Genomic DNA, 55,753 nt, shown 5'->3' with positions numbered 1-55,753 from the left:
TGTCGCCTGTCAACGATTCGAGCGAGAGCAATCCTCAGCCCTTGTTCGAGTACGTCGTGCGCGAACTCGAGAAGTTGCACCCCGTGTACCTCCACATTGTCGAAGGCTTCACGGGCGGCCCGCGTGACAACGCACCGTTTGACTACGAAGCCCTGCGCAAGCTCTACAGCGGCGTCTGGATGCTCAACAACGGCTACGACAAGGCCATGGCCGATGCGGCGATTCGTGAAGGTCGCGCCGACCTGATCTCCTTTGGTCGCGCCACCATCAGCAACCCGGACCTGCCTCGCCGCCTGAAGGAAAACGCGCCGCTGAACGAACTGTTCTCGGACGTGGGCCTGTACGGTGGTGTGGGCGCCCACGGCTCCACCGACTACCCTCGCCTGCCGTAATTTTCGCCCTCCAAAAAACGACCAACCGCGTGATGCAGTGCCAGCGGGCGTTTTTCATTTCGGCTGCCGCCGCGACAAATTGCGCACCAAATTGGTTCAAATGCAATGTTTAGTGGCAAACAAGCAACATCAACCCTCCCGAAAACATGGTGCCGAGCGCGTTGCGAGGGGGCAAGCCCCTGAGCTTGATGTCATAAAATAGGACACCGTACAGAGACAACGAGACTTGCATCGGTTGTCCGCCAGGTCCAAACCCTGACATCAAGAGCTGTTGTGACCCGCCCTGCCGACATCTACCTCCGTTTTCTGAAGCTGGCTGAGGCCGTGCGCGGTCAATCCTCTCCTCTGGTTCCCTTGGACCCCCTGGAAGAGCGCATCCTGGAAGTCGTTGCCAAAACCAACATGGTCAAAGCCCGTCTGTGCGTGCGTGATCTGATTGGTTTCAGCGAACTGGGCTCCCCCGCCACCTTGCACAACCGCCTGAAATCCATGCGAGAAAAGGGCTGGATCACGCTGGCCGACACGGAAGACACCCGCCGCAAGCAAGTCGAACTCACGCAAGAAGCACTGAGCCACTTTGACAAGCTGTCTGAGTGCTTGCTCGCCGCAGCGCAGGCACAAGCCTGATTTCACGTCTGCGCCCGCACGAAGCCCTGACTTGATCAGGGCTTTTCTTATTCGATTTCCGCATATTGAAGTAGCCAAAGAATCGTTCTTGTTTGTGAAGCGCGTCGGTACAGTCTCGCCCATTCCGACCACATCCACACCAGAAGGACGATGTTCATGTCCCATCCCGCTCGCTTCGCCTCGACACGCCCAACGCTGATTGCTGCCGCCACCCTGATGGCGCTCTCGCCTCTGGCACATGCCACCAATGGCTACTTCTCACATGGCTACGGGGTTCAGTCGCAATCGATGGCGGGGGTGGGCATTGCCCTGCCCCTGGATGGTCTGACCGCCGCCACCAACCCCGCAGGCACGGCTTTCGTCGGCAACCGTCTGGACGTCGGCGCCAACCTCTTCAATCCCAGCCGTGGCGCTGACATCCAAAACAACGTTGCGGGCCTGAATGGCCACTACAGCGCGGATGGCCGTGATCTGTTCCTGATCCCGGAGTTGGGCTACACCCGTCAAATCAACAAGCAGTTGAGCCTGGGCCTGGCCCTGTATGGCAATGGCGGCATGAACACGTCCTACGACAAAAGTCCTTTTGCCAATTTCGGGGTGCAAGGCCGCACAGAGATGAACCTGGAGCAACTGTTCATCACCCCCAGCGCCGCCTGGAAGTTCGATGCGCATCACGTCATCGGCGCGGCCGTCAATGTGGCGTATCAGCGCTTCTCCATGAAGGGCATCGTTCCCTTCGCGGGCATGTCCTCCTCCCCCAATGACACCACGGATCGTGGCACGGACAGCTCCGTGGGTGCAGGCGTGCGCCTGGGCTGGATCGGTGACATCGCCCCAGGCTGGCGTGCCGGTGCAACCTGGTCGTCGGCCATCAACGGCCAGTTCGACAAGTACAAGGGTCTGTTCGCCGAGCAAGGCAGCTTTGACATCCCAGCCAACTATGGCCTGGGTCTGGCCTGGCAGCCCACAAGCCAGTGGACACTGGCTCTGGATTACCAAGTCATCGAACTGAGTGGCACCAAGTCCGTCAGCAACAGCGTCACTCAATTGCAGCAAGGCAACTTGCTGGGCTCATCGAATGGTCCTGGCTTTGGCTGGAAGGACGTGACCGTCTACAAATTGGGTGTGGCGCATCAGTGGAGTGATGCACTGACCCTGCGTGCCGGCTACAGCCATGCCAGCCAGCCGATCCCGTCGTCAGAAACCTTGTTCAACATCCTGGCACCCGGTGTGGTGCAAGACCATGTGACCCTCGGCTTCACCTGGAAGGCCGATCAGCACGGTGAGTGGAGCGCCTATTTTGGCCATGCCTTCAAAAAGACGGTGAACGGCCAAGGCGCCATCCCGCCCGGCTTTGGCGGCGGCGATGCGTCCATCCATCTGCAGGAAAATATGCTGGGCGTGGCGTACGGCTGGAAGTTCTGAGTCCGACGTGGCTCACCTCAACCGGCAGATGCACCGTGCCTCTGCCGGTTTGTGTTTTTGTTGGAGTTCTTTTCATGAGTGAATTCACCCCGTTGACCGGTTTGGCGGGCGGTTTGTTGATTGGCGCCTCCGCTGTGCTGCTGTTGGGTGCCACGGGCCGCTTGGCCGGTATCAGCAACATCGCCCACAACCTGATCGACGCTGTGCGCCAGCGCGCTGCGGCCGACACGTGGTTGTGGCGCCTGCTGTTTTTGCTGGGCATGATCGGCGGCACCACCGCGTACGTCCTGATCTCAGGTCATGCAGCCAACCCACGTGTGGGTTACCCCGCATCCTGGCTGGTCAGTGGCGGCTTTCTGGTGGGCTACGGCACCTCTTTGGGGAACGGCTGCACCAGCGGTCACGGCGTATGCGGTCTGGGCCGCCTGTCGTTGCGCTCCCTTGCTGCGACCTTGACCTTCATGGCCACGGGCGCCGCCACCGTGCTGGTGATCCGTCACCTGCTGCCACTCTGACACCCCTAGGACTTCTCATGCATCTCATCATCAGCCTGCTGTCAGGCATCTTGTTTGGGCTGGGACTGGCCGTGGCGCAAATGACCAACCCGCTGAAAGTGCAAGCGTTTCTGGACATGGCAGGAGACTGGGACCCCAGCCTGGCCTTTGTCATGGGCGGTGCGGTCATGGTCACACTGGTGGGCTTTCGCTTCATCCTGAAACGCCAAGGACCCGCTTGGGGTGACAGCTTTCACCTTCCCAAGCTCACCCGCATTGACCGTCGACTCATCGGTGGTGCCGCACTGTTCGGGATCGGCTGGGGCCTGACGGGCTACTGCCCCGGCCCGGCCTTGTCGTCCATGCTGACGGGCAACACCGAGGTCTGGTTGTTCGTGCCGGCCATGCTGGCGGGTGGCGCGGTACAGCGCTGGCAAGATCGCCGCCGCACCTGATCGCGCCGCGCGGCGACGCACACACCTTGAGCCCACCTGCAGCCTGCAAGTGGGCTTTTTTGTTGTGATCTCGCTGATTTCTCGTGCGTAACCCCGATTGTCGTCAACACGCCCCCCTGCGATAGTGGCTCACCCCCTTCTCCCGCGCTGACGCTGACCCGGCGACAGCGCACCACTTCGCCGTACCCATGAAGCACGCCCCCACCATCGACCCCGTGGTCATCGTCAGCGCCGCCCGCACCCCCATGGGTGGTTTCCAAGGCGCCTTGTCAGCCTTGACCGCCCCCGAGCTCGGCGCCCAAGTCCTGGCCGCGACCGTTGCGCGTGCCGGCATCGCCATCGACCAGATTGATGAGGTGTTGCTTGGATGTGTGCTGACTGCCGGGCTCGGCCAGGCCCCCGCACGGCAAGCAGCGCTCCATGCGGGCCTGTCTCTGAACACCCCTTGCAGCACGGTCAGCAAGGTATGTGGCTCCGGGATGAAAGCGGTGATGCTGGCGCATGACATGCTGCTGTCTGACAGTGTGCAAGTGATGCTGGCCGGCGGCATGGAATCCATGAGCAACGCGCCTTACCTGCTGCCCAAAGCACGCAGCGGCCAGCGGCTGGGCCACGGCCAGATGATCGACCACATGTTCAAGGATGGACTGGAGGATCACTACAGCGCCGCAACGAATGGTCGACTGATGGGCACCTTTGCCGAAGAGTGCGCCCGGCATTACGGTTTCAGCCGTGAGGCACAAGATGAGTACGCCTGCACCTCCACCCTTCGTGCGCAGGCGGCCCAGCGTGAAGGGCATTTCGAGTGGGAAGTGGCCCCAGTGACCGTGCGCAGTCGTCAGGCCAGCACCGTGGTCGCACACGACGAACAGCCGCTCAAGGCCAATTTGGACAAAATTGCATCCCTGCCTCCCGCCTTTGCCAAAGATGGCACCGTGACCGCCGCCAATGCCAGTTCCATCTCGGATGGCGCGGCCGCACTGCTATTGATGCGCGCCTCCACAGCGGCCAGACTGGGACATCAGCCCCTGGCCGTGATCCATGCCCACGCCACCCACGCGCAAGAGCCTGCGTGGTTCACCACGGCACCGGTCGGTGCCATTCACAAGGTGCTGGACAAAACAGGCTGGCGCGCCACCGATGTGGAGCTTTGGGAAGTCAATGAGGCCTTCGCGGTGGTCACCATGGCAGCCATGCAAGAGTTGCACTTGCCTCATGAACGGGTCAATGTAAACGGCGGGGCCTGCGCACTGGGTCACCCGATTGGCGCCTCCGGCGCTCGCATCCTGGTCACCCTGCTCGGCGCCCTGCGCCAACGCGGACTCCGCCGGGGCGTGGCGTCGTTGTGCATTGGCGGGGGTGAGGCCACGGCCATGGCCATTGAGGTGATCTGAAGGCGTCAAGGCGAAGCGGGCAATGCCACGTCCACCCGGTTGCGTCCACCCGCCTTTGCCTGATAAAGCGCCTCGTCTGCGCTGTGCAGCAAGATGCCAATGTCCTCGCCCATCCACGGACGCAAGACACTCACACCAAAGCTCGCGGTAATGCGAAAGCTTCGGCCATCGGGGGAGGCAAAGTTCAGCTGCTCAACGTGGGACCGCACCTCATCGGCCAGTCGACAGGCGTCCTGCACCGAGGCATCGGGCAGCAGCATGGCGAACTCTTCTCCGCCAATGCGGCCGCAAATATCCGACCCGCGAACCCGCGTCCGCAGCACCTCGGCCACCTGCGTCAGGACGTCATCGCCCACGCGGTGACCGTAGGTGTCATTGACCCGTTTGAACCAGTCGATGTCCATCATGACGGCGCACATCGGCCGATGATGCCGCACGGCGTAGCGCAACATCTGTTCGGCGTGATCCAGGAAGGCCCGGCGATTGCTCAAGCCCGTCAGCACATCGGTCATCGCAGCAGCCTCTGCCAGGCGGTTGGCCCGCTCCAGTTCATGCGTGAGCCGAAACGCATCCACCAATGCGGCCGACAAACGTCGCGCCCCGAGTGAGGCGGTCACCAGAAAAATGAGACAGGCCAGCCCGACCACCTTTTGCAACGGTTGCGGCTGAAACAGCAACCACAGCGACATGGGCGACAGTGCCAAGCCCATTCCCAGCCAGGTAATCTGGCGATGAGCGGTGTATGTGGGGATGGCACTTCCGGCCAACCCGACGGCAAACATCACGGTCACCACCTGTGACAACAGGTCGGTCGAGGACACCACGGCCACGGCGCCGCCCCCCACACCGAAGCAGAAATCGCCAGCGTCCCTGCGTACACGCGGACCCAGTGCGCGGGATCAAAGTCGCCCGTTGCGCACGCTCGCCGAAAGGCGGCCAAGGTGGCAAAGCGCAGCATCGTGCATGAGCCCCCGGCCACCAGCCACGACACGATCAACGTTCGACTGACTTCGGGCCACCACAACCAGTGCAGATAGCCGAGCACACTGCCCGCAAACAAGCTACCCAATATGGCCGTGGGCGACTGACGGTACAGCAACTCAACCTGATCGCGACGAACCTGGTTGGTCAGAGCCAAATCAACTGAAATCTTGCTCACCTTGGTGTTACAAACTGCTACACACCTTCAGGTTACGCCTGCACGCTGAACAAGACAGGCTTGTCCTTGCGAAATGCTGCAGTTTGTCCGCTACATCACGGCAAGATTTCAGGCCGGGGTCAACGGTAGAAAACTTCGACCTTGCCCTTGAGCTTGATCATCAATGGACGCCCTTTGCGGTCTACAGACTTGCCCGCGGCGACCTTGATCCAGCCTTCGCTGACGCAGTATTCCTCCACGTCGAAGCGGTCCTTATCGTTGAAGCGGACACCGATGTCGTGCTGAAAAATCTCGCGGACATGGTGAGGGCTGCGCGGATCAATCGACAGGTGATCGGGCAATTCGGGCTTGGCGGTGTCGGTCATGACAAGGTCAACAATGCGAATGGGTGAATCGAAGCGCGCAGTCTAGTCGAGAACCCATCGCTCACAAGCCCGCCAGCGCCACGTACTTGGTGACCAGATAGTCCTCGATGCCATGGCGCGAACCTTCTCGCCCGAGGCCTGACTGCTTCACGCCACCAAACGGCGCCACCTCATTGGAGATGATCCCGGTGTTGACCCCCACCATGCCGTATTCGAGCGCTTCCGCCACACGGAAAATTCGGCCCACGTCACGGCTGTAAAAATAGCTGGCCAGACCAAACTCGGTGTTGTTGGCCAGCGCAATCACCTCGTCATCCGAGTGAAAGCGAAACACGGGCGCCAAGGGGCCAAACGTTTCTTCGCGAGCCACTCGGGCATCGGCCGGCACATCGGCGAGCACCGTCGGCTCAAAAAACGTCTGCCCCAGCGCCGATCGCTGGCCGCCCAGCATCACCCGGGCCCCACGTGCCACGGCATCGGCAATGTGCGCCTCGACTTTCAGCAGTGCATAGTGGTCAATGAGGGGGCCTTGCGTCACCCCTGCATCCAGGCCATTGCCCACCTTCAGGGTCTTCACCGCCTCAACCAGCTTGTCCATGAAGGCGTCGTACACCTTGTCATGCACATACAAACGGTTGGCACACACACAGGTTTGCCCGGCGTTGCGGTATTTCGAGGCCATGGCCCCCTGCACGGCAGCATCCAGATCCGCGTCCTCAAACACGATGAAGGGCGCATTCCCGCCCAACTCCAGCGACAACTTCTTGATGGTGGGGGCGGACTGGGCGTACAGCAGGCGCCCCACTTCGGTCGAGCCAGTGAAGCTCAGTTTGCGCACGACGGGACTGCCGGTGAGGGCCGCCCCGATGTCGCGCGGGTCTCCGGTGATGACCTGGAAGACGCCCCCCGGGATGCCCGCGCGCTCTGCCAGAACGGCCAGCGCCAGTGCGGACAAGGGTGTGGACTCGGCTGGCTTGACGATGATGGGATTGCCCGCCGCCAAAGCCGGGGCCACCTTGCGGGTGATCATCGCCAAGGGGAAGTTCCACGGTGTGATGGCCGCGCACACGCCAATGGGTTCGCGCAACACCAGCAGGCGTCGGTCCGCCATGGGACTCGGAATCGTCTCGCCGTACAGGCGCTTGGCCTCTTCTGCAAACCACTCCACAAACGACGCGGCATAGGCGACTTCACCTCGGGCCTCCGACAGCGGCTTGCCCTGCTCCAAGGTCATGAGCACCGCCAGATCCTCGGCATGCTGCTGCATCAGCTGAAACCACTTCATCAGCGCGGCAGACCTGGCCTTGGCGGTCAAAGCTCGCCACGCCGGCCAAGCTGCGTCGGCCGCCTGGATGGCACGCAAGGTCTCGGCTCGCCCCATTTTGGGCACGTGCGCCAACACGTCACCCGTGGCGGGATTGGTCACCACGATGTGGGTGCCGTCATCGGCCTGCACCCAGGCACCATCCAGCCAGGCGCACTCTCGAATCAATGTGGGATCAGACAAGCCACTCATACTTTCACCTTGCTCTCTCAGTTCGCCGCAGCCAACAGGGAGGCGCGCAACATCTCCAGCGCCTCGTCAAAGACCGCATCCTCAATGGTCAAGGGATGCAAAAACCGGATCACATTGCCGTACACACCGCAGGTCAGCAGCATCAAGCCGCGTTGAAGGGCCTCGGTCTGCACGCGCTTGGTGAAGGCCGCATCAGGCTCCCCGGACGCAGGGTGCATGAACTCCACCGCCACCATGGAGCCAGGCCCGCGGACTTCGGCAATGTGGGGCACGTGCGGCCGCCAGGTAGCCAGACTGGCTTTGAGCCTCTGGCCCAAATGCTCGGCGCGCGCCACCAAATGCTCATCCTCAATCACCTGCAGAACCGCCAGCGCCGCCGCCACAGCCAGCGGGTTACCGGCATAGGTGCCCCCCAAACCACCGGGTTCCGCCGCATCCATGATCTCCGCACGACCGCACACGCCAGACAAGGGCAAGCCCCCCGCCAAGCTCTTGGCAAACGTCATCAGATCCACCGGCACCCCGAAGGCTTCGTGTGCAAACAGCCGCCCCGTCCGTGCGAACCCCGTCTGGATCTCATCGGCAATCAGCAAAATGCCATGCTCATCCGCCAAGGCACGCAGACCTTGCACAAAGTCTGCTGGCGCCGGCACGAAGCCGCCTTCGCCCTGCACAGGCTCAAAGATGAAAGCCGCCACACGCTGTGGGTCGATGTCGGACTTGAAGAGCCCCCTGATGGCCTTCAAGGCATGGTCGGTGGACACGCCATGCAAGGGATAAGGATAGGGTGCGTGGTAGACATCCCCTGGGAACGGGCCGAAGCCGCGCTTGTAGGGCATCACCTTGCCCGTCAGGGCCATGCCCATGAAGGTCCGGCCATGAAACCCGCCGCTGAACGCGATCACCCCGGGTCGCCCCGTCGCAGCACGCGCGATCTTGATGGCGTTCTCCACCGCCTCGGCCCCCGTGGTGAAAAAGGCCGTCTTTTTGGGCGCATCGCCAGGCGCCAAGCGGTTGATGGCCTCTGCCAAGGCGACATAAGACGCGTATGGCGTCACCTGGTACGCCGTGTGCGTGAAGCGCTGAAGCTGGGCCTCCACCGCCGCCAGCACTTTCGGGTGCCGGTGCCCGGTGTTGAGCACCGCAATGCCACTGCCGAAGTCGATGTAGCGGCGCCCCTCGACGTCCCACACCTCGGCATTGGCCGCCCGCGCGGCATACACCGCCTGACCCACCGCCACCCCTCTGGGCGTGGCAGCGGCTTTGCGCGACTCCCAATCTGCGTTGGTACCGGCAAACAAGGCCGGGTCCAGGGAAAAATCAGATCCAGACATGACTCGTCACCCCTTTGGCTACGCAGCGCCCACAGCACGACCCGTGTGCGCCCCTCTAGGTTAGGCGATTTCCTTGCCAACGGAGATCCTTGCAGCACGGGCGACACGCACAAACGCATCGAAACACCCTGCGCGACGGTCATGCGCCATCAGAGCGGCCACGAGCAAGACGCGCTTTCCGCTCTGCTGTGTAGTGCCACCAAGGCCTGGCCTCGTCTCCCTGCATGAAGCACGTGACCGAGATGAGGGTGTCCAGCACACAAGGATCTTGCCGTAGCCCCGTGCCTCGATACGCGACACGACACCTCGTTTTAGCCGCGATAATGCGACGGTGCCATCTCTCGACGGCCTTCAGGAGCCTTACATGTCAAAGCCGCAAAAGCGTGCCGACCCGCTGGCGCAGAAGCCTGCTCACAGCGACACAGATCGTGCGGAAAAGGACTCTGCTCGCATTGGGCGCGACACACGTGGGTGGGTCGCCGCCAACAAGCGACCAGGTAAGACGTTTGAAGCCCGACGCAACCTGCCATCCGGCCCGCTGGGCGGCTCTGGACGCAAAACGAATATCTCGCGATCCTCCTAGGCTGCCGCGAGACCGTCATCCGATGATGTGATGTCAGCTTGAGGCTGGTAATGGCCGTTTGCGCTAGGGATTTCGTGCGACCGCTTTCGCTGCTAAGCAGATGTCCAAAAGCGACTACGCCCAAAGGTCATTCAGCGCCACATCCTCACCATCACTCGTCACAAACCTCGTCACGGTGACGAGGTAAAGAAAAAAGGCCCTCCAAAGGAGGGCCTTTTCATGGGCTTGGTTGCGGGGGCCGGATTTGAACCAACGACCTTCGGGTTATGAGCCCGACGAGCTACCAGACTGCTCCACCCCGCGCCAGATGCGGTGTCCGGAACCGATGTCGTCACATCGAGACCGGGTGGAAAAAGGTCAGCAAATAACCAACCATTTTCTCGAATTTTGGTTGCGGGGGCCGGATTTGAACCAACGACCTTCGGGTTATGAGCCCGACGAGCTACCAGACTGCTCCACCCCGCGACTGAGACTTAGATTATGGCACACAAACCAGCAATATTGCAAGCCTGTGTACATAAATAAAAAAGCCCGCTGACGCGGGCTCTTAGAAAACTGGAAAAGCTTCCAGCTTATTCAGCAGCGGCTTCGACAGCAGCCTCTTCCGTGCGCTCAACCAGTTCCATGTAAGCCATGGGAGCGTTGTCACCAACGCGGAAACCCATCTTCAGGATGCGGGTGTAGCCGCCAGGACGCTTGGCGAAGCGGGGGCCCAGCACGTTGAACAGCTTGACCACGTTGTCGCGGTTACGCAGGCGATCGAAAGCCAGACGCTTGTTGGCAACCGTTGGTTCCTTGGCCAGGGTGATCAGCGGCTCGACAACGCGGCGCAGTTCCTTAGCCTTGGGGACGGTGGTCTTGATGGCTTCGTGCTCAATCAGCGAGTTCGCCATGTTGCGCAGCATTGCAGCGCGGTGAGCAGAAGTACGATTCAGTTTACGGAGACCGTTTCCGTGACGCATGGTGCTAGTCCTTTCTTTATTTAACCGACGGCCGGATAAAGGTACCGCCGGGTGCACCGCGTGGCCTCAAGGGCCACGCACTCAAAATTAACGCTTGTCCAGACCTTGCGGTGGCCATGCTTCCAGGCGCGAGCCCAGAGCCAGACCACGAGAAGCCAGCACTTCCTTGATTTCGTTGAGCGACTTACGACCCAGGTTCGGGGTCTTCAGCAACTCGGTCTCGGTGCGCTGGATCAGATCGCCGATGTAGTAGATGTTCTAGGCATTCAGGCAGTTCGCAGAGCGAACTGTGCGTTCGAGCTCATCCACTGGACGCAGCAGGATCGGATCGAAGTTCTGGGCAGACTTGCTCGGCGCCTCGCCGAAAGCCGCGATTTCGCTGCCTTCCAGTTGCGCGAACACAGCCAGCTGCTCGACCAGGATCTTGGCCGACGCACGGATCGCTTCCTCGGGCGAAATAGCGCCGTTGGTCTCGATTTCCATGACCAGCTTGTCCAGATCGGTACGCTGCTCAACGCGCGCGCTCTCAACCGTGTAGCTCACGCGGCGCACGGGCGAGAAAGAAGCGTCCAGAACGATGCGACCAATGGCCTTGCTCGACTCTTCGCCATAACGACGAATGTTGCCGGGCACATAACCACGACCCTTTTCGATCTTGATCTGCATATCCAGCTTGCCGCCTTGCGACAGGTGGGCGATCACGTGACCGGGGTTGACGATCTCGACATCGTGAGGAGTCTGAATGTCGGCTGCCGTAACGGGGCCTTCACCATCCTTACGGAGAACCAGCGTCACTTCGTCGCGGTTATGCAGACGGAACACGACGCCCTTCAGGTTCAACATGATGTGAACCACGTCCTCTTGCACGCCGTCGATCGACGAGTATTCGTGCAACACGCCAGCGATCGTGACTTCAGTAGGTGCGAAACCGACCATCGACGAGAGCAGCACGCGACGCAGTGCGTTGCCCAAGGTATGACCATAGCCACGCTCGAAAGGCTCGAGCGTAACCTTGGCGCGGTGACCGCCGAGCGGTTCCACCTGGATGGCTTTGGGTTTCAGCAAATTCGTTTGCATGAGGTCTTCCTGTCAATACCCTCGGCTCGTTACACCGATAAGGCTGCTGGACCAACCGGAGCGAATGCCCCGGCCCTTGAGTACAAATGCAGCAAACCGAGCTGCCAGCAACCTTGCAGGCAAACTCGGTCACGCAACATTAACGAGAATACAGTTCGACGATCAGCGATTCGTTGATGTCGGAACCAAACTCATCGCGGTCAGGCGACTTCTTGAAGACGCCTTCCAGCTTGGCGCCGTCAACTTGAACCCAACCTGGCAGACCGATGGACTCGGCCAGCTTGAATGCTTCTTGAACGCGAACTTGCTTCTTGGCCTTTTCACGGACGGCAACGGTGTCGCCCGACTTCACCAGGAAGGAAGGGATGTTCACCACTTGACCGTTCACCACGATACCCTTGTGGCCGACCAGCTGACGAGCTTCGGCGCGGGTAGAGGCAAAGCCCATGCGGTAAACGACGTTGTCCAGACGGGACTCGAGCAGACCCAGCAGGTTTGCACCGGTGCTGCCCTTGCGACGCTCGGCTTCAGCGAAGTAACGACGGAATTGCTTTTCCAGCACGCCGTACATGCGCTTGACCTTCTGCTTTTCACGCAGTTGCAGACCGAAGTCAGAGGTGCGCGAGCCGGAGGTGCGGCCGTGTTGGCCAGGCTTGGTGTCAAACTTAGCCTTGTCGCTGATGGGGCGACGGGCGCTCTTCAGGAAAAGGTCGGTGCCTTCGCGGCGGGCCAGTTTGGCCTTAGGTCCGAGGTAACGTGCCACTTTCGTGTCCTTGAGTTATCTAACGTCAGCAAATGGCTAACGCGAGTCTGCCGCGAGAACGCGCAGACGGTGGGCTTCAAATAACGGCAAACGCGACGAGCCAACAGGCCACGCCGCAACTACCGCAGAAAACTTGCCATTATAGCAAGCGCGGTTGCTCACTTGACAAACAAACAACTCATCTGTCATTGCGAAACAACAAAATCACCTCGCCCACCGCAAGCAGTGTACGCGAGGTGTGTGCCCGACCTGTGAAACAGGCCAGTCAAACGAGCATCAGATGCGACGACGCTTCTGAGGGCGGCAGCCGTTGTGAGGCACCGGCGTCACATCGGAGATCGATGCAATGCGGATACCCAACGAAGCCAGGGCGCGAACCGACGATTCACGACCAGGACCTGGGCCCTTGATCTCGACGTCGAGGTTCTTGATGCCTTGCTCTTGAGCAGCACGACCAGCCACTTCGGCAGCGACCTGAGCAGCGAAGGGAGTCGACTTACGCGAACCCTTGAAGCCCTGACCACCCGACGAAGCCCACGACAGCGCGTTGCCTTGACGGTCAGTGATGGTGATGATCGTGTTGTTGAACGAAGCGTGCACGTGGGCAATACCGTCAGCAATGTTCTTGCGGACCTTCTTGCTAACACGACGGGCAGCGCTGTTCGCAGGTGCTTTAGCCATATTAATTTCTCTCAGTCAAAGACGCCTGATCACTTCTTGCCGGCGATCGCCTTGCGCGGACCCTTACGGGTACGAGCATTCGTGCGAGTGCGCTGACCGCGCAGCGGCAGGCCGCGACGGTGACGGAAGCCGCGATAGCAGCCCAAGTCCATCAGTCGCTTGATGTTCATCGTGGTTTCGCGACGCAGGTCACCTTCAATGGTGAGCTTCGCCACTTCATCACGAATCTTTTCCAGGTCGCCGTCGGTCAGGTCCTTCACTTTCTTGTCGAAAGCAATACCTGCAGCCGAGCAGATTTTCTGCGCGGTTGTGCGACCAATGCCGTAGATCGAAGTCAGACCGATTTCGGTATGCTTGTGCGGCGGAATGTTGATGCCAGCAATACGTGCCATAACTGTCCTCTGAACGCGTGTGTCGTCGCCGGGTCAGGCGATCAGCCTTGACGCTGCTTGTGACGTGGGTCGGTGCAGATCACGCGAACCACGCCCTTGCGGCGAATGATTTTGCAATTACGGCACATCTTCTTGACGGATGCCGAGACTTTCATGGTCTTCTCCTGAACCGTTGACTACACAACGGAAAATCGCCCACGTTTCCGGGGTTCACCAAAACTTCAGCTCACTTCGCCCGGAACGCGATGCGAGCACGACTCAAATCGATCGGCATGCGTATGCAGACACCCATTCACCCGGGGAAAAGCGGGATTGTAATACAACTACCCGCCCACGGGAAGGGGCTGACCTGCAGGCCGTGTCAAACTGATTACATCTGGCCGCAATGACCAGCCTGATCAACCTGGCTCACAGCAAGCTGGAGCCGGATCGAACGAACATCAGTTCGACTTGAAATTCGCCTTCTTCAGCAGTGAGTCATACTGCTGAGACATGACGTAGGACTGAACTTGTGCCCAGAAGTCCATCGTGACGACCACGATGATGAGCAGCGAAGTCCCGCCGAAATAAAACGGTACGTTGTACTTGAGCACGAGGAACTCGGGCAACAGGCACACCGCGGTGATGTACACGGCACCAACCAAAGTGAGGCGGGCCAAAATCTTGTCAATATAGCGCGCGGTTTGATCGCCGGGACGGATACCGGGAACGAACGCACCGCTCTTCTTCAAGTTGTCTGCGGTCTCACGGCTGTTGAACACCAGCGCCGTGTAGAAGAAGCAGAAGAATACGATGGCAACCGAGTACAGAATCACGTAGATCGGTTGACCTGGCGACAACATGCCGGCGATGTCCTTCAGCCAACGCATGCTGTCACCCGTTGCAAACCAACCCACAGCGGTGGTCGGCAACAGAATGATCGACGACGCAAAGATCGGGGGGATGACGCCAGCCATGTTGATCTTCAAAGGCAGGTGCGAAGATTGACCACCGTACACACGGTTACCAACCTGACGCTTGGCGTAGTTCACCAGAATCTTGCGCTGACCGCGCTCCACGAACACGACCAGATAGGTCACCACACCGATCAGGGCCACGATGAAAATCGCAGCGGGAATCGACATGGCACCAGTGCGGATCAGCTCGAACAAGCCACCCAGAGCAGAGGGCAGACCTGCAGCGATACCGCCAAAGATCAGAATCGAAATACCGTTACCCAGGCCGCGCTCGGTGATTTGCTCACCCAACCACATCAGGAACATCGTGCCAGCCGTCAGGCTGATCACGGTGGTGATGCGAAAGCCGAAACCAGGATTGATCACCAGACCCGCGGTACCTTCCAATGCCACGGCAATGCCGAACGACTGGAACAGGGCCAAGCCCACGGTGCCATAACGCGTGTACTGCGTGATCTTGCGACGCCCTGCTTCGCCCTCTTTCTTGAGCGCTTCCAGCGAAGGCAACACATAGCCCATCATCTGCATGATGATGGACGCAGAAATGTAGGGCATGATGCCCAGCGCAAACACGGTGAAGCGCGACAACGCCCCGCCAGAGAACATGTTGAACAGGCTCAGAATGCCGCCTTGCTGGCCCTTGAACAACTGCTGCAGCTGCGTCGGATCGATACCAGGCACAGGAATGTGTGCGCCAATACGATAGACGACCAGCGCCAGGAGCAGGAAAACCAAGCGACGCTGAAGGTCGCCATATTTTCCGCTTTGAGCCAGTTGAGAGGGAGAAGTAGCCACGCTGAGTCCTGTTCAGTCTGACGTTCTTGCTTGCGCGTCTGGCTTATTCAGCCAGAGAGCCGCCGGCGGCTTCGATGGCAGCCTTGGCACCAGCGGTTGCGCCGATACCCTTCAGGACCACCTTCGAGGTCAGTTCACCCGACTTGATCACCTTGACAACCTTGGCGATCTGAGGGATCAGGCCAGCTTGCTTCAGAGTGATCACGTCGACTTCCGTTGCACCCAGAGCTTGCAGTTCGCCCAGAGTGATCTCGGCGTTGAACTTCAGCAGGTGAGACTTGAAGCCGCGCTTGGGCAGACGGCGTTGCAGAGGCATTTGACCGCCTTCAAAGCCGACTTTGTGGTAGCCGCCCGAACGCGACTTCTGACCCTTGTGACCGCGACCTGCGGTCTTGCCCAGGCCGGAGCCGATGCCACGACCCACGCGACGCTTAGCGTGCTTGGCGCCAGAGGCAGGCTTGATGCTATTGAGTTCCATGGTATTCCCCATTAGTCAGGCGCTTACAGCACCTCGACCATGTAGCGGACCTTGTTGATCATGCCGCGGACTGCAGGCGTGTCTTCCAGAACAGCAGTGCTGTTCAGGCGACGCAGGCCCAGGCCCTTCACGGTGGCGCGGTGATCAGCCTTGGTGCCGATCACGCTGCGAACCAACTTGACGGTGACGGTTTTCTTTTCGCTCATGCTCATCTCCCGATCAGTTGAAGATGTCTTCAACAGTCAGACCGCGCTTGGCAGCGACTTCGGCAGGCGTCGTCGACTTGCGCAGGGCGTCGAACGTGGCGCGAACCATGTTGTAAGGGTTCGACGAACCGAGGCTCTTGGCCACGATGTCGGTGATACCCATCACTTCGAACACAGCACGCATTGGGCCGCCGGCGATGATACCGGTACCAGCAGGTGCAGGTGCCAGCAGAACCTTGGCTGCGCCGTGCTCACCAGTCACGTTGTGATGAACGGTACCGTTCTTCAGCGAGACCTTCAGCATGTTGCGGCGAGCTTGGTCCATGGCCTTTTGCACAGCCAGAGGCACTTCGCGAGCCTTACCCTTGCCCATGCCGATGCGGCCATCGCCGTCACCAACCACGGTCAGGGCTGCGAAACCCATGATCCGACCGCCCTTGACCACTTTGGTCACGCGGTTCACCTGGATCATCTTTTCGCGCAGACCGTCGTCGCGACCTTCGTCTGCTACTTTGGGTTGAAACTTAGCCATTTGAAATTCCTTCCCGGCTTAGAACTGCAGACCGGCTTCACGCGCGGCGTCAGCCAGAGCCTTGATACGACCGTGGTACTGGTAACCAGCGCGGTCGAAAGCGACCTTCTCGACGCCAGCAGCCTTCGCCTTCTCAGCGATGCGCTTGCCGATCAGGGTGGCAGCTGCCACGTTGCCACCAGCTTTTTCCAGCTGGTCGCGAACTTCCTTCTCGGCGGTCGAAGCGGTAGCCAAAACCTTGGTGCCGTCGCCAGAAATGACGCTGGCGTAAATGTGCAGGTTCGAACGGGTAACCGTCAGACGCACGGCGCCTTGCAGAGCGATACGGGCACGGGTTTGACGTGCACGACGCAGGCGCTGTTCCTTCTTGCTCAATGCCATGATGAATCAGCTCCTTACTTCTTCTTGGTCTCTTTCAGGACCACGCGCTCGTCGGCATAACGAATGCCCTTGCCCTTGTAAGGCTCAGGCGGACGGAATGCGCGCACTTCAGCGGCGATCTGACCAACGACTTGACGGTCAGCACCCTTGATCAGGATTTCAGTTTGAGACGGGGTCTCAACCTTGATGCCGGCAGGCATTTCCTTCTCGACGGGGTGCGAGAAACCGATTTGCAGGTTCAGCTTCTGACCTTGGGCTTGGGCACGGAAGCCCACGCCAACCAGGGTCAGCTTCTTCTCGAAGCCCTTGGACACACCGTTGACGGTGTTGGCCAGCAGAGCGCGGAAGGTGCCGGACATGGCATTGGCTTCTGCGGATTCGTTAGCTGGGGCCACCTTCAGGGTGCCGGCTTCGTTAGAAACCGTCACCAGGCTGTTGGCCGGCAGGCTCAGGGAACCGAGGCCACCCTTGACGGTGATGGCTTCGGCAGTGATCGTGACGTCCACACCTTGAGGGACGGCGATCGGCATTTTTCCAACGCGGGACATTGCGATTGCTCCTCAAGTATTAGGCGACGTAGCAGAGCACTTCGCCACCGATACCGGCAGCGCGGGCCTTGCGATCAGTCATCACGCCCTGTGGGGTGGTCACGATAGCGACGCCCAAGCCATTCATGACTTGAGGGATGTCGTGACGGCCCTTGTAGATGCGCAGACCAGGGCGAGATACACGCTCGATGCGCTCGATAACCGGGCGACCTGCGTAGTACTTCAACGAAATTTCCAGTTGGGGCTTTGCAGCCTCACCGGTGACGGCGAAACCGTCGATGTAGCCTTCGTCCTTCAGGACCTGGGCAATCGCGACTTTCAGCTTGGACGACGGCAGTGCAACGCTGGTCTTGTTAACCAGTTGTGCGTTGCGAATGCGTGTCAGCATGTCGGCGATGGGATCACTCATGCTCATGGGAAAACTCCTGTTCGTGCCCTGCTGGGATTACCAGCTCGCCTTGGTGACACCGGGGATGTCGCCAGCGAAAGCCAATTCACGGATCTTGGTACGACCCAGACCAAATTGGCGGAACGTGCCACGGGGACGACCGGTCAGGTTGCAGCGTGCGCGCAGACGGGTCGGGTTGGCGTTGCGAGGCAGCTTTTGCAGCTCAAGACGGGCGGCGTAACGCTCTTCTTCCGACTTCTTGGCGTCATCGATGATGGCCTTGAGTTCGGCGTACTTAGCGGCGTACTTGGCAACCAGCTTTTCGCGCTTTTCTTCGCGTTGCTTCAGAGAGACTTTTGCCACGATGCACCTCAGTTCTTGAACGGGAACTTGAAAGCAGCCAGGAGAGCCTTGGCTTCTTCGTCAGTCTTGGCCGTCGTGGTGATGCTGATGTTCATACCACGGATGGCGTCGATCTTGTCGTACTCGATTTCCGGGAAGATGATCTGTTCTTTGACGCCAACGTTGTAGTTGCCGCGACCGTCGAACGAGCGACCATTGATACCGCGGAAGTCACGGACGCGAGGCAGCGACACGGTGACGAAGCGGTCCAGGAATTCATACATGGTGACGCCACGCAGAGTGACCATGCAGCCGATAGGCATGTTTTCGCGGATCTTGAAACCAGCGATAGCCTTACGGGACATGGTGATCACGGGCTTTTGGCCAGCGATCTTGGTCAGGTCGCCAACGGCGTGGTCCATGACCTTCTTGTCCGACACGGCTTCCGACACACCCATGTTCAGGGTGATCTTGGTCAGACGCGGCACTTCCATGATCGACTTGTAACCGAACTGCTTCATCAGTTCGGGAACGATCTTTTCACGGTAGATCTGTTGCAGGCGAGCTTGTTGTTGAGCCATTTGCTACCTCGTCAAGCCTTGATTTCTTCGCCGCTGGACTTGAAGACGCGCACTTTCTTGCCGTCATCCAGGAGCTTGATGCCGACGCGGTCAGCCTTGCCAGAAGCAGGGTTGAAAATCGCCACGTTGGACTGATGGATAGGCATGGTCTTGTCGACGATGCCGCCGGTGGTGCCCTTCAGCGGATTGGGACGCACGTGTTTCTTGACCACGTTCACGCCATCAACCAGCAGATGGTCGGCATCAACGCGAGCAGCCACAGTGCCGCGCTTGCCTTTGTCACGACCAGTCAGAACGATGACTTGGTCGCCAGTCTTGAGCTTGTTCATAAAAGCTGTCCTTTGCGTTGCGCCGAGGGATTACAGAACCTCGGGGGCCAGCGACACAATCTTCATGAAGCGCTCGGAACGCAGTTCACGCGTCACGGGGCCGAAGATACGAGTGCCGATAGGCTCCAGCTTGTTGTTCAGCAGCACAGCGGCGTTGCCATCAAACTTCACCAGGGAACCGTCTTGACGACGAACGCCCTTGGCGGTGCGGACGACCACAGCGCTGTAGACTTCGCCCTTCTTGACGCGGCCACGAGGTGCAGCTTCTTTGATGCTCACCTTGATGATGTCGCCAATACCGGCGTAACGACGCTTTGAGCCACCGAGCACCTTGATGCACATGACGCTCTTAGCACCCGTGTTGTCAGCGACATCAAGTCGCGATTGCATTTGGATCATGGTGTACCCCAACTTGGCCCGGCCGGCTGCGCAAACCACTGCACAACAACGGACGGTCAGTCTTGGGCCCGTAGAACGGGCGGATCTGAACAAACAACCGACTTTGAGAATCCTGCCGCAGCGTTTTGCAGTTTGAGTCCTACGAAACGAGGGTTTTCAGGCCAAAGCCAACCGCTTGAACAGCGAAGCCTTGCATTATGCATGAGCCCGGGACCCGTGGTCAAGTACCCGGTGCAAAAAAATGCAAGAGCGAAATACGAGGCGCCGAAGCACCCCAGCGGAGAGAAACAAGTGGGCGCCGAAACGCGGGGATCAGGCCGTGCCGCCGACGGTCAGGCCGTCGATCCGCAGCGTGGGTTGCCCCACCCCAACGGGCACGCTTTGACCATCCTTGCCACAGGTACCGACGCCTGGGTCAAGGGCCAGATCGTTACCGATCATGCTGACGCGGGTCATGGCGTCCGGGCCGTTGCCGATCAAGGTTGCGCCCTTGACCGGATATTGGATTTTACCCTTTTCGACCCAATACGCCTCGGAGGCCGAGAACACGCACTTGCCCGAGGTGATGTCGACCTGGCCACCGCCAAAGTTGACGGCATACAGGCCGCGGTCGATCGACGCCACGATTTCCTGTGGGTCTTTGTCGCCGGCCAGCATGTAGGTGTTGGTCATCCGCGGCATGGGCAGGTGCGCGTAGCTTTCACGACGACCGTTGCCCGTGGGCGCGGTTTTCATGAGGCGGGCGTTGGTGGCGTCTTGCATGTAACCACGCAAGATGCCGTCTTCAATCAGCACGGTGCGTTGGGTGACATGCCCCTCATCATCGATGTTGAGGGAGCCGCGGCGGTCAGGCAAGGTGCCATCGTCCAGCACGGTGACGCCTTTGGCGGCCACGCGCTGCCCCACCCGGCCCGAGAAGACGCTGGAACGCTTGCGGTTGAAGTCCCCCTCCAGGCCGTGCCCCACGGCTTCGTGCAGCAGGATGCCGGGCCAGCCATTACCCAGCACGACGGTCATTTCGCCAGCGGGCGCGGGGCGCGCTTCCAGGTTCACCAAGGCCGAGTGAACGGCTTGATCCACATAGCCTTGCGTGACGTCCTGCGTGAAGTAGGCGAGGTCGTAGCGCCCACCGCCGCCGGACGAACCGACTTCACGGCGACCGTTTTGCTCGGCAATGACGGTGACCGACAAGCGGATGAGCGGGCGAACGTCGGCCGCGAGGGTGCCGTCAGCCCGAGCGACCATCACGACGTCGTATTCGCAGCCCAGGCCTGCCATGACCTGCACCACGCGGGGGTCTTTGGCGCGAGCGCGGCGCTCCACGTCCTCCAGCAGGGCGACTTTGGCCGTGCTGTCGAGCGAGGCAATGGGGTCGAACGAGGGGTAGAGGGTGCGACTGGGGGCGATGCGATGCTCGGCGCCCACGCGCACGCGGCGGCTTTGGCCGGCTGCCGCGATGGTGCGCACCGTGCGTGCCGCGTCGAGCAAGGCCGCTTCGGAGATGTCGTCGGAGTACGCGAAAGCCGTCTTTTCACCGGACACCGCGCGCACGCCCACCCCTTGGTCGATGCCAAAGCTGCCGGACTTGACGATACCCTCTTCCAGGCTCCACCCTTCGCTGCGGGTGTACTGGAAGTAGAGGTCTGCGTCATCTACCCGGTGTTCGGTGATGAGCTTCAGGGCTTTGAGCAGGGTGGTCTCGTCCAACTGATACGGCGCGAGCAACAACTCGCGGGCGGTCTGGAGGCGGGCAATGGTGGCGTCAACAGCGATCATGTCTGCATTGTAGGCAAGGAGCGGTTCAGTCGTCGTGCTCATGGTCTCGCTCTTGTTTCCATGCGAGCGCCATGTCATAGAGTGCCTTGCGGGGGTGCCCCGTGGCGTCAGACACCAAACCCGCCGCTTGTTTGACCGGGAAGTGCTGGAGCAGATGCTTGAACAGCTCGGCTTGAGCGGGCGTCAACACCGCCTCGTCTTCGGCAACGGGCTGAGCATGCACCACCAAAACGAACTCCCCCCGCTGACGATGGCCGTTTTCAGCCACCCACGCACCCAATTCCCGAATCGGGACGGTGGCGATTTCTTCAAACTGCTTGGTCAGTTCCCGGCATACGGTGACGCGCCCCAGTGGGAGTGCCTCATGCAGTTCTTTGGCGAGGGCCTCGATGCGATGCGGCGCCTCGAACAGCACAAGGCTATACGGCTGCGTAGCAATGTCGCGCAACGCTGCGCTGCGCTGCGCGCCCTTGGAGGGCAAGAAGCCGATGAAGCGGAAGCCCTGCGCCTGCGTGTCCCCGGCGACGCTGACCGCCGTCACCACACTGCTGGCGCCGGGTAAGGGGACCACTGGCAGGCCGGCACTTTGCGCCGCGGCAACCAAGTGTGCACCGGGATCCGAAACGGCCGGCGTGCCCGCATCACTGACATAAGCCACCCTCGCACCGTCTTGCATCTGCCGCACGAGAGCCTGCGCCCCCGACACTTCATTGTGCTGATGGAGGGGCACGAGCTTCTTGTCCATGCCCAGGTGCCGCAAAAACTGCCCCGTGACGCGGGTGTCCTCGCACGCCACCACATCAGCCAAAGCAAGCGCCTGGACCGCCCGAAGCGTGATGTCAGCCAGGTTGCCAATGGGCGTGGCCACCAAATACAGCGCGCCTTTGGGATACTGCTGGCCGCCGGCCACCTGTTGGGCCGCATGGAGCAGCGAATTGGCATCGAAGGTCACAACAAAATCCCAGGGTGATGAGGCAGAGGAGCGGGCATTGCAGCACCTGCTGAAGCAGGGGCTGACATTGGTTGAGCGCAATTATCGGGTCGCCAGAGGGCCCAGCGCACGTGGGGCTGAGGTTGACCTCATCATGAAAGACGCTGACAAAGAAGGAACACTGGTTTTTGTGGAGGTTCGCTTCCGCCACAACACGCAATATGGCGGCGCTGCCGCCACGGTATCTCGGACCAAGCAGCAGCGCTGCATTTTGGGTGCCCGGCACTATTTGATGACGCAGCGGACGCTTCCGCCCTGCCGCTTCGATGTGGTGGCCATCGATGGCGATCAGTTGTCGTGGCTGCGCGGCGCATTCGATGCTTATTAGAGCACCCGGGGGCTGCGCTGCCGTATGATCCGCGGCATGCCGGATACCCCTTTTCAGCAAACTTACTTGCAGCAACCCATGCTGGAGACAGCCGACTGGTTGTATCAATCCTCGGAGCGCCTGGCTCAGCAACTGAATTACGCTGCGCAGGCCATCATGCACACCATTACGTCAGGTGGAAAAGTGCTGTGCGCGGGCGAAGCCGAAGCCGCCTGGCTGGCCCAGCAGGCCGCAACGTGGCTGGTCAACGGCACTGGCCGGGAGCGGCCTCCGCTGGCTGCGTTGGCCCTGACCCCGCCCCATTCCCCCATGCAGGCCAGCTTGAGTCAGCAGGTTCGTGCGCTGGGTCACCCTGGCGATGTGTGGCTGGCGTTTTCGCTGGAGCGCGATGACCCGGATTTGCTGGCGGCCACCGAAGCGGCGAGCGAACAGGATCTGACCATCGTGGCGTTCACGGGCGAAGGCGCCCGTACGTTGGGCCCGCAATTGAGAGACACCGATGTGTGGGTGCCGCTTCCCGGGACCCGCGCAAGTACTTTGTTTGCCATCGCCTGGCTGGCCCTGGAAGGGTTGTGCGGTGCGGTGGACACCCACTTGTTAGGAGAAGATGCGTGATGCAACGTTTCACTGTTCGACACTTTGCGGTTCGCGCCACGGCGTTGCTGCTGGCCACTGCCAGTTTGAGCGCTTGCGCGCCCTTGGTTTTGGGCACGGCTGTGGGGGGGGCCTTCATGGCCACCGACCGCCGCACATCGGGCATGCAGCTGGAAGATCAGACCATTCAGCTCAAGGCACGCAACCGCGCACTGGACGTGTTGGGTGACCGCGGCCACTTGAATGTGAATGCGTACAACCGCTTGGTCTTGCTGACGGGCGAAGTGCCCACGGAAGCCGACCGCGACGCGGTGGGGCAGGCCGTTGCGCGCACGGAGAATGTGAGCGCCGTGGTGAATGAATTGGCCGTCAGCCTCAACTCATCGCTGAGCTCACGCGCCAGCGATGTGGCACTGGCCACCAAGGTCCGCGCCACATTGGTAGACGCACGCGACCTGCTGAGCAATGCGTTTGACATCGTGGTCGAACGCGGCGAGGTTTACCTGATGGGGATGGTGACCGAGCGTGAAGCCAACCGCGCAGCGGAACTGGTCTCGACCATTCAGGGCGTTCGCAAGGTCGTGAAAGTCTTCCAGATCATCAGTGAAGACGAGCTGGCCCGGAAGCTGCCGCGCCCTGCCCCGGTGAGCAACGGCAACAGCACAGCCCCCTGAGTCTACCCCTCAGCGCAAGCGCTTGATCAGGCTGGACGTGTCCAGCCTGCCGCCGCCCATGGCCTGGACGTCGGCGTAAAACTGGTCGATCAGGGCGGTGACAGGGAGTCTGGCCCCCATACGTCGACCTTCGTCCAAGACCAACCCCAAGTCCTTGCGCATCCAGTCGACAGCGAAGCCGAAATCGAACTGATCGTCGATCATGGTGGGGCCCCGGTTGACCATCTGCCAGCTGCTGGCCGCGCCCTGAGAAATCACCTGCAGGACCTGGCTCATGTCCAGCCCGGCCTTCTGCCCGAATGCCAGGGCTTCTGCGAGGCCTTGCAACAAGCCCCCCACCGCGATCTGGTTGACCATTTTGGCCAGCTGCCCCGCGCCACTTTCACCGAGCAGGGTGACGGCTTTGGCATAAGCAGTGATGACGGGCTGCACGCGTGCGAAAGCCTCCGCATCGCCGCCGCACATGACGGTGAGCACCCCATTGATCGCACCCAGGTTGCCACCCGATACCGGCGCGTCAATGAAGGCCAAGCCTTGTTGCGCCGCGCGCTGTGCCAACTCGCGCGCCACTTCAGCGGAGGTGGTGGTGTGATCCACCAACACGCCCCCCGGCATCATGGATTGGAAGGCCCCTTGGGCGCCGACGGTCACCTCGCGCAAGTCGTCGTCATTGCCAACACACGTCACCACGATGCTTGCACCTTGGGCGGCTTCTGCGGGCGTTGCGGCCATGGCGCCACCATGCGCCACCACCCACGACTGAGCCTTGGCAGCCGTGCGATTGAAGACCGTGACGGTGTGCCCCGCCCGCAGCAGATGTGCGGCCATGGGTGCACCCATGGTGCCCAGCCCGATGAAGGCAATGCGGTGGGCAGGTGTGGCGGCGTAGATTTTGTCTGCAACAGTCATCGGCAAGCTCCGGAACAGGAGTTGCCGATTCTGTCAGATCAGACAATCTTCATGTGTTCTGTGCCGGCAGAAAGATCCTGACTGCGCGCGCGCTGACTGTTGAGCTTGATCTGCAGGCGCAAGTCATTGAGCGAATCCGCGTTGCGCAGGACGTCCTCGTAGGAGACGTAATTGCCTTCGTACAGGTCGTAGAGCGCCTGGTCAAAGGTTTGCATGCCCAGTTCGCGCGACTTCTTCATGATCTCCTTGATCTCGCCCACTTCGCCCTTGAAGATGAGGTCGGAGATCAGCGGCGAGTTCAGCATGACCTCGACCGCAGCCACCCGCCCCTTACCCTCTTCGCGCGGCAACAGGCGTTGCGAGACCAGCCCCTTGAGGTTGAGGGACAGGTCCATCAGCAACTGAGCACGGCGCTCTTCGGGGAAGAAGTTGATGATGCGGTCCAGTGCCTGGTTGGCACTGTTGGCGTGCAGGGTGGCCATGCAGAGGTGCCCGGTTTCAGCAAACTGAACGGCATGCTCCATGGTTTCGCGGTCGCGGATTTCGCCCATCAGGATCACATCGGGGGCTTGGCGCAAAGTGTTCTTGAGCGCCATCTCCCAACCTTCGGTGTCAATGCCGATTTCACGCTGGGTCACGATGCAGTTCTTGTGCGGATGCACGAACTCGACCGGGTCTTCCAGCGTGATGATGTGCCCGTAGGTGTTCTCGTTGCGGTGATCCACCATGGCCGCCAGGGTGGTGGATTTGCCCGAACCCGTGGCGCCGACCAGGATCACCAGGCCTCGCTTGGTGAGCGCGAGTTCCTTGAGGATTTGCGGCAAACCCAGACCGTCCACGGTGGGCAATTGCTGGGGAATGACCCGCAGCACGATGCCAACGTGCCCTTGTTGCACAAAGGTGTTCACCCGGAAGCGCCCGATGCCACCTGGCGAGATCGCGAAGTTGCACTCTTTGGTGCGCTCGAACTCGGCGGCCTGCTTGTCGTTCATGATCGAACGAGCCAAGGCCACGGTGTGATGCGGCGTCAGCGGCTGGGGAGACACCTTCGTGATCTTGCCGTCGACCTTGATGGCAGGTGGAAACTCCGCCGTCAGGAACAAGTCGGAGCCACCCCGCGCCACCATGAGTCGCAGCAGATCGTTGATGAATTTCGAGGCCTGATCGCGTTCCATGGTGTGTGGCGTCCTGAAGTTTGGAAGATTCGGAAGTGATCGACGAGGATCAGGCTGAGGTCAACAAGGCGCCCAGGCGCGCACTGAGGTGTCGCATGCGCAAGGACAGTCGGCGCGCGATGGCCCCCATCAGGGCCATGCCAAGACGAGGCTCTTCGATCGCCAACTCATCCATGGTGGAATGCGTGAGCACCGCCAGTGTGCAACGGCTGAGTGTCAGGCACGAGGCAAAACGCGCACCGGCGTCCAGCAGGGACATTTCGCCCAGGATGTCGCCTTCGCGGGCCTCGGCCAAGCGCGCACGCGCGCCGGTGGGTTGAATGCGATCCACGGCCACCAAGCCGTCCAGCACGACCAAGGCGTAATCGCCCTTCTCGTCCTGGACGATCAGTTCACGGCCAGCAGGCACGCTCACAAAATGCACGTGCTCCAAAAGCTTTTGCAACTCCTCTGGGGGCAAGGAGGCCAGCAAGGCATCACCGCCCCATGCTTTGAGGAGCAAGTCCAAGCCCTGTTGTCCGTCAATGGCCTGCGCGCCCACACCCAGCGCGCGCGCTTGCCACGCCGAGCTGATGCGCAGGTCCACCGGTCGCTCCATGAACTGGGTGACGAAGTAACCCTCGTCATCGGCCTGCGCGGCAGGCTCGACACGGCGGTTGGGCGTGTGGCCGACAAAACGGTCCAGCAATCGTTTCATGTCACATCAGCCCGGGAAGTTTTCAGGGATCTTGGCCTTGGAACGCGCCTCGGAAGCCGAGATCACATTGCGACGAACCAAGTCGGACAGGTTTTGATCCAGGGTCTGCATGCCCATGTTGCTACCGGTCTGAATGGCAGAGTACATCTGGGCGATCTTGTTTTCACGGATCAGGTTGCGGATCGCGGGGGTGCCGATCATGATTTCATGGGCGGCGACCCGGCCATTGCCGTCCTTGGTCTTGCACAAGGTCTGCGAGATCACGGCCTGCAGCGACTCGGACAGCATGGCGCGCACCATTTCCTTTTCGGCTGCGGGGAACACATCCACGATCCGGTCCACGGTCTTGGCTGCGCTGGAGGTGTGCAGCGTACCGAACACCAAGTGCCCGGTTTCGGCGGCGGTCAGGGCCAGGCGGATGGTTTCCAGGTCACGCATTTCGCCCACGAGGATGGCGTCGGGGTCTTCACGCAAAGCCGAGCGCAGGGCATTGGCAAAGCTGAGGGTGTGCGGACCCACTTCGCGCTGGTTGATCAGGCACTTCTTGGCGTCGTGCACGAATTCGATCGGGTCTTCCACCGTCAGGATGTGACCGTACTCGGTTTCGTTGAGGTGGTTGATCATGGCCGCCAGCGTGGTCGACTTACCCGAACCCGTCGGGCCGGTCACCAGCACCAGGCCACGCGGCTTGAGCGCCAGATCACCGAACACGCGCGGCGCGTTCAGTTGCTCCAGCGTCAGGATCTTGGACGGAATGGTCCGGAAAACAGCACCCGCCCCGCGGTTTTGGTTGAAGGCGTTGACACGGAAACGGGCCAAGCCCTGAATCTCGAACGAAAAGTCACATTCCAGCGTCTCTTCGTAGTGTTTCCGCTGCGCATCGTTCATGATGTCGTAGACCATCTCATGAACCTGCTTGTGGTCCAGAGCGTCAACGTTGATGCGACGCACGTCACCGTGCACACGGATCATGGGCGGCAGGCCGGCCGACAAGTGCAAGTCAGAAGCCTTGTTCTTGACCGAAAACGCCAGCAGTTGGGTGATGTCCATGGATGATGTCGAGGCCTGTGCTAAGTAATGCAAACATTATGGCGACGATCGCAAACAACCTACAACTCGTAAGAAGCCGGATAAACGCGGCGTGTTCACGTCTGGGCCGTTCCACAGACAGTATCAGGCTACTTGCGGTCAGTAAAACGTTTCCGGCCGAGGCTGTGCGAGAAGCATTTGACGCGGGTCAACGTTGCTTTGGCGAGAACTACGTCCAAGAGGCCATCGACAAGATTCAGGTGCTGGATACGCTGAGGGGAGAGATCGAGTGGCACCTCATCGGGCCCCTGCAAAGCAACAAGACACGGGTGGTGGCCGAGCACTTTGACTGGGTGCAAACGGTGGATCGCCTGAAGATTGCGCAGCGTCTGAGCGAGCAACGCCCCGATCACCTCCCCCCCCTGCAGGTGTTGGTACAGGTCAACACCAGCGGCGAAGACACCAAAAGTGGCGTCGACCCGACCGAAGCACTGACGCTGGCCCAGCAGGTGGCCGCCCTGCCTCGACTGACATTGCGCGGCGTGATGGCCTTGCCCGCCCCCACCCCCGATCCGCAGGCCCAAGCGGCCGCGCTGGCTCAGGTCCGTGTCGTATTCGACCAACTGAAGGCGGCGGGCTTGCCCATCGACACACTGTCCATGGGCATGAGCGGGGATCTGGAGGCCGCCGTCGAGCAGGGCTCCACCATGGTGCGCGTGGGCACCGCGATTTTCGGACACCGCTGACGCGTGATGCGATCGTGCTCGAGTTCGGGCATGATCTCGCCCTTATGAGTACTCCCATCGACATCGCATTCATCGGCGGCGGCAACATGGCCACCGCCATCATCGGCGGCCTGCTGCGTCAAGGTCGCGAGCCCGCCAGCATCCTGGTCATTGATCCGGTGGCAGAGCAGCGCCAACGCCTGACAGAGAATCTGGGCGTCCAGACGGCAGAAGGCCCTGAAGCGATCCTGAGCACAGCTCATACCGTGGTGTGGGCGGTGAAGCCGCAACAATTCAAAGATGCGGCACAAAGCTATGCGCTGTTGACCGATCAGGCGTTGCACTACAGCGTGATGGCCGGCCTGCGCACCGACGACATGGCGCGCCTGCTGGGCACCCCGCGCATCGTACGTGCCATGCCCAACACGCCCGCACTGGTCGGGCAAGGGATGACGGGCCTGTTTGCCCGCCCCGAAGTGAGCCACGATGAGCGCGATCAGATCGAGCAGATGGTGGCGACGACGGGCGACCATCTGTGGGTGGACCAGGAAACCGATCTGGACGCGGTGACAGCCCTGTCTGGCTCGGGCCCGGCCTACGTGTTTTATTTCATCGAAGCCATGATGCAGGCGGCCCAGGACATGGGGCTGAGCGCCGATCAGGGCCGCCAACTGGCGCAAGCCACGTTTGCAGGCGCCACCGCGCTGGCACAGCAATCACCCGACAGTCCGGCCACGCTGCGTGAGCGGGTGACCTCCAAGGGTGGGACCACATATGCGGCCCTGACCCACATGGATGGCGCGGGCATCAAGGCGGCGTTCATCGAAGCCATGCGTGCGGCCCAACGTCGCGCCGCCGAATTGGGCGACGAGTTCGGACGCTGATTCAGCGCAGGGCAAGGTCCAGCGCCGCACCTGCCCACACCGCGAGGCCCAGCCAGTGGTTGAGGCGGAACGCCTTGAAGCACGACAGGCGGTCGCGGTGACGGATGAGGGTGTAGTGATACGCCGCCTGGCCTGCGGCCACCAGCAACCCCAGGTTGAACCACAGGCCCAGGCCGCTCAGGCGACCCGCCTGATACCAGGCCAGCAGGCACACGGCATAAAAGCCCATGATGCCCGCCACGTCAAACCGTCCCAAGGTGATGGCCGAGGTGCGGATGCCGATCTTCAGGTCGTCTTCGCGATCGACCATGGCGTACTCGGTGTCGTAGGCCAGCACCCAGCACAGCTTGCCCAGCAGCAGCCAGCCAACCACCGCCGGAATGTGGTCCTGCACGGCGGAAAACGCCATGGGAATGCCGAAGCTGTACGCCACGCCCAGCACCGCCTGCGGCATGGCGAAAAATCGTTTGGTGAAGGGATAGAAGATGGCCACAGCCAGTGCCCCGAAGGACAGGGCAATGGTGTAGCCATTGGTGGTCAACACCAGCGCGAAGGACACCAGGGCCAAGGCGCCCCCCACCAGCAAGGCTTCTTTGCTCGAGATCCGACCACTGGTCAGTGGCCGGGCCGCCGTGCGCTCGACATGCAGGTCGAAGTCCTTGTCGGCGAAGTCATTGACCGCGCACCCCGCACTGCGCATGAGGATCGTGCCCAGCGTGAACACGATCAGCAAATGCCAGCCCGGGAAGCCCTGAGCCGCGATCCACAAAGCGAGGAGCGTGGGCCACAGGAGCAGGAGCCACCCTTGCGGGCGGTCCCAGCGGATCAGGTCGAGGTACAGCGACCAGCGGTCGCGCCAAGTCAGGGGAGTGGTGTTCGTCACACCCGTGATTATCGCGATGCCGACGCCGTTTCCTGCGCAGCACGATCCAGCCAACCGCCACCCAAAGCCTTGTAGACCGAGATGTGGGCTTGCTGACGCGCCAGTTGCGCCGCAATCAAGGCCTGCTGGGCCGTGAACAGGCTACGCTGTGCATCCAGCAGGTCGAGTTGGTTGGCCACACCCGTGTCGTAGCGCAGGGTGGCCAGACGCAGTCGGGCCGCCTCGGCCTGGGCTTGAGCCAGTTGGGCATCGGCTTGCTCGGCATAGGTGCGACGCGCCACCAAGGCATCCGCCACTTCCTTGAAGGCCGTTTGCACGGCCTTGTCGTACTGCGCCACCGCCATGTCCCGCTTGACCTTGGCGCTGTCGACACCGGCCGCAGTGCGGCCCATGTCAAACAGGGGCACAGACAGCGATGGGGCGAAGTTCCAGGCATTGCGCCCGTCATCGAACAGCCCCGACAGCGAGTCGCTCACCACCCCGGCACTGGCTGTCAGGCTGATGCGCGGGAAACGTGCGGCGCGCGCGGCCCCGATGTTGGCATTGGCGGCGATCAGCTGTTGCTCGGCCTGTGCAATGTCAGGACGCTGCAGCAGCACGTCCGACGACAACCCCGTTGGCAACTCACTCAGCGCAGGCCACAAAGTGCCCTGCACCACCTGTGCGGCCGCCTGACTGTTGGCCGTGCGACCCAGAGACTGGGCATCCAGCTGCGGCGCGGGTGGCAGCAAATCGGCGGGCACAGACTGACCCAGCAACACACTCAAGGCGCTCACATCTTGAGCCCACTGACGTTGAGCCTGTGCACGTGTGACCTTGGCCGCTTCAACCAGCGATTGCGCCGAGCGCAAATCCAGCTCGTTGAGCACCCCATTGTCAAACTTCAACTGCAGCAAGCGCAGCGAGTCTTGCCGTGTGGCCAAGGTTTGTTCGGCCAGCGCCAGCTGCCAGCGGTCAGCCCACAGGGCGTAGTAGCCATTGGCCACGGACGCCACCAGGCTGATGTGCACGCTCTTGCGAGCCTCTTCGGAGGCCAGCACTTGGGCCGATGCCACATCGCTCAGCGCCTTGACGCGACCAAACAGGTCCAGCTCGAAGGAAGCCAGCGACACCCCGCCAGTCAAAGACGTGGTCAAGGGATAAGGCGAGGCACTGGACGGCCCACGTGATCCGTTGATGACGCCATTGAGCGTAGGGAAACGGTCGGCATTCTGGATTTGATAGGCCGCGCGCAACTGCTCGATGTTGAGCACCGCGACACGCAGATCACGGTTGTTGTCGAGCGCGCGGCGAATCAGGCCTTGCAGCCGGGCATCCGGGAAATACTGCGTCCACGGTACTTGTGCCACGTTGCTCGCAGGAGCCGACGCGCCCCCCGTTTCCGCAACCGGCAAGGTGGCCGGCACGGCCAGTTCGGGGCGCTCATAGGTGGGCACCAGCGAGCATCCGGACAGCGCACTCGCCACCAGCAGCGCCAGCAACGTGGGGCGGGTGAAGGCCTTCACGGTGATCGACGACTTATTCATGACGAGACTCCAATTCGGACTGCGTGGGCTTGGCCGGGAAGAAACGGCGCACCACCACAAAGAACACGGGCACGAAGAACACCGCCAACACCGTGGCCGCGATCATGCCGCTCATCACACCGGTACCAATGGCGCGCTGGCTGGCGGCGCCGGCACCGTTGGCGATCACCAGGGGCAACACGCCCAGGATGAAGGCCAAGGAGGTCATGATGATGGGACGGAAGCGCAGGTGGCAGGCCTGCAGGGTGGCTTCGATGACACCCATGCCCTTGGCTTGCAGTTCACGTGCGAACTCGATGATCAGGATCGCGTTCTTGGCCGACAGACCAATGATGGTGATCAGGCCCACCTTGAAGAACACGTCGTTGGGCAGGTCGCGCAGGGTGGCGCCCAACAGGGAGCCGAGGACACCGAGCGGCACCACCAGCATCACGGCAAACGGCACCGACCAGCTTTCGTACAAAGCCGACAGACACAGGAACACGGCCAGCAGCGAGAACACCAGCAAGGCCGTGGCCTGCGAGCCCGACAGCTGTTCTTCACGCGACAAACCCGTCCACTCGATGCCAATGCCCGGAGGCAACTTGGCGGCCAGGGCTTCGACCTCGGCCATGGCCTGGCCCGTGCTGAAGCCCGCAGCGGCGTCGCCCGCCAGACGCATGGACGGATAGCCGTTGTAGCGCACCGCTTGCATCTGACCCGTGACCCAGCGTGCCGACATGAATGCCGACAAAGGCACAGTTTGACCTGCGCTGTTGGTCACGTTGATCTGCATGAGCTGCTCGGGCTGCATGCGGGCCTGCGCGTCCGACTGCACCACCACACGCTGCATGCGGGAACGGTTCGGGAAGTCGTTGATGTAAGACGAACCCAGTGCGGTCGACAAGGTCGAGCTGATCGCATCAAAGCTCACGCCCAGGGCATAGGCCTTGTCGCGGTCGATGTCGAGCTGCAACTGTGGCGCATCTTCCAGGCCGTCCGGACGGACACCCGTGACCACCTTGCTTTGAGACAGCATGCCCAGCATCTGGTTACGGGCCGCCAGCAACGCGTCATGCCCCAAGCCACCACGGTCTTGCAGGCGCAGCGAGAAGCCGGTGGCATTGCCCAACTCGCGAATCGGAGGCGGGTTCAGGGGGAAGATGAAGGCATCGCGGATGCCCATCAGGGCACCGAATGCACGCTTGGCCACGGCCTGGGACGAGTGCACCTCACCCTTGCGCTCGGCAAAGTCCTTCAGGGTCACGAATGCGAGGGCGGCGTTCTGGCCCGTCCCGGAGAAGCTGAAGCCGACCACACCGACCACCGACTGCACTTCCGGCTGCTTCTGGAAATAGTTTTCCACTTGAGAGATCACAGCCTCGGTCCGTGGCGCTGTGGCACCAGGGGGCAATTGCACGTTGACGATCAGGTTGCCCTGGTCTTCGTTGGGCAGGAAGGCGGCAGGCATGCGCACATACAACCAGCCCACCACACCGACGATCAACGCGTACAGGATCAGCACGCGCCCGCCACGGTGCACCAGCTTGGCCGCCACGCCCTCGTAACCATGGGTGGTCGAGGTGAAGAAGCGGTTGAACCAGCCGAAGAAACCGGTCTTTTCGTGGTGATCCTCGGGCACGGGCTTGAGCAGCGTCGCGCACAGGGCCGGCGTCAAAGACAGGGCCAAGAATGCTGAGAACAGCATGGATGCCACCATCGACAGCGAGAACTGTCGATAGATGTTGCCCACCGAGCCCGAGAAGAAGGCCATCGGGATGAACACCGACACCAGCACCACGGTGATGCCAATGATGGCGCCACTGATCTGGCCCATGGCCTTCTTGGTGGCGGCATAAGGCGACAGGCCCTCTTGCGCCATCAGGCGTTCGACGTTTTCGACCACCACGATGGCATCGTCCACCAGGATACCGATGGCCAGCACCATGCCGAACATGGTCAGCACGTTGATGGAGAAACCCGCCACCTGCATGATGCCGAAGGTGCCCAGCAAGGCCACAGGCACCACGATCGTCGGGATCAGGGTGTAGCGGAAGTTCTGCAGGAACAGGTACATCACCAGGAAAACCAGGATCACCGCTTCGACCAGGGTCTCGACCACTTGGCTGATCGACACCTCGATGAAACCCGAGGTGTCATACGGGAAGGAGTAGCTCACGCCTTGCGGGAAGTACTTCTGCAACTCGGCCATGCGGGCCTTGACCAGCTTGGCCGATTCCAGCGCATTGCCGGTGGGCGAGAGCTGGATGCTCATGCCCAGCGCGGGCTTGCCATTGAGGCGGGCATAGGTGCCATAAGTCTGGGCACCCAGTTCCAGGCGGGCCACATCCTTCAGGCGCACGGTCGAGCCATCCGACTTGGCGCGCAACACGATGTTGCCAAACTGCTCGGTGTTTTCCAGCTGACCGTTGACCACCACGGTGGCGGTCATGGTCTGGTCGATCAGGTTGGGACGGTCGCCCAACGCACCGGCGGGCACCAAGGCGTTTTGTGCCTTGATGGCGGCATTGACGTCCGACAGGCTCAAACCGTACGACACCAGCTTGGCCGGATCGACCCACACGCGCATGGCGCGCTCGGTGCCGAACAATTGCACTTGCCCGATGCCCTTGACGCGCTGCAGTTCGGGCAGGATGTTGCGCGAGGCGTAGTCGCCCAGCGCCACCGGGTCATAGGCCGGGTTCTCGGACGACAGCATCACGAACATCAGCACGTTGCTGCGCGACTTGTCGACCTTCACGCCCTGCTGCGTCACCGCCGCCGGCAGGCGAGGTGTGGCGCGCGACAAGCGGTTTTGCACATCCACCTGCGCGAGGTCGATGTTGGTGCCGGTCTCGAAGGTCACGGTGATCGAGCCCGTGCCATTGGCCTGGCTGACCGATTCCATGTAAGCCAGACCGGGCGAACCGTTGAGTTCCTGCTCGATCACGCTGATGACGGATTCGTCCAGCGTTTTGGCCGAAGCTCCGGGATAGGTCGCACTGATGACCACCGATGGCGGCGCCACCGTGGGGTACTGCGCAATGGGCAATTGCGTGATGGCCACCCCGCCAAAGATGAGGATGAACAGCGCGATCACCCAGGCAAAGATGGGCCTGTCAATGAAAAAACGTGGCATGACTGAGCTCCCGTCTTAGCGCGAGGCGGCCGAAGCAGCAGATGCCGCAGAAGCCGCCCCCATGGCAGGCGGCGTACCAGGCAGTGCGGGTGGGGTCCAAGGCACGGCCTTCACGGGCGCCTTCGGATTCATCATCTTCTGGAAGCCATCGACCATGACCTGCTCACCGGCCTTCAAGCCGCCCAGGACCACCCACTGGTTGCCCTTGGCACCGCCCAGTTGCACGGGACGCGGCGCGACCATGCCCTTGTCATCGACCACCATGACGGTGTCGCCCTGACCACTGCGGGTCACGGCCTGTTGGGGCAACATGATGCCGCCCTCGACCTGGGCTTGCGCCAGACGCACACGCACATACATGCCGGGCAACAACAAGCCGTCGGGGTTGGGCAACTCGGCGCGCAGCGACACCTGGCCCGAGGTGGCGTCCACGCTCAGGTCAGAAAACAGCAGCTTGCCGGGCAAGGGGTATTCCTTGCCGTCATCCAGCACCACGCGGATCTCGGCCGCATCCGCGCCCATGCGCTTGAGCGAACCCGCCTTCAGGGCCGCACGCAGCTTGATGACCTCGTTGGCCGATTGCGTGAAGTTCACATACAGCGGGTTGATTTGCTGGATCACCGCCAACTGGGTGGCATCCCCCTGCCCCACCAAGGCGCCTTCGGTCACCAGGGCACGGCCGATGCGGCCCGAAATGGGCGCCGATACGCCGGCATAGCCCAGGTTGATGCGGGCCGTCTGCACAGCAGCTTTGGTCGACGCGACATCCGCCTGCGCCTGGCGTTGTGCCACTTGCGCGTTCAGGAATTCTTGTGGGCTGATGGCCTTGGCCGCGTTGAGCGGCTGATAGCGATCCACCAGCGCGGAAGCTTGTGCCAGATTGGCCTCGGCCTTCGCCTGCGCCGCCACAGCACTGTCCAGCGCAGCCTGATAGGTGGCCGGGTCAATCTGGAACAGCGGTTGACCGGCCTTCACATCGGCACCTTCGGTGAACAGGCGCTTTTGCAGGATGCCGGCCACACGGGCACGCACCTGTGCTGTGCGCACGGCCTCCAGTCGACCGGGCAACTCGCTCATCACCGGCACGCTGGTGGGCGCGACCTTGATCACCCCGACCTGCGCTGGGGGCATGCCACCGGGTGCACCAGCCGGCGCAGCCGCCTTGCCGCCTTTGTCGTCCCCGCAGCCCGTCAACATCGCGGCAGCCAGCGCACACAGTGCCAGCATGCCCACCGAGTTGGCGGTCCACTTCAGGATTTCATCTTTTTTCGTCCGCGCGAACGACTTTGCATCACGACTGGCCATGGGGCACCTCAAAAAATTATTTGCCTGGTCAACTATATTGAATGGCACTATACATACATTCATGCATGTATGTTGTGAACTGCGCGACAATACCTCAGTCCATTCACGGTTTTTTACTCACCGACATGCGCCGAACCAAAGAAGACGCCCAACAAACCCGCGAAGCCCTGCTGGACGCGGCGGAGTTGCTGTTTGCGCAACGCGGCGTTTCACGCACCTCGTTACAGGATATCGCCAAGGCGGCCGGCATGACACGGGGCGCGGTGTACTGGCACTTCAAAGACAAGTCGGAATTGTTCAATGCCATGATGGAACGCACGGCTTCGCCCATGGAAGAGTCGCTGCAAGCCTTGGCGCACACCGAGCAATCCCCCTTGGCCGAGTTGCGCCGCTCCGCACACGATGCCCTGCATCGCATTGCGCATGACCCTCGCACGCGAAGGGTCTTCGACATCGCCCACCAGAAGGTGGAATACGTGGACGACCTGCTGGGCATCCGGGACCATCATCAGGACATTCACCGCAGCTGCCAGCAACACTTGCTGACCGCCCTCAGCAAGGCACAAGCGCAAGGTGAGTTACCCGAGGCGCTGGACATCCGCATCGCCACCCTGAGCTACCAGGCCATGCTCAACGGCCTGATTCACGAATGGCTGCTCACGCCCGACAGTTTTGATCTGGTCGAAACAGGCCTGAAGTGCATCGACCTGTTTTTTGCCGGCTGGCGTCAGGCCGGCGCCACCACGCCGTCGGTCGCCTCGTCGAGCCCGCCATCGGCGTCCAAATGACGGGTATCGGCCCACGCCACCAAGCTGAAGCCCTCCGGGCTGTACAGCACACGGTTGATGCTGGCGTTGGTGATTTTCCAGGTCCGGGGGGCTTCTAGCGCGACATGGGTGGCCGCCCGATAGAAGCAATCCAGGACCCCGCCGTGCGCCACGACCACCACGGTCTGCCCCGGGTGCGCTTCGGCCACACGACGCAAGGCGCCCACACAGCGCTCGTAAAACGCGCTTAACGTTTCACCGCCGTCCGGTCCGTAATGAGGGTCACGGTCTCGCCAGCGGCGAGCGTCATCGGGCCACTGCGCATGGATTTCGCCATGCGTCAGCCCCTCCAGCCGCCCAAAATGCCGCTCACGCAACTGTGCGTCCAGTTGCAAAGGTCGTGAAACGGTTCGCGCAATCGCTTCGGCCGTGTCCCGAGCGCGCTGCAAATCGCTGCTGAAAACCGCATCAACCCCCTCGTCAGCGAGGGCCAGGGCCACACGTTCAGCCTGCCATCGCCCCACATCGTTCAAGGGGATATCGGTATGCCCTTGAATGCGCGAGTCGATGTTCCAGGCGGTTTCGCCGTGGCGGATCAAAAGGAGGCGGGTGACGCGATCTGACATGACGTCATCATGCCTGAGTCTGGCGACTGGCTCACACACCCCAGACGATGGGCTTGTCTGCCGCAAGGGCTCGCTCAATCATCTGAATGAACGGCCAGGCACGCTGCCGCAGGCTGACCGGCTCATCCCCAAAGGCGGGGGCGCGCTCATCGTCGGCATCGTCGGACGGCTCAGCCACCGGCGCCGAGGGCGGTAGCTCCACCCGCTCGTCGGTGATGGCGTGCAACACCCGCAAGGCTGCCGGCATGTCCTTGACCTCCAAAATGCCTTGGGCCAGGCTGTCGCCCTTGCCCAGCAAGCGCAGCAGCGCTTCGGCCGGCGCCTGCAGCATCAGCAAATCGGCGGTGGCTTGAGATTTGAATTTCACGGACATGGCTTGGCGCCTTCTTCTTGAGAACACAGGTTCAAGGATAGCCCAGACCTCCCGCCACGCCAGGGCTTGTGACAACATGCGCACCATGTCGCCCACCCCACGATGAGCCTCGCCATGACCCAGTCCACCCCGACGCATGTGCTGTACCTGCACGGCTTTCGCTCCTCCCCCCAATCCAACAAAGCGCGCATCCTGGAAGCGGCCATCCAGCGCCGCTCGCAACCGGATCAGCCTCTCACGTGGGCCTGCCCGCAACTCCCCCCCTCCCCCGACGACGCGCTGGCCGTCATGCTGGCCACGGTGAACGACTGGCCTCGCGACCGCATGGCTGTCATCGGCTCGTCCCTGGGCGGGTTCTATGCCACGGTGCTGGCCGAACGACTGGGGTGCCCTGCGGTGGTGATCAACCCTGCGGTGGCGCCGGCCCGTGATCTGGCGCGTTACATCGGCGAGCAGACCCACTTTCACAATCCGGCTGACCGTTTCTTCTTCCGCGCCGAATTCATCGGGCAATTCGAGGCGATGGATCCCTACCCCCTGCCCCACCCCGAGCGCTATCACGCACTGATTGCCGAGGGCGACGAGGTGCTGGACTGGCGTGAAATGGTGGCGCACTACGAGGGGGCGGCCATCAAGCTGCTCGACGGCAGCGACCACGCCATCAGTGAGTTCACGCAATACGTGGATGAGGTGTTGGGCTGGCTCGGTTTGCCCTCCAACAAGATGGGACAATCGCAGCCTTGACTCCAGAATCGCTGATCGATGTTTGCTCTGTTTGATGACGCCGGGAAGTTCCTGGCTGGCCGCGTGATGTCTGAAGCCGATGCCTCGATGCAAATCGAGCTCGACTCGGGCAAGCGCGTCAAGGTGAAAGCCGCCAATGTGCTGATCAAGTTTGCCAAGCCGACCCCGGCCGAACTGGTGGCGCAGGCGCAAGCCATGAGCAGCGACATCGATGTCGACCTCGTGTGGGAAGTGGCGCCCGAGGAAGATTTCGGCTTCGACGACCTGGCCAAGGAATACTTCAGCGCCAGCGCCGATGCCATCCAGCAGGCGGCCATGCTGATGCGCCTGTTCGAGACGCCGCACTACTTCCACCGTCGTGGCAAGGGCCGCTTCAAGAAGGCCCCGGAAGACATCCTCAAGCAGGCCCTGCTGGCCATTGAGCGCAAGAAGCAGCAAGCCCTGCAAATTGCCGCCTGGGCGGATGAGCTGGCAGCGGGCACCTGTCCCGCCCCCATCAAGGACCAGCTCTACAAGATCCTGTTCAAGCCAGACAAGAACGGACCGGAGTACAAGGCCGTGGTCGAGGCCGCCAAGACCACACAGCGTGCCCCGCTGGATCTGCTCAAGAGCGCCGGCGCCATCGACAGCCCCTACCAGTTCCACTGGAAGCGCTTCCTGTTCGAGAACTTCCCCAAGGGGGCAGGCTTCCCGGCGCTGGAAGCGCCCCCCATCAAGGACGAACTGCCCGTCGCTGCGGTGCAGGCCTTCTCCATCGACGACTCGATGACCACCGAGATCGACGATGCGCTGTCCGTTCAAGGCCTGGGCACCGGCACCGTCACCTATGGCATCCACATTGCCGCCCCCAGCCTGGCCATCCTGCCGGGCTCGCCGGTGGACCAGGTGGGGCGTGCGCGCATGTCCACCGTGTACATGCCGGGCCACAAAATCACCATGCTGCCCGACGAAGTCGTGCAGACCTACACTCTGCAAGAAGGGCGCGATTGCCCGGCCGTGTCGCTGTACGTCACATTTGATGAGGCCACACTCGAACGCAAGGGCAGCGAAACCAAGCTGGAGCGCGTGCCCATTGCGGCCAACCTGCGCCACGACAAGCTGGATGGCGTCATCACCGAGCCCACGCTGACCGGCGAAGCCCCGGCCGACTACGCCTTTGCGGCCGAACTGGCCTTTGCCTTCCGACTGGCCAAGCACCTCAAGGCCCAGCGAGAAGTGGTGCGCGGCAAGCCTGAAAACTTCAACCGCCCCGACTACACCTTCAAGCTGGTGAGCGAAGCCGGTACCAACACGATGAGCGACGGCATCGAGCCTCAGGGCGACGAGCAAGTCATCATCGGCACGCGCCTGCGCGGCGCCCCGCTGGACCTCATCGTGGCCGAGGCCATGATTCTGGCCAACAGCACCTGGGGCGGCTGGCTGGCCGAACTGGGTGTGCCCGGCATTTACCGCAGTCAGGCCAGCTTGCAGCCCGGCATCAAGGTGCGCATGAGCACCAAGGCCTTGCCGCACGCCGGCATGGGCGTGGCGCAGTACACCTGGGCCACCTCGCCGTTGCGTCGCTATGTGGACCTGGTCAACCAGTGGCAAATCGTGGCCTGCGCCAAGAACGGCCGCACCGCCGCCCTGGCCGCCCCCTTCAAGCCGAAGGATGCAGAACTGTTTGCCATCATCTCCAACTTCGACACGGCCTACAGCACCTACAACGGCTTCCAGTCCAGCATGGAGCGCTACTGGACCCTGAAGTACCTGGGCCAGCAAGACCTGACCGAACTGGACTGCGCCGTCATGGTCAACGGTCTGGTCCGCGCCGACAGCCTGCCGCTGGTGTTCAAGGCCATCGGGGCCGACAGCCTGCCGCGTCATGCCCGCGTGCGGGTGCGCATCACCGGTGTCGACCTGCTGACCCTGGACGTGCACGCCAGCGTCGTCGCCCGACTGGATGAGGCCGGCACCACAGATGAGGGTGAATCCGGCGACGAAGGCGACGACGAGGTGCTGGACAATGCAGGACCCCTGACCCTGGCCATCGACGTCAACGACGCCGAGGCGCCAGCCGGAGAGGCTCCCGCCGCCTGACACGGAACACCACGGATGCTGCAACGCCTTCGCGCCTTTTGGAACCGTCTGACCCTGCTGCAGATTTGCCTGGGGGGCTCGGCCTTGCTGCACATCGGCTTGTTCAGCTTCCGGCTGGTGGACCCGGAGGGCTTCAACCGCACCTTCAAGGACACCCCGCTGGAGGTGATCCTGGTCAACGCGGGCACCGAGGCCGCGCCCGAAAAGGCCCAGGCCCTGGCTCAGCAAAACCTCACCGGAGGTGGCGAAGCCAAGGCCGGACGCGCCACCTCGCCCCTGCCCCCTTCGCCAGACAGCGAAACCGGGGACTCGGTCGAGCAAACGACGCGCATGATCGAGCAGATGCAAAAGGAGCAGCAGCATCTGCTGGCCATGATCCGCAACGAACTGGCCGCGCTGCCCCCGCCGCAACCGCGTGACAAGACCGAAACCGCTCAGGCCCGCGCCGAAGAAGAGCACCGCCGCCAGCTGACCAAGCTGCTGGCTGAAATCGAAAAACGCATCAACGAGGAAAACGCCCGCCCCAAGAAGCGTTACCTTAGCCCGGCCACCATGAAGTCGGCCGATGCCCTGTACTACAGCGCCTTCCGTACCCGCGTGGAGCGGGCCGGCACCGAGCACTTCCCCATCGTCAATGGCCAGAAGCTCTACGGCGAGCTCGTCATGGAGACCTGGCTGAACCGTCAGGGTAAGGTCATTGACGCCATCATCACCCGCAGCTCGGGCAACAAACTGCTCGACAAGCGGGCCCGTGCCATCGTGATGCTGGCAGGCCCCTTTGGCGGCGTCCCCCCTGAAGTGATGGCCGGCCGCGACCTGCTGCTGATTTCGTCCCGATTCCGCTTCACCCGAGAAGCGGGCATGGAAGCGACCACCTCCACCGAGGTGCCCCTGTCTGCCCAGCCCAAGCCCTGATTGATGTGCCCTGACATGACCACCGCGGACCGCTATGCCGTCGCGGGCAACCCGGTTGAACACAGCCGCTCGCCCCTCATCCACGCCCAATTTGCCCAGCAGACCGGCCAGTCGGTGGACTACGGTCGCCTGCTGTGCCCGTTGGACGCCTTCAAGCCGCACATTCGCGCTTTTGCCGAGCAAGGCGCGAAAGGCTGCAACGTCACGGTGCCCTTCAAGTTCGAAGCATTTGAGCTGGCCACCCGCCGCTCGCCACGCGCCGAACTGGCACAGGCCGCCAACACCCTGCGTTTTGATGCCGACGGCTGGCTGGCCGACAACACCGACGGCGTGGGCCTGGTGCGCGACATCACCGTCAACGCCGCCGTCTCACTGGCCGGCAAACGTGTGCTACTGCTGGGCGCGGGCGGCGCCAGCGCTGGCGTATTGGGGCCGCTGATCGAGGCCCATCCGGCTGAAATCGTGGTGGCCAACCGCACCGTGGCCAAAGCCGAAGAGCTCGTCCAGCGGCACGCCCAGTGGGCCGATCAACACGGCGTCACGCTGCTGGCGCGCGGCCTTGATCTGCCGGGGACGGCGTTTGACGTGTTCATCAACGGCACCGCCGCCAGCCTTTCAGGCAGCGGCATCCCGGTCGGCCCCGAAGTGCTCAAGCCCGGCTGCCTGGCCCTGGACATGATGTACGGTCCTGCCGCGCAAGCCTTCCTGGATTGGGCCCGCGCCCATGGCGCCACGGGCCGCGATGGTCTGGGCATGCTGGTGGAGCAAGCCGCCGAGAGCTTCGCGCTGTGGCGCGGCGTTCGCCCCGACACCGCCCCCGTGCTGGCCCACATGCGTGCGCTGGTGGACGGCGCCCAGCCTCACTGACCCTTGCCTGCGCACCCCATGATGTCGTCCAAGCGCACCCTCTGGCGCCTCCTCGTCCTGTTCATATTGAGTGGCGTCAGCTTGCAGTTGTACTTCCTGCTGCGCATCGCCGCGATGACGGTGCTGGCGCCCCAATCCACCGCGTTCCAGCGCAGTGAAATCCGACGGATCGTGGGCGAGCAGGGGCAACTGGCCTGGAGCCAGACCTGGCGAGACGATGGTGACATCGCCAACAACCTGAGACGCGCGGTGATCGCCTCAGAAGATGCCAACTTCGTGGATCACCCCGGCGTGGAGTGGGATGCACTGGAGAATGCCTGGCGCAAGAACAGTCAGGCCAAGGAGCGGGCGCAGAAAGCGCAGGCTGCCATCCAGGCCCGCTATGAGCGCGCCGTAGAACGGGCCAAGAAGCGCGGACGCACGCCACCACCGCCCCCCTCGGCCACGCCTGCCACGCCCAAGATCATTGGCGGCTCCACCATCACCCAGCAACTGGCCAAGAACCTGTTTCTGAGCAGTGAGCGCAGCCTGCTGCGCAAGGGTCAGGAATTTGCCATCACCTTCATGCTGGAAGGCCTGTTGAGCAAGGAACGCATCCTGGACATCTATCTCAACAACGTGGAGTGGGGCGAAGGCGTGTTCGGCGCCCAAGCGGCCGCCCAACATTACTTCCACGTGGACGCAGCGCAGCTGAGCAGCATCCAGGCCGCCCGTCTGGCCGTCATGCTGCCGGCCCCGAAGCGGTTTGAAAAACAGCCCGGCTCAGGCTACATCCAGAGCCGTTCGGCGGTCATCGCGGCACGCATGGGGGCCGTGGAGCTGCCCTGACGGGCAGCCCGTTGCCTCAGCGACGGGACGAGGCCGTCCCAGTGCCGCCCAGCAAGGTTGCGACCTTGCGCTTGGGCTTGATGAAGCGAGACAGCCCCGCGCCTTGCGATGAGGGCACCGGAGCAGCCGCTTTCTTGTCCCAATCTGCGGGCTCAGCCGACAAGTCGGCCTCGTAAGGCTTGTCAAAGAAGGGATCCACCGGGGTCTGGCGACGCACCGGTGCGTACGCACGCGACATGCCGCCGTCGCCCTGGCGGTCGTCGTCCTGACGACGCTCGCGGCGGTAGCCCTCGCTGCGCTCGCCACGATCCCCACGGTCGCTGCGGCCATAGCGGCGCTCCAGCTCGAAGGGCTCCACATCGGGCTTTTTCTTGATGAGCTTTTCAATGTCGCCCATCAGCTTGCCGTCATGGCCGGTCACCAGCGACACAGCCAAGCCACTGGCGCCCGCGCGACCGGTCCGGCCAATGCGGTGCACATAGTCTTCGGCGTTGAAAGGAATGTCGAAGTTGAACACCGCCGGCAGCGCCGCGATGTCGATGCCGCGCGCCGCCACATCGGTGGCCACCAGCACTTCCACTTCGCCCTTCTTGAAGGCTTCCAGCGACTTCAGACGCTCGTCTTGCGACTTGTCGCCGTGCAGGGCCGCGGTCTTCAGGCCATCGCGCTCGAACGCGCGAGCCAGACGGCTGGCACCCAGCTTGGAATTGACGAACACGATGCACTGCTTGATGTCGCGATCACGGAGGACCTGACGGATCACGGCACGCTTGTCGTCTTCATCGACCTTGTAGAAGCGCTGCTCCACGGTCGAGGCCGTAGCATTGGGGCGAGCCACCTCGACCAGCACGGGGTCTTGCAGGTAGCTGCCAGCCAGCTTCTTGATCTCGGGCGAGAACGTGGCCGAGAACAGCAGGGTCTGGCGCTGCTTGGGCAGGTAGCTCAGGATGCGCTGCAGGTCGGGCAGGAAGCCGATGTCCAGCATGCGGTCGGCCTCATCCAGCACCACGTACTCGACTTGAGACAGGTTGCAGTTCTTGGCTTCGATGTGGTCCAGCAAACGCCCCGGCGTGGCGATCAGGACTTCCACGCCACCTTTCAGCTCGGCCGTCTGGGGCTTCATGTCCATGCCGCCAAACACCACGGCCACGCGCAGATTGGTCTGCTTGGCATAGGCCTTGACGTTGTTGGCCACCTGGTCAGCCAACTCACGTGTGGGCGCCAGCACCACGGCACGCACCGGGTGACGGGCGGGCGACATGCTGGCGTTTTCGTGCTTCAGCATCTTCTGAAGCAAGGGGATCGAGAAAGCGGCCGTCTTGCCGGTGCCGGTTTGCGCCGCACCCATCACGTCACGCCCAGCCAGGACCACCGGAATGGCCTTGGCCTGAATGGGGGTCATGTGGGCATAGCCCTGCACCTCGATGGCGCGCAAAAGCTTGGCGTCGAGGGCAAGGGTGTCGAAACGGGCGGGTGCCTCGGGGGCCGGGGCGCTCTGGCCAGCGGCTTCGGCGGCGTCTGCCGCAGAGGGGGTAATTGAATTCATCAGGGCCGGATTATCCGCTTGTTGCCGCTTTTTTGCGCAGTTTTTCCCCCATAAACAAGGCAGAAAGACTCAGAAGGTGTAACCGACCTGGGTTTGCTCCCCGCCATTGGCCGCCTCAGCCTGCTCCAACAGGCGCAACAGCGGCCCCAGCCCCTGGTAGCGTGCGCACACGCGGTGGGCGTAGGTCCACACACGGGGGATGTCGTCCAGGTACTGCTGCTTGCCATCGCGCAGGGCCAGTCGCGCAAAGATGCCCAGCACCTTCAGGTGGCGCTGCAGCCCCATCCACTCGAAATCACGCCAGAAATCCCCAAAGTCCTCCGGCACGGGCAGACCGGCCTTGCGCGCTTTTTCCCAGAAACGGACGGCGTAATCAATTTGCACGTCTTCGTCCCACATCACGTAGGCATCGCGCAGCAGCGACACCAGGTCATAGGTGATGGGGCCCCAGACCGCATCCTGGAAGTCGATCACACCCAGGCGGGCCTTGGGATCGGTCGGGTTGGCCATCAGGTTGCGCGAATGGTAGTCGCGGTGCACCAGCACGCTGGACTGCGACAAGACCTTGGACTTGATCAGCTCAAACGTGTTGCTGAGCATGGTTTGCTGCTCAGGCGTCAGGGTCAGCCCGCGCAGCTTCGTCAGGTACCACTCGGGCAGCAGGTCCATTTCACGCTGCAGCAGCGCGTCGTCATAGGGCTTGAGCTGATCGGCTGCCTGGATGTGCTGAATGCGGATCAGCTCTTCCAGTGCTTCGTTGTAGCGCGCACGGTTGCCCGTCGCGTAGGGCTGATCCGGCGTCAGCGTGGACAGCAGCGTGTGCGCACCCAGATCCGACAGCAGCATGAAGCCCTGAGCTTCATCCCATTCCAGGATGTGCGGCACGCCGACCTGGCCTGCCTCCAGCAAACGCGCCACCTGCACAAAGGGCTTGCAGTCTTCCTGCGCGGGCGGCGCATCCATGATGATCAGCGAGCCTTGCGCGCCATCCACACGGAAGTAGCGTCGGAAGCTGGCGTCGGAGCTGGCCGAACGCACCGTCTCCGGCCGCAAGCCGTGGCGGGCGGTCTGGCCCTGCAACCAGGCGGCAAAAGCGGCCTGGCGAGCCGGATCGGCCCAATGAATGGCCGAATTCAGGTTAGGCTGAGAAGAATCTGGAACAGAAGCGGTCGACACGTCGGACATGGATGATCCCGCAGGCGGGCAACATGAAATAATGCGTCGATTTTAGGCAAGGCCGGCTCGTGGTGGCGCAGGCGGAGCCTGAGCTTTCTCTGCGCCGCAAAAAAACTCACCGTGACCCGACCCTTGGCCCGCACACTTTTCTGCCTCAACGCCCGCTGGACACCTGTCGCTTTGGCCGCTGGCTTCCTGGTCAGTCAACTGGCCTGGACGCCTGCGCCGGCCCACGCCCAGGGCGCCGCTCCGTTCGCGCTGCCAGGCGCCGTCACGGGTGGCAAAGCGGGCGAACAGCCCATTTATTTTGAAGCCGACCACCTGGAAGGCGAAGCCGGCGAGCGCACACGCGCCACCGGCAAGGTGAAGCTGCAACAAGGCGATTTGACGCTCAAGGCCGACGAGCTGACCCACACGCAAGGGGACAACACGGCACGCGCACTGGGGCACGTTCGCATCACGCGCCAAGGCAACATTTTCGTCGGCCCCGAGTTGTTCATGCAACTCGACCGACTGGAGGGCCAGTTCATTCGCCCGCAGTTCTGGTTCGCGCGCACCCAGGCTGGCGGTCGCGCCGATCTGGTGGAATTCCTGGGCGAGAACCGCCTTCGTGCCACCCACACCAGCTACAGCAGTTGCACGCCAGACAACACCGCAGACGGCCAGCCCGGTGAGCCCGACTGGTCACTGCGCACCACCGAAGTCGACATGGACTTCGCCGCCAACGAAGGGCGGGCCAAGAATGCCGTCGTGTGGTTCAAAGGCGTGCCCATCCTGGCCGCCCCGTCGCTGACGTTCCCCTTGAGTGACGCTCGCAAATCCGGCCTGCTGCCGCCGAGCTTCTACTTCGACAGCAAGAGCGGGTTCGAGTTCGCCCTGCCCTATTACTGGAACATTTCGCCCGATCAGGACGCCACGATTGCGCCCACGCTGTCGAGCCGCCGCGGCATGGGGCTGGACCTCGAGTACCGCTATCTGGCCGAGCACGACGCCGGCACCATCAACCTGTTCGGCTTGCCGGATGACCGCGTGGCGGGCCGCTCGCGTGGCATGGTGGACATCACTCACAAGGGTGCCTTGCGCCAAGGTACGCTGTCCGAAACCAGCTATTCGCTGCATATCTCCCGGGTGTCGGACGACGACTACTGGAAAGACTTCTCGCACGATCTGCCGTCCAAGACCCCGCGCCTGTACGACAGCAACGCACGCATTGAGCGGGTGCTCAATGAACGCAACTGGGGCCTGGGCGACAGCCAGACCACGCTGTACGGTGCGGTCCAGACCTGGCAAACGCTCAAAGATCTGGCGCCCCCCAGCGACCCGACGCTCAGCAGCATCGACACGCCCTATCGCCGCACCCCCCAACTGGGCGTGATGAGCCGCAGCGGCAACGACCGCGGACTGATCTGGCAACTGCAGGGTGAATTCAACCGGTTCACCAATGCCGATCAGGACAAGGTTTCGGGCAACCGCGTGCATGCCACCGGCCGCATTTCGCGCATGTTCGAGTTGGGCGGGCTGACACTGACGCCCGCACTGTCGGCCCAATCGGTCCACTACGATCTGGATCAGTCGCTGAGCAACGGCAGCAAATCCGCAAGCCGCACCATCCCGACCTTCAGTCTGGATGCCAGCATGGCCTTCGAGCGAAACGTCAACCTGTTTGACCGCGACCTGATCCAGACGCTGGAGCCGCGCATCCAGTACGTGCGCACGCCGTACAAGGACCAAAGCATCCTGCCCCTGTTTGACAGCGCGCCACGCGACTTCAACCAGTACGCCATCTACAGCGAAAACGCCTTCACCGGCGTGGATCGCGTGTCCGATGCCAACCAGGTCACACTGGGTGCCACGACCCGCATGCTCGACGCCCGCACCGGCGCCGAAGCCCTGCGCCTGGGTGTGATCCAGAAGCTGCTGCTCTCGGACCAGCGCATCAACCCCAACGGCACCGAGCCCATCACCCAGCGCCTGTCCGACATGCTGTTGCTGGGCTCCACCTCGGTGGTCCCCAACTGGTACATGGACGGCACCACGCAGCTGGGTGCGCAAAACCACCACATGCAGCAGGCCACCATCGGGGTGCGCTACTCGCCGGGTGCGTGGCGCACCATCGGCGCCACCTATCGCTATACCCGCGACAGCAGCGAGCAGATCGAACTGGGCTGGCAATGGCCGTTCGCAGGCCGCGCCCCGGACGTGCAGCAGATGATGAGTCTGGCCTCGTCGCCCGACCTGAATGCAGCCGCGCAAAAAGCAGTCCCCGCCGCCAACAGTTGCGGCGGTGCCTGGTACAGCGTGGGCCGCCTCACCTATAGCCTGCGCGACGAACGCCTGATCAACACACTGGCCGGCTTCGAATACGACGCGGGCTGCTGGATTGGTCGCTTCGTGCTGGAACGGGTCGCCGTGGGTCAAACCAAAGCCACCAGCCGCCTGATGTTCCAGCTGGAATTGATCGGCCTGTCACGCCTTGCGCTGGGCTCCAACCCCCTGCGCACATTGAAGGACAATATCCCAGGCTACAAACTGCTGCGCGACAGCAGCATGCCTGTGGTCAACCGCACCTCGCCATTCCCTGAAGATGATTGATCTTTTCTCGATGCCCCGCATGCGCCCCCTGGTGCATGGCCTGTGCCTGAGCCTGGTGCTCGGCAGCCTGACGCCGGCCTGGGCCCAACTGCGCAGCAAAGATGCCCCCACGGTCAACCCACGCATTCCGGTCGTGGGCAACCTCAGCACCGAGCTGAAGATCGAGGGCATGCAGATCACCTCGGATTACATCGTCGCGGTCGTCAACCAGGAGTTGATCACCCACACGGATGTTGAAAAGCGCATCAGCCGCATCCAGGAAACGGCCCCGGCCGGCACCCGCCTGCCCCCACCGGATGAGCTGCGCCAGCAAGTGCTGGATGCGTTGATCGATGAAAAGGTGCAAGTCTCTCAGGCCCGCACCTTGGGCATGGCCGTGTCTGACGCAGAAGTGGACACCGCCATTGAAAACATCGCCGCACAAAACCAGCTGACACTGGCCGAGTTGCGCCAGCGCATGCAGGGTGACGGCCTGGATTTCGGACGCTACCGCACCAGCCTGCGCGAACAGATCTTGCTGCAACGCCTGCGCGATCGCGAAGTCAACGGCCGCATCCAGATCACCGACGCCGACATTGACGCTTTCATTGCCAGCGATCCTGCGGCCAAGAACGAAGTGCAACTCAACCTGGCGCACATCCTGGTGGCGGTCCCCGAAAAAGCCACGCAAAAGCAAGTGGCGGCCCTGCTGGCCAAGGCGCAAGACCTGCATGAGAAGGCTGCACGCGGCGTCAACTTCACCCAACTCGTGAAGGACAACTCCGACGACCCAGGCACTCGCGATCAGGGTGGCGGCGTGGGCATGCGCCCAGTCAATCGCCTTCCTGACATTTTTTTCAAGGCGGTGGACGGCGTGAAGGTGGGCGGCCTTGCCCCCATCGTGCGCTCCAATGCAGGGTTCCACATCGTCAAGGTGCTGGAACGCGAAGACAGCGCGCAGGCCACCTATACCCAGCAGCGTGCCCGTCACATCCTGCTGCGCACCACGCCCCAAACCAGCACCCAGGACCAACTGGCACGCATGGCCGACATCCGCAAACAAATCGTGGGCGGTCAAGCCAGCTTTGCGCAGATGGCCCGCCAATACTCCGAAGATGGCAGCGGCGCACGGGGTGGCGACTTGGGCTGGGCCTCGCCTGGCCAATTCGTGCCGGAATTCGAAAAGGTGCTGCTGACGCTGCAACCCGGCCAGATCTCTGAGCCCATGGTCAGCCGCTACGGTGTCCACCTGATCCAGCTGATCGAGCGCCGTGAAGTGCAACTCAGTGACGAGCAAAAGCGCGAAGCCGCTCGCGCCGTCCTGCGTGAGCGCCGTTTTGAAGGCACGTACGAAGAGTGGGCACGCGAACTGCGTGCGGCCGCCTGGATCGAGATGCGCGATGAGCCTTGATCCTCGCAAGAAGCCCGCTCGCCCAGGCGGCAAACGCCCGGTCCAAGGTGGCGGTGGACACGTTGCGCGCAAGCGTTTTGGCCAGAACTTTCTGGTCGACCACGGCGTCATTGACGAGATCGTGCGCGCCATTGCGCCGCGTCCCGGCGAATCCCTTGTCGAGATTGGCCCCGGCCTGGGCGCGCTGACCAATCCGGTGGTCGAGCGCAGCGAACGCCTGACCGTGGTCGAACTTGACCGCGATCTGGCCGCCCGCCTGCGCAAGCGCAGCGAGCTCAACGTGATCGAGTCCGACGTCCTGAAGGTGGACTTCGCGCAACTCGCCACCGATGCCGGCCAAAAGCTGCGCATCATCGGCAACCTGCCCTACAACATCTCCAGTCCCATCCTGTTTCACCTGCTGCCCATTGCCGACCACGTGGTCGACCAGCACTTCATGCTGCAAAAGGAAGTGGTGGACCGCATGGTGGCCTCGCCCGGCAACAAGGACTACAGCCGCCTGAGTGTGATGCTGCAATGGCGCTACGACATGGAGAACGTCGTGGCCGTGCCGCCTGAATCGTTCGACCCACCGCCCAAGGTGGACTCGGCCGTGGTGCGCATGGTGCCCCTGCCCAATCCGCCGCAAGTGGACCTGGCCGTGTTCGAAAAGATGGTGGCCGTGGCCTTCTCTCAGCGTCGCAAGATCTTGCGCCACACGCTGGGAGCCTGGATCACCGAGCACGGACTGAGCACCGACTTCGATCTGCAACGCCGCGCCGAAGAAGTGCCCGTGGCGGAATACGTCGCGCTGGCCGCGATGGTGAAGGCAGCCTGATCCACGCTGCGCCCTGACGCCGCGCTCGCTACACTGAGCCCCATGCAGATCTACCTTGTTGGCGGGGCCGTACGTGACGGCCTGCTGGGCATCCGTGGCAGCGACCGGGACTGGGTCGTCGTGGGCAGCACGCCCGAGGCGATGGTGGCCGCCGGCTACCGCCCGGTCGGCAAAGACTTTCCGGTCTTCCTTCACCCGCAAACCGGCGAAGAATACGCCTTGGCCCGCACCGAGCGCAAAAGCGGCCATGGCTACCATGGCTTTCAGATTTACGCCTCGCCCGACGTCACGCTGGAAGAGGACCTGATCCGCCGCGACCTGACCATCAACGCGATGGCGCAAGATCCCCTGACCGGTCAGATCGTGGACCCACACGGCGGGCAACAGGATCTGGCCGCCCGCGTGCTGCGTCACGTATCGGCGGCGTTCACCGAAGACCCGGTACGCATCCTGCGACTGGCCCGCTTTGCCGCCCGCTTTCACACCTTCACCGTGGCCGACGACACGCTGGCCCTGATGCGCCAGATGGTGGCCGATGGCGAGGTCGATCATCTGGTGCCCGAGCGGGTATGGCAGGAGTTAGCGCGTGGCCTGATGGAAGCCAAGCCATCTCGCATGTTCGAGGTGCTGCGAGCCTGCGGTGCCCTGACCCGACTGTTGCCCGAGGTCGACGCCTTGTGGGGCGTACCCCAGCGCGCCGAATATCACCCCGAAGTCGACACCGGCGTGCACCTGATGATGGTGCTGGACATGGCTGCTCGCCTGCAAGCCCCACTCACCGTGCGCTACGCCTGCCTGGGGCACGATCTGGGCAAAGGCACCACGCCGGCTGACGTGCTGCCGCGCCACATTGGGCACGAAGGTCGCAGCGCGCAGTTGCTCAAGCGGGTGAACGATCGCTTACGCATCCCCAACGATTGTCGCGAGCTGGCCGATGTGGTCGCCCGTGAACATGGCAACATCCACCGCAGCGGCGAGCTCCATGCGGCGGCCGTGCTGCGTCTGCTGGAACGCTGCGATGCGATTCGCAAGCCGCAGCGGTTTGAAGAGGTGCTCCTCGCCTGCGAATGCGATGCGCGTGGGCGACTCGGTCTGGAGGACGCCCCTTACCCTGCCCGAACGCGCCTGCAGCAGGCGCTGTCGCTCGCGCTGTCGGTGGACACCGGGAGCATCTCGGCCGCGGCCATCGCCCAAGGCCTGAAAGGCCCGGCCATCGGGCAAGCGGTGGCCCAAGCGCGCGAAGACGCACTGAACGGCCTACCGCGCGGCGACTGATCTCGCCCCTGGTTTTCCCGCGACCCAGGGGATCCCGCCACGCCACGTCGGCGGCGCCCCCTAGACTGGCGACATGCGTTCGTCCACCCCCTCCCCCGCCACCATCCGCCTGGGCACCCTGCTGCAAGGCGTGCGTCAGCTCGTTTTGAACGACTTGTCACACACGCTCAAGGGTTTGGTGCGGCTGATCCTGACCAAGCCTGACCGCATTGGCTCCATCGGCAAGACACTGGCCGACCAGGCCGCCCGGTATCCGGACCGCCCCGCGCTGGCCTTTGAAGGGCGTCGCTGGACCTATCGTGAACTCAATGAATGGGCCAACCGCTGCGCCTGGGCGCTGGATGCCGCGGGGATTCGCAGTGGAGATGCCGTGGGCATCCTGCTCGACAACCGGCCCGAGGTGCTGGCGTTCGTGCTGGGCATTGTCAAGCTGGGGGCGGTGGCCACGCTCATCAACAACCAGCAACGGGGCGATGCCCTGGCACACAGCCTGCGCATCACACGACCTCGGCTGACCTTTGTCGGACAGGAGTGCCTGCCCGCCCTGATGAGTCTGGACGCCAGTGAGCGCGCCGCCTTGTGCGAGCAATGGTGGTGGGACGGTGACGAGCCCTGCCCCTCGGGTTTGATGGACGCGCGCACGCGGCTGTCACAGTCGGCCAGCAGCAATCCACCGCACACCGACCTGATTCGGCTGCATCAACCCTGTTTCCACATCTTCACGTCCGGCACGACAGGCTTGCCCAAGGCCTCGGTGATGTCCCACTACCGTTGGCATCGTTGCCTGGCGGGCTTGGGCGGACTGGGGCTGCGCCTTCGCCCCGACGATGTGCTGTACTGCCCGCTGCCGCTGTATCACAACAATGCGTTGACGGTATCGTGGGGCGCGGCCATGGGCGCGGGTGCATGCCTGGCGCTCGCTCGCAAGTTCAGCGCTTCCGGCTTCTGGGCCGATGTGCAGCGCCATCAGGCAACCGCCTTTTGCTACATCGGCGAACTCTGCCGCTATTTGCTCAACCAGCCGCCCAGCGCGCTCGACCGCCAACACAGCATCCAGCGCATGATTGGCAACGGCTTGCGTCCGGACATCTGGGATGCATTCAGCGAGCGTTTCGGCATTGAGCACATCGCCGAGTTTTACACCGCCAGCGAATGCAACGTGGCGTTCATCAATGTGTTGGGCCTGCCCAAGACCACTGGACTGTGTCCGCTGTCTTACGCGGTGGTTGAAGTCGACCAGGAAACCGAACAAGCACGCCGCGGACGCAAGGGGCACATGCAACGGGTGCGCACCGGCCACAGTGGTCTCTTGCTTACCGAGATCACCAACCGTGCGCCGCTGGATGGTTACACCGACAGCAAGGCCACAGACGCCAAAGTCCTGCGAGACGTCTTCAGCAAAGGGGATGCCTGGTTCAACACCGGCGATTTGGTGCGCGACCAGGGCTGGCATCACATCCAGTTTGTGGACCGACTCGGGGACACCTTCCGCTGGAAGGGCGAAAACGTCGCGACCACCGAAGTGGAAGGCGTGCTGTCGCACCTGCCTCAGATTGAGGAGGCTGTGGTGTATGGCGTAGAGGTGCCCGGCGCAGACGGACGCGCCGGCATGGCGGCCATCAGCTTGAAAGGCGAATCACTGAACGGCATCGAACTGGCTCAGCAGTTGCGCCAGCATCTGCCGCGCTATGCCGTACCGCTGTTTTTGCGCGTGCGTCGCTCACAGGACGTCACGGTCACATTCAAGTACAGCAAGGTGGCACTCAAGAAAGAGGCGTACAACCCCAGCGTCATCAGCGACGCGTTGTTCGTACTCAGCCCGGAAGGCTACATCCCCATGACGACCGCGCTGTGGCAGGCCTTGTCGGAGGGCACCCATCGATTCGATTGATCACACAGGCATCGGACCTGGTGGGCCAAAAGCCCCCTGCGCCCGGGCAAGGCACAGGGGAAAAACTTGGCAACGTAGAGAGAGACTTGCGACCGATCAGTCAGCCTGACGACGCAGGAAGGCAGGGATCTCGATCTCGTCCATGCCGTTGCTCTGCAGTGCGTCGACCTTGGCGGCAGCTTGTGTGCGACCACTGCGCCACACGCTCGGCGTGTTCAGACCGCTGAAGTCATTGCCACCGGCACGACCCATGGTCAGGCCAGGCACTTGGTGAGCCGGGTGAGCTTGCGCAACCGGATCAGTCAACACGGGAATGTTGTCGGTACCGGTACGCGCAAACACTTGCTGCGCGGGCACGCTGTGCACCACGGTCATCGGCGCTTGTTGGCGCTTGGCACCAGCCAAACCCGTGGCGATCACGGTGACACGCAGTTGGTCGCCCAGGCTTTCGTCATACGCGGTACCGAAGATCACATGGGCGTCTTCGGCAGCGTACGGGCGAATGCGGTTCATGACCGTGCGCGACTCGGCCAGCTTGAAGGAAGACTTGGAAGCGGCGATCAGCACCAGCACGCCACGCGCGCCAGACAGGTCGATGCCTTCCAGCAGCGGGCAAGCCACGGCGGCTTCGGCCGCTTTGGTGGCACGGTCAGGGCCGCCTGCCGTGGCGGTGCCCATCATGGCCTTGCCAGGCTCGCTCATGACGGTCTTCACGTCCTGGAAGTCGACGTTCACCAGGCCGGGAATGTGGATGATGTCGGAGATGCCGCCCACAGCGTGCTTCAGCACGTCGTTGGCCTTGCCGAACGCTTCTTCCTGGGTCACGTCGTCGCCCAGCACTTCCAGCAGCTTCTCGTTGAGGACCACGATCAGCGAGTCCACATTGGCTTCCAGCTCGGCCAGGCCGGCGTCAGCCTGCTTGGTGCGGCGGTTGCCTTCAAATTCGAAAGGCTTGGTGACCACGCCCACGGTCAGGATGCCCATGTCCTTGGCCACCTTGGCGATGACCGGTGCAGCGCCCGTGCCGGTGCCACCACCCATGCCAGCGGTGATGAACACCATGTGCGCGCCCTCCAGGGACTCGCGGATCTGGCTTTCGGCCTCTTCGGCGGCGGCCTTGCCCACTTCAGGCTTGGCGCCAGCGCCCAGACCGGAATTGCCCAGTTGCAGGTGGACCTCGGCGCTGGAACGGTTCAGAGCCTGGGAATCGGTGTTCGCGCAGATGAACTGCACACCTTGCACCCCCTCGGAGATCATGTGCTCGACAGCGTTACCACCGCCACCGCCCACGCCGATCACCTTGATCTGAGTGCCCGCGTCGAAGTTTTCGATCATCTCGATTGGCATGTCTTACCTCTCTCTTACTTTAAGCAGTTGCCTGTAGAAATTGGATCCAAGTCCAGGTTTTTAGAAATTGCCCACAAACCAGTCACGGACACGACCGAACAGGGTCTGAACCGACCCCGCCTGTTGTGCCGCTTTCATCCCACGCGTACGCGCGAGTCTTGCCTCTTCCAGCAAGCCCATGACGGTGGCCGACCGAGGGCTGGCCACCATGTCGTGGAGGGGGCCCGAATACAAGGGCGTCCCCTTGCGTACGGGCTTGAGGAAGATGTCTTCGGCCAGTTCGACCATGCCGGGCATGACCGCCGAGCCGCCCGTCAGGACAATGCCCGACGACAACAGTTCCTCGTAACCA

General features: G+C 62.3%; 59 protein-coding genes, 2 tRNA genes and 2 pseudogenes (1 of these 63 cut by a window edge). 22 read left to right on the top strand and 41 right to left on the bottom strand.

Features of this window, described 5'->3' with window-relative positions; translation table 11 throughout:
• The 6 genes from ACMV18_RS02875 to ACMV18_RS02850 form a co-directional block, all read left to right on the top strand.
• A protein-coding gene (locus ACMV18_RS02875; protein WP_420816600.1) for an alkene reductase crosses the window boundary here: on the top strand, positions 1–392 show its final stretch. The gene continues 715 nt to the left of window position 1, outside the view; the window shows 392 of its 1,107 coding nt (coding positions 716–1,107); the start codon falls outside the window, past its left edge; it ends in the stop codon at positions 390–392.
• A 273-nt stretch (positions 393–665) separates the two neighbouring features.
• Positions 666–1,019 (top strand): winged helix-turn-helix domain-containing protein, encoded by a 354-nt coding sequence (locus tag ACMV18_RS02870; protein WP_420816599.1) that lies wholly within the window; start codon positions 666–668, stop codon positions 1,017–1,019.
• A gap of 156 nt (positions 1,020–1,175) precedes the next feature.
• A complete protein-coding gene (locus ACMV18_RS02865; protein WP_420816598.1) occupies positions 1,176–2,444 on the top strand; it encodes an OmpP1/FadL family transporter in 1,269 nt (422 codons plus the stop codon).
• Positions 2,445–2,518: 74 nt separating this feature from the next.
• The gene (locus ACMV18_RS02860) at positions 2,519–2,959 is read left to right on the top strand and encodes a YeeE/YedE family protein (protein WP_420816597.1); all 441 of its coding nucleotides are present in this window, start codon (positions 2,519–2,521) and stop codon (positions 2,957–2,959) included.
• 17 nt (positions 2,960–2,976) lie between these two features.
• Positions 2,977–3,393 (top strand): DUF6691 family protein, encoded by a 417-nt coding sequence (locus ACMV18_RS02855; RefSeq protein ID WP_374256184.1) that lies wholly within the window; start codon positions 2,977–2,979, stop codon positions 3,391–3,393.
• Between the two features lie 188 nt (positions 3,394–3,581).
• The gene (locus tag ACMV18_RS02850) at positions 3,582–4,787 is read left to right on the top strand and encodes an acetyl-CoA C-acyltransferase (protein ID WP_374256186.1); all 1,206 of its coding nucleotides are present in this window, start codon (positions 3,582–3,584) and stop codon (positions 4,785–4,787) included.
• Positions 4,788–4,792: 5 nt separating this feature from the next.
• Here the strand turns inward: ACMV18_RS02850 and ACMV18_RS02845 are convergent, their stop codons facing one another.
• The 27 genes and pseudogenes from ACMV18_RS02845 to rsmI form a co-directional block, all read right to left on the bottom strand.
• Complete coding sequence (locus ACMV18_RS02845; RefSeq protein ID WP_420816596.1) at positions 4,793–5,617, bottom strand: GGDEF domain-containing protein; 825 nt, start codon at positions 5,615–5,617, stop codon at positions 4,793–4,795.
• Positions 5,575–5,946, bottom strand: coding sequence for a hypothetical protein (locus ACMV18_RS02840; protein ID WP_420816595.1), 372 nt, complete (start codon positions 5,944–5,946; stop codon positions 5,575–5,577). Before ACMV18_RS02840 ends, ACMV18_RS02845 begins: the two co-directional genes overlap by 43 nt.
• 119 nt (positions 5,947–6,065) lie before the next feature.
• Positions 6,066–6,311 carry a DUF3297 family protein gene (locus tag ACMV18_RS02835; RefSeq protein WP_374256189.1) on the bottom strand — a complete coding sequence of 82 codons (246 nt, stop codon included), beginning with the start codon at positions 6,309–6,311 and terminating at the stop codon, positions 6,066–6,068.
• A gap of 61 nt (positions 6,312–6,372) precedes the next feature.
• Positions 6,373–7,827, bottom strand: coding sequence for an NAD-dependent succinate-semialdehyde dehydrogenase (locus ACMV18_RS02830; protein WP_420816594.1), 1,455 nt, complete (start codon positions 7,825–7,827; stop codon positions 6,373–6,375).
• Between the two features lie 17 nt (positions 7,828–7,844).
• On the bottom strand, positions 7,845–9,161 hold the full coding sequence (gabT, locus tag ACMV18_RS02825) for a 4-aminobutyrate--2-oxoglutarate transaminase (RefSeq protein ID WP_420816593.1): 1,317 nt from the start codon (positions 9,159–9,161) through the stop codon (positions 7,845–7,847).
• Positions 9,162–9,300: 139 nt separating this feature from the next.
• Positions 9,301–9,483, bottom strand: coding sequence for a helix-hairpin-helix domain-containing protein (locus ACMV18_RS02820; protein ID WP_420816608.1), 183 nt, complete (start codon positions 9,481–9,483; stop codon positions 9,301–9,303).
• 487 nt (positions 9,484–9,970) lie between these two features.
• A tRNA-Met gene (locus ACMV18_RS02815) sits at positions 9,971–10,047 on the bottom strand.
• Between the two features lie 85 nt (positions 10,048–10,132).
• Positions 10,133–10,209, bottom strand: a tRNA-Met gene (locus ACMV18_RS02810).
• A 107-nt stretch (positions 10,210–10,316) separates the two neighbouring features.
• A complete protein-coding gene (gene rplQ, locus ACMV18_RS02805; RefSeq protein ID WP_374256197.1) occupies positions 10,317–10,706 on the bottom strand; it encodes a 50S ribosomal protein L17 in 390 nt (129 codons plus the stop codon).
• Positions 10,707–10,793: 87 nt separating this feature from the next.
• Positions 10,794–11,783, bottom strand: a pseudogene (locus ACMV18_RS02800) (DNA-directed RNA polymerase subunit alpha).
• 139 nt (positions 11,784–11,922) lie between these two features.
• Positions 11,923–12,546: a 30S ribosomal protein S4 gene (rpsD, locus tag ACMV18_RS02795; protein ID WP_374256200.1), complete on the bottom strand. Its 624-nt coding sequence runs from the start codon at positions 12,544–12,546 to the stop codon at positions 11,923–11,925.
• A 276-nt stretch (positions 12,547–12,822) separates the two neighbouring features.
• Complete coding sequence (gene rpsK / locus ACMV18_RS02790) at positions 12,823–13,227, bottom strand: 30S ribosomal protein S11 (RefSeq protein ID WP_339582318.1); 405 nt, start codon at positions 13,225–13,227, stop codon at positions 12,823–12,825.
• Between the two features lie 29 nt (positions 13,228–13,256).
• A complete protein-coding gene (rpsM, locus tag ACMV18_RS02785) occupies positions 13,257–13,619 on the bottom strand; it encodes a 30S ribosomal protein S13 (RefSeq protein ID WP_374256201.1) in 363 nt (120 codons plus the stop codon).
• A 41-nt stretch (positions 13,620–13,660) separates the two neighbouring features.
• A complete protein-coding gene (rpmJ, locus tag ACMV18_RS02780) occupies positions 13,661–13,774 on the bottom strand; it encodes a 50S ribosomal protein L36 (RefSeq protein ID WP_035036301.1) in 114 nt (37 codons plus the stop codon).
• Positions 13,775–14,059: 285 nt separating this feature from the next.
• The gene (secY, locus tag ACMV18_RS02775; protein ID WP_374256202.1) at positions 14,060–15,370 is read right to left on the bottom strand and encodes a preprotein translocase subunit SecY; all 1,311 of its coding nucleotides are present in this window, start codon (positions 15,368–15,370) and stop codon (positions 14,060–14,062) included.
• A 43-nt stretch (positions 15,371–15,413) separates the two neighbouring features.
• Positions 15,414–15,848 carry a 50S ribosomal protein L15 gene (rplO, locus tag ACMV18_RS02770; protein WP_374256203.1) on the bottom strand — a complete coding sequence of 145 codons (435 nt, stop codon included), beginning with the start codon at positions 15,846–15,848 and terminating at the stop codon, positions 15,414–15,416.
• A 23-nt stretch (positions 15,849–15,871) separates the two neighbouring features.
• Positions 15,872–16,054, bottom strand: coding sequence for a 50S ribosomal protein L30 (gene rpmD, locus ACMV18_RS02765; protein WP_374256204.1), 183 nt, complete (start codon positions 16,052–16,054; stop codon positions 15,872–15,874).
• 13 nt (positions 16,055–16,067) lie between these two features.
• The gene (gene rpsE / locus ACMV18_RS02760) at positions 16,068–16,586 is read right to left on the bottom strand and encodes a 30S ribosomal protein S5 (protein WP_374256205.1); all 519 of its coding nucleotides are present in this window, start codon (positions 16,584–16,586) and stop codon (positions 16,068–16,070) included.
• Between the two features lie 18 nt (positions 16,587–16,604).
• The gene (gene rplR, locus ACMV18_RS02755) at positions 16,605–16,967 is read right to left on the bottom strand and encodes a 50S ribosomal protein L18 (RefSeq protein WP_374256207.1); all 363 of its coding nucleotides are present in this window, start codon (positions 16,965–16,967) and stop codon (positions 16,605–16,607) included.
• A gap of 14 nt (positions 16,968–16,981) precedes the next feature.
• The gene (rplF, locus tag ACMV18_RS02750; RefSeq protein WP_374256209.1) at positions 16,982–17,515 is read right to left on the bottom strand and encodes a 50S ribosomal protein L6; all 534 of its coding nucleotides are present in this window, start codon (positions 17,513–17,515) and stop codon (positions 16,982–16,984) included.
• 19 nt (positions 17,516–17,534) lie between these two features.
• Positions 17,535–17,930, bottom strand: coding sequence for a 30S ribosomal protein S8 (rpsH, locus tag ACMV18_RS02745; RefSeq protein WP_374256210.1), 396 nt, complete (start codon positions 17,928–17,930; stop codon positions 17,535–17,537).
• A 30-nt stretch (positions 17,931–17,960) separates the two neighbouring features.
• A complete protein-coding gene (gene rpsN / locus ACMV18_RS02740) occupies positions 17,961–18,266 on the bottom strand; it encodes a 30S ribosomal protein S14 (RefSeq protein WP_374256212.1) in 306 nt (101 codons plus the stop codon).
• Positions 18,267–18,274: 8 nt separating this feature from the next.
• Positions 18,275–18,826, bottom strand: coding sequence for a 50S ribosomal protein L5 (gene rplE, locus ACMV18_RS02735; protein WP_374256213.1), 552 nt, complete (start codon positions 18,824–18,826; stop codon positions 18,275–18,277).
• 11 nt (positions 18,827–18,837) lie between these two features.
• The gene (gene rplX / locus ACMV18_RS02730) at positions 18,838–19,155 is read right to left on the bottom strand and encodes a 50S ribosomal protein L24 (RefSeq protein ID WP_374256215.1); all 318 of its coding nucleotides are present in this window, start codon (positions 19,153–19,155) and stop codon (positions 18,838–18,840) included.
• A gap of 30 nt (positions 19,156–19,185) precedes the next feature.
• Positions 19,186–19,554 carry a 50S ribosomal protein L14 gene (gene rplN / locus ACMV18_RS02725; protein ID WP_119156770.1) on the bottom strand — a complete coding sequence of 123 codons (369 nt, stop codon included), beginning with the start codon at positions 19,552–19,554 and terminating at the stop codon, positions 19,186–19,188.
• Positions 19,555–19,866: 312 nt separating this feature from the next.
• Positions 19,867–21,330, bottom strand: a complete 1,464-nt coding sequence (tldD, locus tag ACMV18_RS02720; RefSeq protein ID WP_420816592.1) for a metalloprotease TldD — start codon at positions 21,328–21,330, stop codon at positions 19,867–19,869.
• Positions 21,331–21,355: 25 nt separating this feature from the next.
• Positions 21,356–22,282 carry a 16S rRNA (cytidine(1402)-2'-O)-methyltransferase gene (gene rsmI, locus ACMV18_RS02715; protein ID WP_420816591.1) on the bottom strand — a complete coding sequence of 309 codons (927 nt, stop codon included), beginning with the start codon at positions 22,280–22,282 and terminating at the stop codon, positions 21,356–21,358.
• Between rsmI and ACMV18_RS02710 the strand changes: the two genes are divergently transcribed.
• From ACMV18_RS02710 to ACMV18_RS02700, 3 genes are read left to right on the top strand one after another with little or no spacing between them, the layout of a single operon-like run.
• Complete coding sequence (locus ACMV18_RS02710; RefSeq protein WP_374256221.1) at positions 22,266–22,649, top strand: YraN family protein; 384 nt, start codon at positions 22,266–22,268, stop codon at positions 22,647–22,649. The genes rsmI and ACMV18_RS02710 overlap by 17 nt on opposite strands.
• 36 nt (positions 22,650–22,685) lie before the next feature.
• Positions 22,686–23,264, top strand: coding sequence for an SIS domain-containing protein (locus ACMV18_RS02705; RefSeq protein ID WP_374256222.1), 579 nt, complete (start codon positions 22,686–22,688; stop codon positions 23,262–23,264).
• Positions 23,264–23,917, top strand: a complete 654-nt coding sequence (locus ACMV18_RS02700; protein WP_420816590.1) for a BON domain-containing protein — start codon at positions 23,264–23,266, stop codon at positions 23,915–23,917. The genes ACMV18_RS02705 and ACMV18_RS02700 overlap by 1 nt, the downstream gene beginning before the upstream one ends.
• 9 nt (positions 23,918–23,926) lie before the next feature.
• Here the strand turns inward: ACMV18_RS02700 and ACMV18_RS02695 are convergent, their stop codons facing one another.
• The 4 genes from ACMV18_RS02695 to ACMV18_RS02680 are packed head-to-tail and all read right to left on the bottom strand — an operon-like array spanning position 23,927 to position 27,748.
• Positions 23,927–24,826: an NAD(P)-dependent oxidoreductase gene (locus tag ACMV18_RS02695; RefSeq protein WP_420816589.1), complete on the bottom strand. Its 900-nt coding sequence runs from the start codon at positions 24,824–24,826 to the stop codon at positions 23,927–23,929.
• Between the two features lie 38 nt (positions 24,827–24,864).
• A complete protein-coding gene (locus tag ACMV18_RS02690; protein ID WP_420816588.1) occupies positions 24,865–26,001 on the bottom strand; it encodes a PilT/PilU family type 4a pilus ATPase in 1,137 nt (378 codons plus the stop codon).
• 49 nt (positions 26,002–26,050) lie between these two features.
• Positions 26,051–26,698 (bottom strand): Crp/Fnr family transcriptional regulator, encoded by a 648-nt coding sequence (locus ACMV18_RS02685; protein ID WP_374256227.1) that lies wholly within the window; start codon positions 26,696–26,698, stop codon positions 26,051–26,053.
• A 6-nt stretch (positions 26,699–26,704) separates the two neighbouring features.
• A complete protein-coding gene (locus tag ACMV18_RS02680; RefSeq protein ID WP_374256229.1) occupies positions 26,705–27,748 on the bottom strand; it encodes a type IV pilus twitching motility protein PilT in 1,044 nt (347 codons plus the stop codon).
• A gap of 38 nt (positions 27,749–27,786) precedes the next feature.
• On the opposite strand from ACMV18_RS02680, the gene ACMV18_RS02675 reads away from it, so the two are divergent.
• Entirely contained in the window at positions 27,787–28,473 is a 687-nt protein-coding gene (locus ACMV18_RS02675; protein ID WP_420816587.1) for a YggS family pyridoxal phosphate-dependent enzyme, read from the top strand.
• A gap of 44 nt (positions 28,474–28,517) precedes the next feature.
• Positions 28,518–29,336: a pyrroline-5-carboxylate reductase gene (gene proC, locus ACMV18_RS02670; protein WP_374256231.1), complete on the top strand. Its 819-nt coding sequence runs from the start codon at positions 28,518–28,520 to the stop codon at positions 29,334–29,336.
• Between the two features lies 1 nt (position 29,337).
• Here proC and ubiA read toward each other — a convergent pair whose 3' ends face one another.
• From ubiA to ACMV18_RS02650, 4 genes are read right to left on the bottom strand one after another with little or no spacing between them, the layout of a single operon-like run.
• A complete protein-coding gene (gene ubiA / locus ACMV18_RS02665; RefSeq protein WP_374256233.1) occupies positions 29,338–30,219 on the bottom strand; it encodes a 4-hydroxybenzoate octaprenyltransferase in 882 nt (293 codons plus the stop codon).
• A gap of 8 nt (positions 30,220–30,227) precedes the next feature.
• Positions 30,228–31,745, bottom strand: coding sequence for a TolC family protein (locus tag ACMV18_RS02660; RefSeq protein ID WP_420816586.1), 1,518 nt, complete (start codon positions 31,743–31,745; stop codon positions 30,228–30,230).
• A complete protein-coding gene (locus ACMV18_RS02655; RefSeq protein ID WP_420816585.1) occupies positions 31,738–34,863 on the bottom strand; it encodes an efflux RND transporter permease subunit in 3,126 nt (1,041 codons plus the stop codon). Before ACMV18_RS02655 ends, ACMV18_RS02660 begins: the two co-directional genes overlap by 8 nt.
• 15 nt (positions 34,864–34,878) lie before the next feature.
• The gene (locus ACMV18_RS02650; RefSeq protein ID WP_420816607.1) at positions 34,879–36,090 is read right to left on the bottom strand and encodes an efflux RND transporter periplasmic adaptor subunit; all 1,212 of its coding nucleotides are present in this window, start codon (positions 36,088–36,090) and stop codon (positions 34,879–34,881) included.
• A gap of 203 nt (positions 36,091–36,293) precedes the next feature.
• Here ACMV18_RS02650 and ACMV18_RS02645 point away from each other — a divergent pair, with 203 nt between their 5' ends.
• Positions 36,294–36,956, top strand: coding sequence for a TetR family transcriptional regulator (locus tag ACMV18_RS02645; protein WP_420816584.1), 663 nt, complete (start codon positions 36,294–36,296; stop codon positions 36,954–36,956).
• On the opposite strand, the gene ACMV18_RS02640 is transcribed toward ACMV18_RS02645, so the two are convergent.
• Complete coding sequence (locus ACMV18_RS02640; protein ID WP_420816583.1) at positions 36,896–37,561, bottom strand: histidine phosphatase family protein; 666 nt, start codon at positions 37,559–37,561, stop codon at positions 36,896–36,898. The genes ACMV18_RS02645 and ACMV18_RS02640 overlap by 61 nt on opposite strands.
• Positions 37,562–37,592: 31 nt before the next feature.
• Positions 37,593–37,934, bottom strand: coding sequence for a DUF1840 domain-containing protein (locus ACMV18_RS02635; RefSeq protein WP_420816582.1), 342 nt, complete (start codon positions 37,932–37,934; stop codon positions 37,593–37,595).
• A gap of 114 nt (positions 37,935–38,048) precedes the next feature.
• On the opposite strand from ACMV18_RS02635, the gene ACMV18_RS02630 reads away from it, so the two are divergent.
• The 5 genes from ACMV18_RS02630 to ACMV18_RS02610 are packed head-to-tail and all read left to right on the top strand — an operon-like array spanning position 38,049 to position 43,367.
• Positions 38,049–38,678, top strand: a complete 630-nt coding sequence (locus ACMV18_RS02630; protein WP_420816581.1) for a YqiA/YcfP family alpha/beta fold hydrolase — start codon at positions 38,049–38,051, stop codon at positions 38,676–38,678.
• A gap of 18 nt (positions 38,679–38,696) precedes the next feature.
• Positions 38,697–40,757 carry a ribonuclease catalytic domain-containing protein gene (locus ACMV18_RS02625; protein WP_374256243.1) on the top strand — a complete coding sequence of 687 codons (2,061 nt, stop codon included), beginning with the start codon at positions 38,697–38,699 and terminating at the stop codon, positions 40,755–40,757.
• 15 nt (positions 40,758–40,772) lie between these two features.
• Positions 40,773–41,672: an energy transducer TonB family protein gene (locus tag ACMV18_RS02620; RefSeq protein ID WP_374256244.1), complete on the top strand. Its 900-nt coding sequence runs from the start codon at positions 40,773–40,775 to the stop codon at positions 41,670–41,672.
• Positions 41,673–41,687: 15 nt separating this feature from the next.
• Positions 41,688–42,539, top strand: coding sequence for a shikimate dehydrogenase (gene aroE, locus ACMV18_RS02615; RefSeq protein ID WP_420816580.1), 852 nt, complete (start codon positions 41,688–41,690; stop codon positions 42,537–42,539).
• 18 nt (positions 42,540–42,557) lie between these two features.
• Entirely contained in the window at positions 42,558–43,367 is an 810-nt protein-coding gene (locus ACMV18_RS02610) for a transglycosylase domain-containing protein (protein WP_420816579.1), read from the top strand.
• A gap of 16 nt (positions 43,368–43,383) precedes the next feature.
• On the opposite strand, the gene ACMV18_RS02605 is transcribed toward ACMV18_RS02610, so the two are convergent.
• Together ACMV18_RS02605 and ACMV18_RS02600 are read right to left on the bottom strand one after the other, a co-directional pair.
• A complete protein-coding gene (locus ACMV18_RS02605) occupies positions 43,384–44,913 on the bottom strand; it encodes a DEAD/DEAH box helicase (RefSeq protein WP_420816578.1) in 1,530 nt (509 codons plus the stop codon).
• Between the two features lie 69 nt (positions 44,914–44,982).
• A complete protein-coding gene (locus ACMV18_RS02600) occupies positions 44,983–46,098 on the bottom strand; it encodes an aminoglycoside phosphotransferase family protein (RefSeq protein ID WP_420816577.1) in 1,116 nt (371 codons plus the stop codon).
• Between the two features lie 123 nt (positions 46,099–46,221).
• On the opposite strand from ACMV18_RS02600, the gene ACMV18_RS02595 reads away from it, so the two are divergent.
• From ACMV18_RS02595 to ACMV18_RS02575, 5 genes are all read left to right on the top strand, one after another.
• Positions 46,222–48,681: an LPS-assembly protein LptD gene (locus tag ACMV18_RS02595; protein WP_420816576.1), complete on the top strand. Its 2,460-nt coding sequence runs from the start codon at positions 46,222–46,224 to the stop codon at positions 48,679–48,681.
• Entirely contained in the window at positions 48,674–50,071 is a 1,398-nt protein-coding gene (locus ACMV18_RS02590) for a peptidylprolyl isomerase (RefSeq protein ID WP_420816575.1), read from the top strand. The genes ACMV18_RS02595 and ACMV18_RS02590 overlap by 8 nt, the downstream gene beginning before the upstream one ends.
• Entirely contained in the window at positions 50,061–50,888 is an 828-nt protein-coding gene (gene rsmA, locus ACMV18_RS02585) for a 16S rRNA (adenine(1518)-N(6)/adenine(1519)-N(6))-dimethyltransferase RsmA (protein WP_420816574.1), read from the top strand. Before ACMV18_RS02590 ends, rsmA begins: the two co-directional genes overlap by 11 nt.
• 42 nt (positions 50,889–50,930) lie before the next feature.
• Complete coding sequence (locus ACMV18_RS02580; protein WP_420816573.1) at positions 50,931–52,163, top strand: multifunctional CCA addition/repair protein; 1,233 nt, start codon at positions 50,931–50,933, stop codon at positions 52,161–52,163.
• A 73-nt stretch (positions 52,164–52,236) separates the two neighbouring features.
• Entirely contained in the window at positions 52,237–54,054 is a 1,818-nt protein-coding gene (locus tag ACMV18_RS02575; protein WP_420816572.1) for a long-chain-acyl-CoA synthetase, read from the top strand.
• 96 nt (positions 54,055–54,150) lie between these two features.
• Here the strand turns inward: ACMV18_RS02575 and ftsZ are convergent, their stop codons facing one another.
• A complete protein-coding gene (gene ftsZ / locus ACMV18_RS02570; RefSeq protein WP_374257504.1) occupies positions 54,151–55,401 on the bottom strand; it encodes a cell division protein FtsZ in 1,251 nt (416 codons plus the stop codon).
• 60 nt (positions 55,402–55,461) lie between these two features.
• Positions 55,462–55,753 (bottom strand): annotated as a pseudogene (locus ACMV18_RS02565) (cell division protein FtsA); the annotation flags it as partial.

The sequence above is a fragment of the Aquabacterium sp. genome (assembly GCF_048860245.1).
Classification (GTDB): Bacteria; Pseudomonadota; Gammaproteobacteria; order Burkholderiales; family Burkholderiaceae_C; genus Aquabacterium.
This window is presented reverse-complemented; position numbering and strand designations above follow the sequence as displayed.

Excerpts from the sequence above, each read along its gene's own strand:
- ACMV18_RS02640 (WP_420816583.1), bottom strand. The coding sequence starts at position 37,561 with ATGTCAGATCGCGTCACCCGCCTCCTTTTGATCCGCCACGGCGAAACC.
- ACMV18_RS02850 (WP_374256186.1), top strand. The coding sequence starts at position 3,582 with ATGAAGCACGCCCCCACCATCGACCCCGTGGTCATCGTCAGCGCCGCC.
- ACMV18_RS02680 (WP_374256229.1), bottom strand. The coding sequence starts at position 27,748 with ATGGACATCACCCAACTGCTGGCGTTTTCGGTCAAGAACAAGGCTTCT.
- ACMV18_RS02690 (WP_420816588.1), bottom strand. The coding sequence starts at position 26,001 with ATGGAACGCGATCAGGCCTCGAAATTCATCAACGATCTGCTGCGACTC.
- rplO (WP_374256203.1), bottom strand. The coding sequence starts at position 15,848 with ATGGAACTCAATAGCATCAAGCCTGCCTCTGGCGCCAAGCACGCTAAG.
- ACMV18_RS02630 (WP_420816581.1), top strand. The coding sequence starts at position 38,049 with ATGACCCAGTCCACCCCGACGCATGTGCTGTACCTGCACGGCTTTCGC.
- ACMV18_RS02675 (WP_420816587.1), top strand. The coding sequence starts at position 27,787 with ATGGCGACGATCGCAAACAACCTACAACTCGTAAGAAGCCGGATAAAC.
- rplQ (WP_374256197.1), bottom strand. The coding sequence starts at position 10,706 with ATGCGTCACGGAAACGGTCTCCGTAAACTGAATCGTACTTCTGCTCAC.
- proC (WP_374256231.1), top strand. The coding sequence starts at position 28,518 with ATGAGTACTCCCATCGACATCGCATTCATCGGCGGCGGCAACATGGCC.
- ACMV18_RS02625 (WP_374256243.1), top strand. The coding sequence starts at position 38,697 with ATGTTTGCTCTGTTTGATGACGCCGGGAAGTTCCTGGCTGGCCGCGTG.
- ACMV18_RS02685 (WP_374256227.1), bottom strand. The coding sequence starts at position 26,698 with ATGAAACGATTGCTGGACCGTTTTGTCGGCCACACGCCCAACCGCCGT.
- ACMV18_RS02860 (WP_420816597.1), top strand. The coding sequence starts at position 2,519 with ATGAGTGAATTCACCCCGTTGACCGGTTTGGCGGGCGGTTTGTTGATT.
- ACMV18_RS02575 (WP_420816572.1), top strand. The coding sequence starts at position 52,237 with ATGCGTTCGTCCACCCCCTCCCCCGCCACCATCCGCCTGGGCACCCTG.
- aroE (WP_420816580.1), top strand. The coding sequence starts at position 41,688 with ATGACCACCGCGGACCGCTATGCCGTCGCGGGCAACCCGGTTGAACAC.
- ACMV18_RS02610 (WP_420816579.1), top strand. The coding sequence starts at position 42,558 with ATGATGTCGTCCAAGCGCACCCTCTGGCGCCTCCTCGTCCTGTTCATA.
- rplX (WP_374256215.1), bottom strand. The coding sequence starts at position 19,155 with ATGAACAAGCTCAAGACTGGCGACCAAGTCATCGTTCTGACTGGTCGT.
- ACMV18_RS02655 (WP_420816585.1), bottom strand. The coding sequence starts at position 34,863 with ATGCCACGTTTTTTCATTGACAGGCCCATCTTTGCCTGGGTGATCGCG.
- gabT (WP_420816593.1), bottom strand. The coding sequence starts at position 9,161 with ATGTCTGGATCTGATTTTTCCCTGGACCCGGCCTTGTTTGCCGGTACC.
- ACMV18_RS02830 (WP_420816594.1), bottom strand. The coding sequence starts at position 7,827 with ATGAGTGGCTTGTCTGATCCCACATTGATTCGAGAGTGCGCCTGGCTG.
- tldD (WP_420816592.1), bottom strand. The coding sequence starts at position 21,330 with ATGATCGCTGTTGACGCCACCATTGCCCGCCTCCAGACCGCCCGCGAG.
- ACMV18_RS02705 (WP_374256222.1), top strand. The coding sequence starts at position 22,686 with ATGCCGGATACCCCTTTTCAGCAAACTTACTTGCAGCAACCCATGCTG.
- ACMV18_RS02700 (WP_420816590.1), top strand. The coding sequence starts at position 23,264 with ATGCAACGTTTCACTGTTCGACACTTTGCGGTTCGCGCCACGGCGTTG.
- rpsK (WP_339582318.1), bottom strand. The coding sequence starts at position 13,227 with ATGGCTAAAGCACCTGCGAACAGCGCTGCCCGTCGTGTTAGCAAGAAG.
- ACMV18_RS02620 (WP_374256244.1), top strand. The coding sequence starts at position 40,773 with ATGCTGCAACGCCTTCGCGCCTTTTGGAACCGTCTGACCCTGCTGCAG.
- ACMV18_RS02635 (WP_420816582.1), bottom strand. The coding sequence starts at position 37,934 with ATGTCCGTGAAATTCAAATCTCAAGCCACCGCCGATTTGCTGATGCTG.
- ACMV18_RS02645 (WP_420816584.1), top strand. The coding sequence starts at position 36,294 with ATGCGCCGAACCAAAGAAGACGCCCAACAAACCCGCGAAGCCCTGCTG.
- ACMV18_RS02580 (WP_420816573.1), top strand. The coding sequence starts at position 50,931 with ATGCAGATCTACCTTGTTGGCGGGGCCGTACGTGACGGCCTGCTGGGC.
- ACMV18_RS02660 (WP_420816586.1), bottom strand. The coding sequence starts at position 31,745 with ATGAATAAGTCGTCGATCACCGTGAAGGCCTTCACCCGCCCCACGTTG.
- ACMV18_RS02650 (WP_420816607.1), bottom strand. The coding sequence starts at position 36,090 with ATGCTGGCACTGTGTGCGCTGGCTGCCGCGATGTTGACGGGCTGCGGG.
- rpmJ (WP_035036301.1), bottom strand. The coding sequence starts at position 13,774 with ATGAAAGTCTCGGCATCCGTCAAGAAGATGTGCCGTAATTGCAAAATC.
- ACMV18_RS02855 (WP_374256184.1), top strand. The coding sequence starts at position 2,977 with ATGCATCTCATCATCAGCCTGCTGTCAGGCATCTTGTTTGGGCTGGGA.
- rpmD (WP_374256204.1), bottom strand. The coding sequence starts at position 16,054 with ATGAGCGAAAAGAAAACCGTCACCGTCAAGTTGGTTCGCAGCGTGATC.
- ACMV18_RS02605 (WP_420816578.1), bottom strand. The coding sequence starts at position 44,913 with ATGAATTCAATTACCCCCTCTGCGGCAGACGCCGCCGAAGCCGCTGGC.
- rpsM (WP_374256201.1), bottom strand. The coding sequence starts at position 13,619 with ATGGCACGTATTGCTGGCATCAACATTCCGCCGCACAAGCATACCGAA.
- ACMV18_RS02600 (WP_420816577.1), bottom strand. The coding sequence starts at position 46,098 with ATGTCCGACGTGTCGACCGCTTCTGTTCCAGATTCTTCTCAGCCTAAC.
- rsmA (WP_420816574.1), top strand. The coding sequence starts at position 50,061 with ATGAGCCTTGATCCTCGCAAGAAGCCCGCTCGCCCAGGCGGCAAACGC.
- ftsZ (WP_374257504.1), bottom strand. The coding sequence starts at position 55,401 with ATGCCAATCGAGATGATCGAAAACTTCGACGCGGGCACTCAGATCAAG.
- ACMV18_RS02835 (WP_374256189.1), bottom strand. The coding sequence starts at position 6,311 with ATGACCGACACCGCCAAGCCCGAATTGCCCGATCACCTGTCGATTGAT.
- rplE (WP_374256213.1), bottom strand. The coding sequence starts at position 18,826 with ATGGCTCAACAACAAGCTCGCCTGCAACAGATCTACCGTGAAAAGATC.
- ACMV18_RS02590 (WP_420816575.1), top strand. The coding sequence starts at position 48,674 with ATGATTGATCTTTTCTCGATGCCCCGCATGCGCCCCCTGGTGCATGGC.
- rpsH (WP_374256210.1), bottom strand. The coding sequence starts at position 17,930 with ATGAGCATGAGTGATCCCATCGCCGACATGCTGACACGCATTCGCAAC.
- rplF (WP_374256209.1), bottom strand. The coding sequence starts at position 17,515 with ATGTCCCGCGTTGGAAAAATGCCGATCGCCGTCCCTCAAGGTGTGGAC.
- ACMV18_RS02695 (WP_420816589.1), bottom strand. The coding sequence starts at position 24,826 with ATGACTGTTGCAGACAAAATCTACGCCGCCACACCTGCCCACCGCATT.
- ACMV18_RS02865 (WP_420816598.1), top strand. The coding sequence starts at position 1,176 with ATGTCCCATCCCGCTCGCTTCGCCTCGACACGCCCAACGCTGATTGCT.
- rplN (WP_119156770.1), bottom strand. The coding sequence starts at position 19,554 with ATGATCCAAATGCAATCGCGACTTGATGTCGCTGACAACACGGGTGCT.
- rplR (WP_374256207.1), bottom strand. The coding sequence starts at position 16,967 with ATGGCATTGAGCAAGAAGGAACAGCGCCTGCGTCGTGCACGTCAAACC.
- rpsE (WP_374256205.1), bottom strand. The coding sequence starts at position 16,586 with ATGGCTAAGTTTCAACCCAAAGTAGCAGACGAAGGTCGCGACGACGGT.